The 55,934-nt window shown below is 49.0% G+C and carries 61 protein-coding genes (1 of these 61 running past the window's edge); 22 read left to right on the forward strand and 39 right to left on the reverse strand.

The features are described from left to right. Positions 1-87: 87 nt before the first annotated feature. Entirely contained in the window at positions 88-1,080 is a 993-nt protein-coding gene (locus tag ACKPVM_RS13740; protein WP_409309800.1) for an acyltransferase, read from the forward strand. 161 nt (positions 1,081-1,241) lie between these two features. Here ACKPVM_RS13740 and ACKPVM_RS13745 read toward each other — a convergent pair whose 3' ends face one another. After that, a complete protein-coding gene (locus ACKPVM_RS13745; RefSeq protein WP_409309802.1) occupies positions 1,242-1,817 on the reverse strand; it encodes a DJ-1/PfpI family protein in 576 nt (191 codons plus the stop codon). A 483-nt stretch (positions 1,818-2,300) separates the two neighbouring features. Between ACKPVM_RS13745 and argG the strand changes: the two genes are divergently transcribed. Further along, a complete protein-coding gene (argG, locus tag ACKPVM_RS13750; protein WP_409309804.1) occupies positions 2,301-3,647 on the forward strand; it encodes an argininosuccinate synthase in 1,347 nt (448 codons plus the stop codon). A gap of 85 nt (positions 3,648-3,732) precedes the next feature. Here argG and ACKPVM_RS13755 read toward each other — a convergent pair whose 3' ends face one another. The 4 genes from ACKPVM_RS13755 to ACKPVM_RS13770 form a co-directional block, all read right to left on the reverse strand. Further along, positions 3,733-4,464 carry a helix-turn-helix transcriptional regulator gene (locus ACKPVM_RS13755; RefSeq protein WP_409309806.1) on the reverse strand — a complete coding sequence of 244 codons (732 nt, stop codon included), beginning with the start codon at positions 4,462-4,464 and terminating at the stop codon, positions 3,733-3,735. 290 nt (positions 4,465-4,754) lie between these two features. After that, positions 4,755-5,960: a putative acyl-CoA thioester hydrolase gene (locus ACKPVM_RS13760; RefSeq protein WP_409309808.1), complete on the reverse strand. Its 1,206-nt coding sequence runs from the start codon at positions 5,958-5,960 to the stop codon at positions 4,755-4,757. An 89-nt stretch (positions 5,961-6,049) separates the two neighbouring features. Further along, complete coding sequence (cueP, locus tag ACKPVM_RS13765; RefSeq protein WP_409309810.1) at positions 6,050-6,607, reverse strand: copper-binding periplasmic metallochaperone CueP; 558 nt, start codon at positions 6,605-6,607, stop codon at positions 6,050-6,052. A 155-nt stretch (positions 6,608-6,762) separates the two neighbouring features. Then, positions 6,763-7,497 (reverse strand): GntR family transcriptional regulator, encoded by a 735-nt coding sequence (locus ACKPVM_RS13770; protein WP_409309812.1) that lies wholly within the window; start codon positions 7,495-7,497, stop codon positions 6,763-6,765. 246 nt (positions 7,498-7,743) lie between these two features. Here ACKPVM_RS13770 and ACKPVM_RS13775 point away from each other — a divergent pair, with 246 nt between their 5' ends. Next, complete coding sequence (locus ACKPVM_RS13775; protein ID WP_409309814.1) at positions 7,744-9,096, forward strand: class-II fumarase/aspartase family protein; 1,353 nt, start codon at positions 7,744-7,746, stop codon at positions 9,094-9,096. Positions 9,097-9,136: 40 nt separating this feature from the next. Further along, complete coding sequence (locus tag ACKPVM_RS13780; RefSeq protein ID WP_409309816.1) at positions 9,137-10,558, forward strand: DASS family sodium-coupled anion symporter; 1,422 nt, start codon at positions 9,137-9,139, stop codon at positions 10,556-10,558. Between the two features lie 169 nt (positions 10,559-10,727). Here ACKPVM_RS13780 and ACKPVM_RS13785 read toward each other — a convergent pair whose 3' ends face one another. Continuing rightward, positions 10,728-11,063, reverse strand: a complete 336-nt coding sequence (locus tag ACKPVM_RS13785) for a GlpM family protein (protein ID WP_409309818.1) — start codon at positions 11,061-11,063, stop codon at positions 10,728-10,730. Between the two features lie 159 nt (positions 11,064-11,222). Between ACKPVM_RS13785 and ACKPVM_RS13790 the strand changes: the two genes are divergently transcribed. Continuing rightward, the gene (locus ACKPVM_RS13790; RefSeq protein ID WP_409310000.1) at positions 11,223-12,437 is read left to right on the forward strand and encodes an AI-2E family transporter; all 1,215 of its coding nucleotides are present in this window, start codon (positions 11,223-11,225) and stop codon (positions 12,435-12,437) included. A gap of 68 nt (positions 12,438-12,505) precedes the next feature. Continuing rightward, a complete protein-coding gene (locus ACKPVM_RS13795; RefSeq protein WP_409309819.1) occupies positions 12,506-13,051 on the forward strand; it encodes a hypothetical protein in 546 nt (181 codons plus the stop codon). A 48-nt stretch (positions 13,052-13,099) separates the two neighbouring features. Here ACKPVM_RS13795 and ACKPVM_RS13800 read toward each other — a convergent pair whose 3' ends face one another. Beyond that, on the reverse strand, positions 13,100-13,657 hold the full coding sequence (locus ACKPVM_RS13800) for a hypothetical protein (RefSeq protein WP_409309821.1): 558 nt from the start codon (positions 13,655-13,657) through the stop codon (positions 13,100-13,102). Positions 13,658-13,976: 319 nt separating this feature from the next. Here ACKPVM_RS13800 and ACKPVM_RS13805 point away from each other — a divergent pair, with 319 nt between their 5' ends. The 5 genes from ACKPVM_RS13805 (at position 13,977) to ACKPVM_RS13825 (ending at position 17,199) form a co-directional block, all read left to right on the forward strand. Beyond that, positions 13,977-14,282 (forward strand): transcriptional regulator, encoded by a 306-nt coding sequence (locus ACKPVM_RS13805; protein ID WP_409309822.1) that lies wholly within the window; start codon positions 13,977-13,979, stop codon positions 14,280-14,282. Beyond that, entirely contained in the window at positions 14,279-15,529 is a 1,251-nt protein-coding gene (locus ACKPVM_RS13810) for a type II toxin-antitoxin system HipA family toxin (protein ID WP_409309824.1), read from the forward strand. Before ACKPVM_RS13805 ends, ACKPVM_RS13810 begins: the two co-directional genes overlap by 4 nt. A gap of 228 nt (positions 15,530-15,757) precedes the next feature. After that, entirely contained in the window at positions 15,758-16,282 is a 525-nt protein-coding gene (gene abiEi / locus ACKPVM_RS13815; RefSeq protein WP_409309825.1) for a type IV toxin-antitoxin system AbiEi family antitoxin, read from the forward strand. A 28-nt stretch (positions 16,283-16,310) separates the two neighbouring features. Then, a complete protein-coding gene (locus ACKPVM_RS13820) occupies positions 16,311-16,511 on the forward strand; it encodes a nucleotidyl transferase AbiEii/AbiGii toxin family protein (RefSeq protein ID WP_409309827.1) in 201 nt (66 codons plus the stop codon). Continuing rightward, complete coding sequence (locus ACKPVM_RS13825; RefSeq protein ID WP_409309829.1) at positions 16,453-17,199, forward strand: nucleotidyl transferase AbiEii/AbiGii toxin family protein; 747 nt, start codon at positions 16,453-16,455, stop codon at positions 17,197-17,199. The genes ACKPVM_RS13820 and ACKPVM_RS13825 overlap by 59 nt, the downstream gene beginning before the upstream one ends. Before the next feature lie 234 nt (positions 17,200-17,433). On the opposite strand, the gene dinD is transcribed toward ACKPVM_RS13825, so the two are convergent. Beyond that, on the reverse strand, positions 17,434-18,258 hold the full coding sequence (gene dinD / locus ACKPVM_RS13830; protein ID WP_116361908.1) for a DNA damage-inducible protein D: 825 nt from the start codon (positions 18,256-18,258) through the stop codon (positions 17,434-17,436). Between the two features lie 415 nt (positions 18,259-18,673). Here dinD and ACKPVM_RS13835 point away from each other — a divergent pair, with 415 nt between their 5' ends. Then, positions 18,674-18,955 (forward strand): hypothetical protein, encoded by a 282-nt coding sequence (locus ACKPVM_RS13835; protein ID WP_409309831.1) that lies wholly within the window; start codon positions 18,674-18,676, stop codon positions 18,953-18,955. Positions 18,956-19,152: 197 nt separating this feature from the next. Here the strand turns inward: ACKPVM_RS13835 and ACKPVM_RS13840 are convergent, their stop codons facing one another. Continuing rightward, a complete protein-coding gene (locus tag ACKPVM_RS13840) occupies positions 19,153-19,947 on the reverse strand; it encodes a TIGR02642 family protein (RefSeq protein WP_409309832.1) in 795 nt (264 codons plus the stop codon). A gap of 48 nt (positions 19,948-19,995) precedes the next feature. On the opposite strand from ACKPVM_RS13840, the gene ACKPVM_RS13845 reads away from it, so the two are divergent. Next, on the forward strand, positions 19,996-20,829 hold the full coding sequence (locus ACKPVM_RS13845) for a hypothetical protein (RefSeq protein WP_409309834.1): 834 nt from the start codon (positions 19,996-19,998) through the stop codon (positions 20,827-20,829). A gap of 21 nt (positions 20,830-20,850) precedes the next feature. Here ACKPVM_RS13845 and ACKPVM_RS13850 read toward each other — a convergent pair whose 3' ends face one another. The 5 genes from ACKPVM_RS13850 to ACKPVM_RS13870 form a co-directional block, all read right to left on the reverse strand. Continuing rightward, positions 20,851-25,047: a P22-gp16 family phage DNA ejection protein gene (locus tag ACKPVM_RS13850; RefSeq protein WP_409309836.1), complete on the reverse strand. Its 4,197-nt coding sequence runs from the start codon at positions 25,045-25,047 to the stop codon at positions 20,851-20,853. Between the two features lie 11 nt (positions 25,048-25,058). Then, entirely contained in the window at positions 25,059-25,355 is a 297-nt protein-coding gene (locus ACKPVM_RS13855) for a bacteriocin (protein WP_409309838.1), read from the reverse strand. 5 nt (positions 25,356-25,360) lie between these two features. Then, complete coding sequence (locus tag ACKPVM_RS13860) at positions 25,361-25,645, reverse strand: helix-turn-helix transcriptional regulator (RefSeq protein WP_409309840.1); 285 nt, start codon at positions 25,643-25,645, stop codon at positions 25,361-25,363. Continuing rightward, positions 25,642-26,166, reverse strand: coding sequence for a hypothetical protein (locus ACKPVM_RS13865; protein WP_409309842.1), 525 nt, complete (start codon positions 26,164-26,166; stop codon positions 25,642-25,644). Before ACKPVM_RS13865 ends, ACKPVM_RS13860 begins: the two co-directional genes overlap by 4 nt. Positions 26,167-26,315: 149 nt before the next feature. Further along, positions 26,316-27,131 carry a DUF2971 domain-containing protein gene (locus ACKPVM_RS13870; protein WP_409309844.1) on the reverse strand — a complete coding sequence of 272 codons (816 nt, stop codon included), beginning with the start codon at positions 27,129-27,131 and terminating at the stop codon, positions 26,316-26,318. A gap of 71 nt (positions 27,132-27,202) precedes the next feature. Between ACKPVM_RS13870 and ACKPVM_RS13875 the strand changes: the two genes are divergently transcribed. Further along, positions 27,203-27,505: a hypothetical protein gene (locus ACKPVM_RS13875; protein WP_409309846.1), complete on the forward strand. Its 303-nt coding sequence runs from the start codon at positions 27,203-27,205 to the stop codon at positions 27,503-27,505. 46 nt (positions 27,506-27,551) lie between these two features. Here ACKPVM_RS13875 and ACKPVM_RS13880 read toward each other — a convergent pair whose 3' ends face one another. The 6 genes from ACKPVM_RS13880 to ACKPVM_RS13905 form a co-directional block, all read right to left on the reverse strand. Then, positions 27,552-30,257 (reverse strand): DUF927 domain-containing protein, encoded by a 2,706-nt coding sequence (locus ACKPVM_RS13880; RefSeq protein ID WP_409309848.1) that lies wholly within the window; start codon positions 30,255-30,257, stop codon positions 27,552-27,554. 10 nt (positions 30,258-30,267) lie between these two features. Further along, positions 30,268-30,900 (reverse strand): hypothetical protein, encoded by a 633-nt coding sequence (locus ACKPVM_RS13885; protein ID WP_409309850.1) that lies wholly within the window; start codon positions 30,898-30,900, stop codon positions 30,268-30,270. Next, a complete protein-coding gene (locus ACKPVM_RS13890) occupies positions 30,897-31,094 on the reverse strand; it encodes a hypothetical protein (protein ID WP_409309852.1) in 198 nt (65 codons plus the stop codon). The genes ACKPVM_RS13885 and ACKPVM_RS13890 overlap by 4 nt, the downstream gene beginning before the upstream one ends. After that, positions 31,091-31,276 carry a hypothetical protein gene (locus tag ACKPVM_RS13895; protein ID WP_409309854.1) on the reverse strand — a complete coding sequence of 62 codons (186 nt, stop codon included), beginning with the start codon at positions 31,274-31,276 and terminating at the stop codon, positions 31,091-31,093. Before ACKPVM_RS13895 ends, ACKPVM_RS13890 begins: the two co-directional genes overlap by 4 nt. 89 nt (positions 31,277-31,365) lie before the next feature. After that, positions 31,366-31,551 (reverse strand): hypothetical protein, encoded by a 186-nt coding sequence (locus ACKPVM_RS13900; protein ID WP_409309855.1) that lies wholly within the window; start codon positions 31,549-31,551, stop codon positions 31,366-31,368. Then, positions 31,541-31,732 (reverse strand): host cell division inhibitor Icd-like protein, encoded by a 192-nt coding sequence (locus tag ACKPVM_RS13905; RefSeq protein WP_121304314.1) that lies wholly within the window; start codon positions 31,730-31,732, stop codon positions 31,541-31,543. Before ACKPVM_RS13905 ends, ACKPVM_RS13900 begins: the two co-directional genes overlap by 11 nt. A gap of 135 nt (positions 31,733-31,867) precedes the next feature. Here ACKPVM_RS13905 and ACKPVM_RS13910 point away from each other — a divergent pair, with 135 nt between their 5' ends. Beyond that, a complete protein-coding gene (locus ACKPVM_RS13910; protein WP_409309857.1) occupies positions 31,868-32,059 on the forward strand; it encodes a hypothetical protein in 192 nt (63 codons plus the stop codon). An 87-nt stretch (positions 32,060-32,146) separates the two neighbouring features. Here the strand turns inward: ACKPVM_RS13910 and ACKPVM_RS13915 are convergent, their stop codons facing one another. From ACKPVM_RS13915 to ACKPVM_RS13985, 15 genes are all read right to left on the reverse strand, one after another. Further along, positions 32,147-32,749 (reverse strand): BRO-N domain-containing protein, encoded by a 603-nt coding sequence (locus ACKPVM_RS13915; protein ID WP_409309859.1) that lies wholly within the window; start codon positions 32,747-32,749, stop codon positions 32,147-32,149. Positions 32,750-32,763: 14 nt separating this feature from the next. Further along, complete coding sequence (locus ACKPVM_RS13920) at positions 32,764-33,180, reverse strand: PM1773 family protein (RefSeq protein WP_409309861.1); 417 nt, start codon at positions 33,178-33,180, stop codon at positions 32,764-32,766. Continuing rightward, positions 33,180-33,398, reverse strand: coding sequence for a helix-turn-helix transcriptional regulator (locus tag ACKPVM_RS13925; protein ID WP_289363349.1), 219 nt, complete (start codon positions 33,396-33,398; stop codon positions 33,180-33,182). Before ACKPVM_RS13925 ends, ACKPVM_RS13920 begins: the two co-directional genes overlap by 1 nt. Positions 33,399-33,507: 109 nt before the next feature. Continuing rightward, positions 33,508-34,461, reverse strand: coding sequence for a hypothetical protein (locus tag ACKPVM_RS13930; RefSeq protein WP_289363351.1), 954 nt, complete (start codon positions 34,459-34,461; stop codon positions 33,508-33,510). A gap of 94 nt (positions 34,462-34,555) precedes the next feature. Further along, on the reverse strand, positions 34,556-35,815 hold the full coding sequence (locus ACKPVM_RS13935) for a tyrosine-type recombinase/integrase (protein ID WP_289363353.1): 1,260 nt from the start codon (positions 35,813-35,815) through the stop codon (positions 34,556-34,558). A 186-nt stretch (positions 35,816-36,001) separates the two neighbouring features. Beyond that, the gene (locus tag ACKPVM_RS13940) at positions 36,002-36,865 is read right to left on the reverse strand and encodes a YicC/YloC family endoribonuclease (protein ID WP_409309862.1); all 864 of its coding nucleotides are present in this window, start codon (positions 36,863-36,865) and stop codon (positions 36,002-36,004) included. A gap of 136 nt (positions 36,866-37,001) precedes the next feature. Then, positions 37,002-37,910 carry a LysR family transcriptional regulator gene (locus ACKPVM_RS13945; protein WP_409310001.1) on the reverse strand — a complete coding sequence of 303 codons (909 nt, stop codon included), beginning with the start codon at positions 37,908-37,910 and terminating at the stop codon, positions 37,002-37,004. A 159-nt stretch (positions 37,911-38,069) separates the two neighbouring features. Beyond that, positions 38,070-39,146: a dipeptidase gene (locus ACKPVM_RS13950; RefSeq protein ID WP_409309864.1), complete on the reverse strand. Its 1,077-nt coding sequence runs from the start codon at positions 39,144-39,146 to the stop codon at positions 38,070-38,072. Positions 39,147-39,335: 189 nt separating this feature from the next. Then, complete coding sequence (locus ACKPVM_RS13955; protein ID WP_409309865.1) at positions 39,336-40,298, reverse strand: isoaspartyl peptidase/L-asparaginase family protein; 963 nt, start codon at positions 40,296-40,298, stop codon at positions 39,336-39,338. A 104-nt stretch (positions 40,299-40,402) separates the two neighbouring features. Continuing rightward, on the reverse strand, positions 40,403-41,224 hold the full coding sequence (locus ACKPVM_RS13960) for a M55 family metallopeptidase (RefSeq protein ID WP_409309867.1): 822 nt from the start codon (positions 41,222-41,224) through the stop codon (positions 40,403-40,405). 9 nt (positions 41,225-41,233) lie between these two features. Continuing rightward, the gene (locus ACKPVM_RS13965) at positions 41,234-42,292 is read right to left on the reverse strand and encodes a DmpA family aminopeptidase (RefSeq protein ID WP_409309869.1); all 1,059 of its coding nucleotides are present in this window, start codon (positions 42,290-42,292) and stop codon (positions 41,234-41,236) included. Between the two features lie 14 nt (positions 42,293-42,306). Further along, complete coding sequence (locus ACKPVM_RS13970) at positions 42,307-43,197, reverse strand: ABC transporter permease subunit (RefSeq protein ID WP_409309870.1); 891 nt, start codon at positions 43,195-43,197, stop codon at positions 42,307-42,309. Positions 43,198-43,205: 8 nt separating this feature from the next. Beyond that, on the reverse strand, positions 43,206-44,126 hold the full coding sequence (locus ACKPVM_RS13975) for an ABC transporter permease (protein ID WP_409309871.1): 921 nt from the start codon (positions 44,124-44,126) through the stop codon (positions 43,206-43,208). 21 nt (positions 44,127-44,147) lie between these two features. Further along, entirely contained in the window at positions 44,148-45,704 is a 1,557-nt protein-coding gene (locus tag ACKPVM_RS13980) for a glutathione ABC transporter substrate-binding protein (protein ID WP_409309873.1), read from the reverse strand. 52 nt (positions 45,705-45,756) lie between these two features. Then, positions 45,757-47,625 (reverse strand): ABC transporter ATP-binding protein, encoded by a 1,869-nt coding sequence (locus tag ACKPVM_RS13985; RefSeq protein ID WP_409309875.1) that lies wholly within the window; start codon positions 47,623-47,625, stop codon positions 45,757-45,759. Between the two features lie 324 nt (positions 47,626-47,949). On the opposite strand from ACKPVM_RS13985, the gene rph reads away from it, so the two are divergent. After that, positions 47,950-48,666, forward strand: a complete 717-nt coding sequence (rph, locus tag ACKPVM_RS13990; RefSeq protein ID WP_409309877.1) for a ribonuclease PH — start codon at positions 47,950-47,952, stop codon at positions 48,664-48,666. A gap of 83 nt (positions 48,667-48,749) precedes the next feature. Then, positions 48,750-49,391 (forward strand): orotate phosphoribosyltransferase, encoded by a 642-nt coding sequence (gene pyrE / locus ACKPVM_RS13995; protein WP_409309879.1) that lies wholly within the window; start codon positions 48,750-48,752, stop codon positions 49,389-49,391. A gap of 123 nt (positions 49,392-49,514) precedes the next feature. On the opposite strand, the gene slmA is transcribed toward pyrE, so the two are convergent. The 3 genes from slmA to coaBC all read right to left on the reverse strand — a co-directional run bounded on the left by slmA (position 49,515) and on the right by coaBC (position 51,967). Continuing rightward, complete coding sequence (gene slmA, locus ACKPVM_RS14000; protein WP_409309880.1) at positions 49,515-50,111, reverse strand: nucleoid occlusion factor SlmA; 597 nt, start codon at positions 50,109-50,111, stop codon at positions 49,515-49,517. 154 nt (positions 50,112-50,265) lie between these two features. Next, the gene (gene dut / locus ACKPVM_RS14005; protein WP_172291058.1) at positions 50,266-50,724 is read right to left on the reverse strand and encodes a dUTP diphosphatase; all 459 of its coding nucleotides are present in this window, start codon (positions 50,722-50,724) and stop codon (positions 50,266-50,268) included. Beyond that, positions 50,693-51,967 carry a bifunctional phosphopantothenoylcysteine decarboxylase/phosphopantothenate--cysteine ligase CoaBC gene (gene coaBC / locus ACKPVM_RS14010; RefSeq protein ID WP_409310003.1) on the reverse strand — a complete coding sequence of 425 codons (1,275 nt, stop codon included), beginning with the start codon at positions 51,965-51,967 and terminating at the stop codon, positions 50,693-50,695. The genes dut and coaBC overlap by 32 nt, the downstream gene beginning before the upstream one ends. Before the next feature lie 184 nt (positions 51,968-52,151). Between coaBC and radC the strand changes: the two genes are divergently transcribed. The 5 genes from radC to ACKPVM_RS14035 all read left to right on the forward strand — a co-directional run bounded on the left by radC (position 52,152) and on the right by ACKPVM_RS14035 (position 55,594). Further along, on the forward strand, positions 52,152-52,817 hold the full coding sequence (gene radC, locus ACKPVM_RS14015; protein WP_409310005.1) for a RadC family protein: 666 nt from the start codon (positions 52,152-52,154) through the stop codon (positions 52,815-52,817). A 237-nt stretch (positions 52,818-53,054) separates the two neighbouring features. After that, positions 53,055-53,291: a 50S ribosomal protein L28 gene (gene rpmB / locus ACKPVM_RS14020; protein WP_009110942.1), complete on the forward strand. Its 237-nt coding sequence runs from the start codon at positions 53,055-53,057 to the stop codon at positions 53,289-53,291. Between the two features lie 11 nt (positions 53,292-53,302). Further along, positions 53,303-53,470 carry a 50S ribosomal protein L33 gene (gene rpmG, locus ACKPVM_RS14025; protein WP_004392084.1) on the forward strand — a complete coding sequence of 56 codons (168 nt, stop codon included), beginning with the start codon at positions 53,303-53,305 and terminating at the stop codon, positions 53,468-53,470. A gap of 191 nt (positions 53,471-53,661) precedes the next feature. Continuing rightward, positions 53,662-54,471, forward strand: a complete 810-nt coding sequence (gene mutM / locus ACKPVM_RS14030; RefSeq protein WP_409309890.1) for a bifunctional DNA-formamidopyrimidine glycosylase/DNA-(apurinic or apyrimidinic site) lyase — start codon at positions 53,662-53,664, stop codon at positions 54,469-54,471. Between the two features lie 37 nt (positions 54,472-54,508). Beyond that, the gene (locus tag ACKPVM_RS14035; protein ID WP_409309892.1) at positions 54,509-55,594 is read left to right on the forward strand and encodes a glycosyltransferase family 4 protein; all 1,086 of its coding nucleotides are present in this window, start codon (positions 54,509-54,511) and stop codon (positions 55,592-55,594) included. Positions 55,595-55,604: 10 nt separating this feature from the next. On the opposite strand, the gene coaD is transcribed toward ACKPVM_RS14035, so the two are convergent. After that, positions 55,605-55,934: the 3' portion of a pantetheine-phosphate adenylyltransferase gene (gene coaD, locus ACKPVM_RS14040; protein ID WP_409309894.1), read on the reverse strand. Its footprint extends 150 nt past the window's final position; the window shows 330 of its 480 coding nt (coding positions 151-480); the start codon falls outside the window, past its right edge; it ends in the stop codon at positions 55,605-55,607.

Consider the following 55,934-nt stretch of genomic DNA (forward strand, 5'->3'; position numbering starts at 1 on the left):
TTCGGGTGAGTGAGCGCAGCCAACGCACAAGCAACTTGAAGTATGACGGGTATATTAGGTAAATGATGGTGTGTTAAGAGGTTGTGGATGACTGACAAGATCGGCTGGATTGATAATTTACGAGCTATCGCCTGTCTGATGGTCGTTCTTATTCACAGCACGACTTACCCGATAACGGCTGGCGGGGTTCCAGGAGACGCACATTGGGATGTGGCTAATATTCTGAATTCGACCTCTCGCGTCGGTGTACCGTTATTTTTTATGATTTCTGGTTATTTGTTTTTTGGTGAACGTAGTGCGCAGAGGCGGCATTTTTTAAGAATAGGGCTGTGCTTGCTGTTTTATAGTGTTATCTCGTTGATTTATATTATGACGTTGACACCTATTAATGGTTTGAATTCATTACATCACGTATTGCAGAAACCCGTCTTTTATCATTTATGGTTTTTCTATGCCATCATCGTGGTTTACCTTTTTTCTCCGCTGATCAATATCAAAGCGGTATCTGGTAAATATTTAATCGTATTGATTGCGCTGTTGGCTGTTATTGCTAATCCCAATACGGGTAGTGTTGAATGGAGTGGTTTTAAATTATTACCGATCAATCTCTATATTTATGGTGATGTTTTTTATTATGTACTGTATGCCATGCTAGGGCGAGCCTTGGGAATGCTGGATATCCCTAAGTCTATAGTACTGGTGACCATTCCCTTATTTGTGTTTTGCATTACGATGGTTGTTCTGGGGACGAAATATCACACCTTACGAAATGATAGCTTCACCCAGAGTTTTTATATTTACTGTGGGCCGCTGGTCTTTCTGGCAGCCGTTAGCCTATTTATTATCGTCAAACATTATCTGAGTCATCGGATACTGCCTGTTTTTGCACTGATATCGCGTCATTCTCTAGCGATTTACGGTTTTCATGCATTGCTTATTCATTACATGCGCACACACGATCTGGATATTACTTCCCTACCGGTACTGGATATTTTCTATATTTTCACTCTCTCGTTATTGGGCAGTTTGCTGCTGTCAATGGCTATACAGAGACTGGATAAACGGCGTCTGGTTTCCTGAATGGGGGATATTGAGATCTCGATAAACCGAGTTTCAGGACAATATATATCCTTTTTAACAGATTGTCATGTGGGCTTTTTAGTGCGAGGCCCATGGTGGCAGAATGATTCAGCCAACCACGGGTGTTTGACGTGCAATGAGTATATCTATTCGCTTAGCGATCAGGCTGGTACGCGCCAATAATCGTAATCGATATGTTCTACCTGGAAGTTAGCGTCTTCTTTATCACCGGTCAGGCGAGCGGCGATAGTGAAGGCGAAATCAAATGTGACACCCAGGCCTTTACCACTAATGAGGTTGCCATCTTCAACAACCTTTTCATTGACATAAATGCCATCGGTGACATCTTTCCACAGCTCGCCAGAACAGACGTAGTGACGTCCTTTCAGTAGATTATTGCCACCCAGCACACGAGCGGCCGCTGAACAAAGCGGGCAAATCAGCTTGTTGGCTTCATCGTGACGACGGATAAATTCAACAACCATTGGGTTCGCAGCAAGATTTACCGTTCCCTGCGGCCCACCGGGGATGATAACGGCATCAAACAGCACATCCTGATTTCTCTCCAGCAAGGCGTCGGCAAACATTCGAATATTGTGATAACTGCGTAGCTCCAGTCTGTCGTCACAAGACAACATAGTGACTTCCACTTTCATGCGGTGCAGTACATCGATCACCATAATCGCTTCTGCTTCTTCAAACCCCGGAGCCAGCAGAATGGCGACTTTCTTAGACATAACCTCTCCAGCAACATGCAAAGGAAACAATTAACAGCAGGAGGATAGCAAAGATTGACCATAAAAATAAAACGACGTTTTATTATTGCAAGTCATGTCGCGTAAACGATTTTTGTCACTTAGTCTGGATAAGAAATGGCGTTATACTTGCCAACTTGTCTGAAAATGATCGAGCGGAACCCGTATCCTATCTACAGCCGCCGCCTTCCTGCCATGAATAAGCGGTTCGTTAATCACTTTTTACCCGTTGAGTACGAATTTTTTTGCGTAAAGTCACACTCAATGCTTCCTGTCCCGGCAAAAAGATGTTTAAATTATAACTCACTTATTTTGCATAAATATTCATTTTTGAGTGCGTTGATTTTCACGGTCGTTCCCGTCTTTAGGCGAACTATTCGGTAAAGGTATCACCCCTCATCAATGTATGGCGTAATATAATGGTATAGCTTCTAACCATTGATCTTTCGAGCAGGGACTACATTTATGACAACGATTCTCAAGCATCTTCCGGTTGGTCAGCGTATCGGTATTGCATTCTCAGGCGGTCTGGATACCAGCGCCGCGCTGCTTTGGATGCGTCAAAAAGGTGCGGTTCCTTATGCGTATACGGCAAATTTAGGCCAGCCGGATGAGGATGACTACGATGCCATCCCGCGCCGGGCGATGGAGTATGGTGCTGAAAATGCCCGTTTGATTGACTGTCGTAAGCAGTTGGTTGCGGAAGGCATTGCTGCCATTCAATGCGGTGCATTCCATAACACTACCGCAGGTGTGACCTATTTTAACACGACTCCTTTGGGACGCGCGGTAACCGGTACGATGCTGGTTGCAGCAATGAAAGAAGACGGCGTGAATATCTGGGGTGATGGCAGCACCTATAAAGGTAACGATATTGAGCGTTTCTATCGCTATGGTTTGCTGACCAATGCCGAATTGAAAATTTATAAGCCATGGCTGGACACTGATTTTATTGATGAGCTGGGTGGCCGTCAGGAAATGTCTGAGTTTATGTCTCAGGCCGGTTTTGGTTATAAAATGTCAGCGGAAAAAGCCTATTCCACGGATTCCAATATCCTGGGAGCGACGCATGAAGCCAAAGATTTGGAATATCTGAATTCCAGCGTCAAGATTGTCAACCCGATCATGGGCGTAAAATTCTGGGATGAAAACGTCAAGGTTTCCGCAGAAGAAGTGACGGTTCGTTTTGAACGCGGTCATCCCGTCGCGCTGAACGGCAAAACCTTTACCGATGACGTTGAACTGATGCTGGAAGCGAACCGCATCGGTGGGCGTCATGGTCTGGGTATGAGCGACCAGATTGAAAACCGTATAATCGAAGCGAAAAGTCGTGGTATCTATGAAGCGCCGGGGATGGCTTTACTGCATATCGCCTATGAGCGTCTGGTTACGGGTATCCATAATGAGGATACGATCGAACAATATCATGCAAATGGTCGTCAACTGGGTCGTTTCCTGTATCAGGGACGCTGGTTTGATTCTCAGGCTCTGATGCTGCGTGACGCTTCTCAACGCTGGATTGCTAGTGCGATCACTGGCGAAGTGACGTTGGAGCTGCGTCGCGGCAATGATTATTCCATCCTGAATACCGTTTCTGACAATCTGACCTACAAACCAGAGCGTTTGACGATGGAAAAAGGGGACTCCGTGTTCTCGCCGGACGATCGTATCGGTCAGTTAACCATGCGTAATTTGGATATTACGGATACGCGTGAAAAACTGTTTAACTATGTCGAAAGTGGATTGCTGTCTTCTTCCGCCAGCACAGGATTGCCGCAGGTTGAGCAATTGCAGGATAAGTCTGGTAAATAGTTCGCTTACCATCTAGGTCCATGATGTAAAAATCCAGAACCGTATTCTTAGGTTCTGGATTTTTTTATGTCTGTTACATTTTTGCTTATCGTTTTATCGGCCGGATAAGCTGTAATTCTACGCCGAGTCTAATCGCGTGTTTGGCATTGAGAACGCCTAGTTTTTTGACCACGTTACCCATATGGAATTTTACCGTACCTGTTTTGATATTTAAAATTAACGCGATTTCCTGATATGTTTTCCCCATGCTGGCCCAATGTAAGATTTCATTCTCGCGATGAGAGAAAATATCATTGTTCTCGGTTTCCTCATGGCTTTTTGTCATCTCTTTTGCAAGCGAGAGGGCTTTGTCGTGTGTCGTCATCAATATCGTTTGTAACTTATCTTTATTGTTTTCGATTAACGAATTAATATCCTCGATGTTAGATTCATCAATCATAATAGACAACATGGCTAAATTATTATTGTGATCGTGAAGAATAAAGGTATACCCATGAGTGATATTATGTTTTTTAGATAAATTGAAGATTTTTGATAACTTTAATCTCGAGTTTACCATGATGTCTTTATCCCAGTGAAAGGGCATAATTCTATTAAGTGCGGCAATCACTACAGGGTCAATGTGCTGGTAGTTATTGGCAATATATATCTTACGCCATTCTTCGTGGTGATTAGATATTACGAGGACATCTGTCGGCTTTTTTTTGTTTAATACCATGTAAGAATACTTAACGTCACCATAATGACTTAACGCACCATCTATTTGTTTCTTTATTACGCTGCTGATGGTTTCGTTGTTTGAAAATAATAAAGACATTTGGTGTGACCTCAATGCGAAAACTCGACCCCCCTTGTGGGGGGAAAAGTATATACATAGACCTGCACTTAAGTCTAACTATACCCGTCATACTTCAAGTTGCCTGTGCGTTGGCTGCGCTCACTCACCCGAATCACTTACTCAAGTAAGCTCATCGGGATTAAATGAGAAACATCCTGTTTCTCACCGGAGGCCAGCCGTTGGCTGGTCAAATTCGTTCCCGACGAATTTGTCCCTCACTTGCCGCCTTCATGCAACTCGAATTATTTTGGGTATATACCCGTCATACTTCAAATTGCCTGCATGTTGTTATATTCCCACAGACGATTGAAACTGATGTCGTTCAAATCACGGTTCGCATGATGATTGCCGATAAAGGGTCTGCGGGTTGTCGCAGCCGCTCCCCAGGGATGTTCCCGGTCATAGCTGGCATCAATGTAACTGTCGCGGATTACCAACTGTCCGTTGGCGGTTTTACCTGGGAGATAGCCGGTTTGTCGGGCTCCTTGATCCCAGGCACGACCCAGTTTTGCTTTCCGTTGGTCTGCGAAACCTGCGTCGCCTGTAAAACGGCTGTTGATGACCAGGAAACCGTATTTAACCCACGGCAGGCTATTGGGTGCGAGGACATAGGCTTCTCCTGCACCACGGCTGGAAACGGTATGGAATTCGACGTTGTCAAACACGGCCATTGCACGCCCGAAGACATAATCCACGTCACCCTCAATGTAGCAGTCTTTGATATAAGCTCGACTATAACGATCGGTGACGTAGCGGTTGTTAATATCACTGGTATTGACGAAGAAAGTGTCATGACGCCCAATGAGTCGCACATTCTCCAATTGGGTTTTGTCGCCATCAATTCGCAACGCAACCCCTTGGTGAGCACCGCCATCCACGGTGTCCAATAGCGTATTAACGACAGTCAGATTCTTCAACTGGAAATTTTCGTTTTGCGACCACATAACAGCCGCACAATGGGTGTCGATAGTTTCTTTCTGCTGAAATGCGCAAATCGAGTACATATTCCAGGCAGGATCATTCGGTTGATATTCCCCGTTTGAGTTTACGATGGTCTGGTAGGCTGCAGGTGACATCGTGGCATCCAGCGCTAACTGAATAACTACGTTGGCGGCGTCTCCGCCTGCACCGAACAGGGTGATAGGCGGAGCGTTCGCAGGGATATAAACCGTGCCAGTATAAGTACCTGGCAGCAGCTTGATGTAAATTCGCTGATGACCGTTATTTTCACGCAACACGGCATTAATAGCCTGTTGAATATGAGTATATTGAGCGCCGTTGGTATTGATGTCAGGACCAACGGTGAAGGGGGTTTGCACGTTATCCGTCAGGATGGCTTCAGGACACCAGGCATGAGCTTTAAGCTGTGTCTCTTCTGCGGGAAGCGTTAAGTAATGGCTTGGCGTGAATTGAGCCGCTTCTTGTTCGGAAAGTATGGGTCGAGTGGGCGTTCCGGGGTCAGTGAATTTCATCAAAGCATTATCCTACGGTGGCGGCAGGTCACGAACATCAATGAAATGGACATCGCTTTGAACCCGTTGTGGTCGCGATGCCCGTGTCAGGATCAGGCTTGTTTTTGTAACTGTAGCGTCGTCATACAGGTTTGGCTGGCGTTACTGGTGGAGAAAGGTGAAAACGCACGCATTCCCTGATAGTTGACTTCAATCGTGCCTTCAATGTTTCGCGGTAACCAGATACCGACAAAACCATTTTGGTGACTGCTTAATGTTTTTTGCAGAATAACCTGACCTGCTCGATCAGTCACTTTTACATCAAAATCTGTATTTGCCATCTCGCCACGGCAACCCGATAAACTGTGGTTGAAGCAGGGATGCGTCTGGTTGATATACGGCGCAAAAGACAAATAAAATTGCTCGCCTAATGGATAAGAATATTGCTGTTGACCATCAGATAGCGTTAATGCCGTGCTGGTGACGGAAGCGGAATAAGGCAACGGGCGTGGTTGCGGCGATTGATCGATAGTATCAATCATTTGCTCAACGGTTTTGCCTGCTAAACCATGTTGCACCAGAAATTCAGAAGGTTGTGTTGCGGCCTGAGCCAGAAATGTCACGCTACCGAATGTGATTGCCAGCAATGAGGAAAGAAGTCGATTTTTCATTGTTGATGTCCTTGGAGTCTATCTCATTAATTTAATTGATGAAGTGTGATATTGCTGTTCTGGAGTCTAAGCCTTCCCCTTGGGGGAAGGTCAAAGCAGGAATTGAATAGAAGTGTAAACCGCACGCCGTTATAAACGGGTGGGCCAGATTTTTATTAACGGCTATTTTGACGTTTTAGCACGATGGAGCAGGTATAGCGATCGGCAGGATGGATCGATACCGTGGTTTCGAACGTTTCACCATTGCGGTCAATATAGCGGCGTACGATCCTCAATGCCGGTGAACCGTTCTCGACGTTGAGCACTCTGGCGATTTTGGCTGGGATGCTGACCGCAGAGATGGTTTGCCTGACTTCCTCACTTTGCACGCCATAGTGTTCTTCGATTAAATCACTGATGAGTGCAAAGGGATCACTACGCACTAACTGGCGTATTTTAGCGTATGTTGGGCTGGCGTAGCTGTCAGTCCAACATATTGGCTCACCCGTTTTTTCACTGTCTTCGCGGATGCTGGCGATATGCAGCCAGCGAGATCCTGGTTCACAACCAATAACCCGAGAAAGTTCGTAGTCTGCTACGATTTCATCAATCTTTTTCACTACCCGTAGATTGTTTTTCGCCAGAAAAAATAAATCTTCCAGACAGGCTAGGGGATGATTGAGCCCTTTGTCTGCCGTTCTGTCCGCCACCATGGTTCCAATCCCTTTACGCCGCAGGATTAAGCCTTGTTCAGTTAGATCACGCAAGGCTTCTCGTACCGTATGGCGACTGACTTGATACTGTTCGCACAATTCCAATTCAGACGGTAGCAGTGAGCCGGCAGGGAACTGTCCGGATGCGATGTTTTGAACCAATTCACGAGCAATACGCTTATACAAAGACTCTTTCATAGTTGACGGCTTCAATAAATATTAATGATCTGCATCACAAAGGAATTCAAAAACACTTCCCATAAAATGTCCGGACATTCTATCTTGTCTGTACAAATTTAAATGTCCGTACATTTGAATTTGTACGGTCATTTAATCAGTCTGCGCATGTCTCATCATCATACGATACTACAACCGATTGTAGCCGCATTCTGGCGTAAGGCATGCCGCATTTTACCACCCTTATGATTTATCAAGGATTCTTTTATGGCTTCGAACGTACTTGATTCAGTGTTATTTCGTGATGCTTTCGGCACGCCAGAAATGCGCGCTATTTTTGATGATCACGAATTGATTCGCAAATATGTGGAAGTGGAGATCGCATTGGCTAAAGCTCAGGCTCGCTGTGGCGTTATCCCTGAAGCGGCGGCACAAGAAATCGCAGCCAAGTGTGATGCAGATACGCTCGATTTTGACCTCCTCCGGCATGAGACCGAGATAGTCGGTTATCCGATTCTTCCTCTGGTTCACCAAATTTCTAAGCAGGCAGGCGAATCCGGTGGCTATGTCCATTGGGGGGCAACAACCCAGGACATTATGGACACCGCTGTCGTACTGCAAATACGGGATGCTTTTGCGCTTATCAAAGCGGACATCAAAACGTTACGCGGTACGTTGGCCGATCTAGCTCGACGTTACCGGAATACGCCGATGGCGGGCCGTACTCATTTGCAACAGGCGTTACCCGTGACGTTTGGTTATAAGGTCGCCATCTGGCTTGATATGTTTGATCGCCATGAGGAACGTCTCCAACAGGCTAGCCCGCGTATTTTAGTCGGTGAATTCGCAGGTGCGGCCGGTACGCTCGCCTCTCTTGGGGATAAAGGACTGGATGTGCAAAAAGCCATGATGGAAGAACTTGGCTTGGGTGTGCCGGTTTCAACCTGGCATGTGGCACGTGATGGATTTGCCGAAGCCATTAACTTATTGGCACTGATCACTGGCTCATTGGGCAAAATCGGTTACGACGTTATGCTGCTGGCCGCGAATGAGTTTGGCGAATTATACGAACCCTTTGTGAAAGGTCGTGGAGCTAGTAGCACCATGCCGCAAAAGCGTAATCCTATCTCCAGCGAGCTGATGCTGGCCTGTGCCAAGGGGGTGCGCCAGCAAGCGGGGTTAATGCTGGATGCCATGGTACAGGATTTGGAACGTGCAACTGGACCGTGGCATGCGGAATGGATTGCCATTCCAGAAAGCTTTGTGCTGGCGGCTGGCGCGTTACATCAGGCCAATTTTATGCTGGGTGGGCTGATCGTGGATGAAGACGCCATGGCCAGAAACCTTGATATGACCAAAGGGCTTATTGTTGCAGAAGCCGTGATGATGGGGCTGGCACCTTATATTGGCCGTCAGGACGCACATGACATCGTTTATGACGCTTGTCGCATTGTAAATGAGAAAGGTGGGCGCCTTGCGGATGTTCTGAACGCAATGCCTAGTGTTTCCAGCCGTCTTGCTCCTGAACTGATTGAGCAGTTAACGAATCCAGCAAATTATCTTGGCATGGCACCAGCCATGGTGGATCAGGTCTTAAAAAGCTCTGCCAATCGGCATTAACTCACAGAAATCAAACTACCTAGCGATTGAGGAGATGATGATGTCATCTGGATCATCTATGAGGAAACGGGTTATTGCTGCAATTATTCCTGTCGCTATCGGCGGAATCATTTGGCTATGCCCTATCCCGGAAGGTCTTACGCCTCAGGCATGGCATATGTTCGCTATTTTTGCCGCGACTATCGCGGCAATTTTGACGCAGCCATTACCCTCCGGTGCAGTGATGTTAATTGCACTTTGCGTAACCATTTTTACGAATACCCTAACGGAAGCAAAGGCATTATCAGGTTTTTCCAGTGGAACCGTGTGGTTGATATTTTGTGCCTATATTCTTTCTCTTGGCTTTGTGACTTCAGGGCTGGGAAAACGGATTGCGTACAAAATGCTGTCATTATTCGGTGGCAGCAGCCTCGGTATCGCCTATTCATTAGGGGTATCTGATTTGATCATGGCACCCGCTATGCCTTCGGTGACGGCGCGTTCCGGAGGCATTATTTTCCCCATTGCACGTTCAATTAATGCGGTTTTAGGTTCGGCACCGGGGGAAACCGGGAAGAAGATTGGCGATTTTCTGACGATGGTTTGTTTCCAGTTTACGCCGATTACCGGGGCTATTTTCCTGACGGGGATGGCGGCAAACCCATTGGTCAGCAGTCTGGCGAAGAACGCTTTAGGCGTGGAGATATCCTGGGGGGGATGGTTTATTGCCGCCGTCGTTCCCGCCATGGTGTGCTTTTGTCTGATGCCGTTGCTGGTGTACAAAATCCTTAACCCTGAATTAAAACGGACTCCGGAAGCAAAAGAAATGGGGCATCGTTCACTTCAGGCGCTTGGGCCAATGACACTGGTGGAGAAAAAAGTCGCTTTTGGTTTTATCCTCGCGTTAGTTGGATGGGGAACCAGCTTAATCACTGGTTTATCGGCAACGTCGGTCGGACTCGGATTGGCAGCGTATTTATTTGCTGTTCACGCCGTTGACTGGAAAGATTTACTCAAGGATTACGCTGCGTGGGATACCGTTATCTGGTTTAGCGTAATTATCAGTCTTGCTGGTGGATTATCTGATTTAGGCTTCATTAAGTGGATGGCCGCGCTACTGGGTAGCGCTATTCATGGTTTCGGTGCGATACAAACCTTTGTGATATTGGGCGTACTGTACATTTATGTGCACTATCTGTTTGCGACGGCTTCGGGACATGTCGCGGCGCTGTATGTTCCCTTTGCTGCAACAGCCATTGCAGCAGGGGCTCCGCCGATGATGGTTGCCATTTGCTTCGGTATTTTCAGTAATCTGATGTGGGGAAATACGGAATATGGCGGTGGGCCAGGACCGATTTATTTCGCACAGGGATATTTTGAACGTGCGCGCTTTTATAAAATCAATTTACTGATTGTCACTGTCAACGTTGTCCTGATTTTTGCGGTTGGTTTGGTCTGGTGGAAATTACTGGGTTATTACTAGTCCAATAGCTTGGTACGATACGATCGCTCCCCTTGTTCACGTCGTTTCTTGGTTACAATGCGTTATGCGGATAGAGAGACAGTCTCTTGCCTCCGATAGCTTGGTTGAAAGCTAACACGCTTCTGTATTTGTGTATCAGAGATAGCGGTTCAAGGGGGATTTTTTTCTCTTAATGCCAGCGACTCCAAATAATAATCAGGGCTATGGCGGTAATACACCAGCAGGATAATGCTCCGATGAATGAATAGGATAATTTTGTAACGCCGCTTAAATACCAGAGAGAAGCCAGGTAGGCGAAATAAGGAATAATCGCCCACATACCGAATAATATTGTGGTACGTAATGCGGCAACGTTGCGCTCCGTTGCGACAATATAATGTGCAATAAGAGCAAACGTGGGAAAAAGGGGAACCAGTCCGGCAATATAATAATTTTTGGTCTTGGATAAATAGCCAATCAGTAAAACGACAATTGCCCCTATCACTGCCTTTAATGCTAACCCCATCTCCGTTCCTCTGCCGATGTCTTTTTCCTCTTATCCCAACATGGATGGAGAAATCTGTAAATCTTTAAAAGATGATGAGGTGAGGATCCTTTTTAGGATTGCAAACCCCCTACTTTCTTCTATATTTCGAGAGAAAAATAGAATTAAGGAAAAGGTATGATGAGAATTAAGGGGCTTACTCAGGGGTTTTTCATCCTGATCCTGCTTGCTGTTACGCTGGCGTTTTTTGATGTATTGACTCCGTACTATTCTGCCATTTTATGGGCTGCCATATTGGCTGTGATTTTTCATCCGTTGAAAAGTAAGATTCGGCAAAAGTTGTCCGATCGCAACGGGTTGGCCTCGTTATTTACCGTCCTGATCATTTTTCTGATTGTGTTCATCCCGTTGGGGATCATTGTCTCTTCACTGGTGGTTGAGATTAATGGGGTTTACACCCGATTACAGGATAACAGTACGCAATTTCCTGTTGTATTGGCTGAGTTGTTTCAACATCTGCCGGGGTGGGCGAGACATTTTCTGACGGAACATAATCTGGATAACGCCGCTAAAATACAGCAGGAGCTTTCTCAGGTTGCACTGAAAGGCGGTCAGTATCTGGCGGGGAGCGTATTCCTGATCGGTAAAGGGACATTTACTTTCTTTATCGGCTTCGGGGTCATGCTCTACCTGCTCTTTTTCCTGCTGAAGGATGGTTCCTATCTGGTAAACCTGATTCTGGAGTCGTTGCCGCTTTCCACTCATGTTAAGCACCACCTGTTGGTCAAGTTTGCCGCTGTATCGCGTGCTACGGTGAAAGGCACGGCGGTTGTCGCCATCGTGCAAGGTACATTGGGCGGCATTGCGTTCTCCATTGCGGGAATAGAAGGTAGCCTGCTCTGGGGGGCGTTAATGGCGTTCCTTTCTCTGATCCCTGCCGTAGGGTCGGCGATTATCTGGGTCCCCGCCGCGATCTACCTATTCGCGACCGATATGCTCTGGCAGGCGATCTTCATTGTGGCGTTCTTCGTGCTGGTGATTGGGCTGGTAGATAATATCCTGCGTCCGCTTCTGGTGGGGAAAGACACCAAAATGCCGGATTACCTGATCCTGATCGCCACGCTGGGTGGAATGGATATCTATGGCATCAACGGGTTTGTGATTGGTCCGTTGATTGCGGCGCTGTTCATCGCCTGTTGGAACATCCTCTCCGGGCGTGATAATCAGGAAAATATTGAAGGTATCGACGAAGATTTTATTGAGGAAGGGCGACTGTATGCGAGTACGGTGAAGCCGGAAGAGGCCGATGCGACGGCGGGCCAACCTCTGGACGGACAGGCGGCAACGGAGCCAACGCTGGAAAAGCAAGGCACACAGAATAAGAATGCAGAGTAAGCCGATTGCGCTACGTCCGAATCTCTTATAATCAGGACGTTCTGATTTTATAAAGGGAAGGGATAGTTATGTTTGGGAAAATTATTCTAATCGGGGTGAGTGCAGCATTACTCAGCGGGTGTTCAGTAGCAACTTACAGCAATAAGCTGGAGGACTATCAGGGAACGGATCGTGTCGGTATGACGTTTGATAACCGCAACCTCGACTATATTCGCGTTTATCCGAATACCGATAGATGCATTAACCTTGACGCGCCAGAAAATGGCTACACCAATAACGCGATTGGGCTCCAAACTAAACTCAATAATAAAGCGCTTGGCTTCCCGGACATTCCCGAAACGCCAACGATGATTCGTGAATTCTGGGTCAGTGCGAAAAATAATATCGCGGTCAGAATGATTGCTGGCAATGGCAGATTTAGAACCGTGACGTTTAAACCTGTTGTGGGAAATTACTACTACGTTACTGGTGAATTTGACGGGCCTTATTCGCCACGACGCCTTGAAGTCTATGAAGTGTTCAAGACTGAAAAAGGCTATTACGACCGTCGACCTGTCAAAGATTTGATGCTGAAAAACTGCGACGAATTTTCTTCCAGAATGCAGCAGTTTTAAGTCAATGATCGGCCAGATATCCTTCTTATCTGGCCGCTTCCTCTGAGTTTACGTCAGCTGTTTTCCTGAGAACGTACCGGCATACCAGGCATCCATCACCGATAGCAGGTTTTTCACTTCCTCGACGGTCAGGCCATAAGAGTTTGCGTTTTCATGGGGCTTAACGACGAGCAGCGGAGTATCGGCGCGGGTATGCAGATAATCGAACTGATATTCCACTTCGGTGTTGTAAAACAGGGTTCCGCCTACGTTTCCGGCCTTACGTAGCTGCTTGATCTGTTTATCTTGCGCGTTTGGATCTTCTGTCCAAATCAGGAAATCACGCAGCGGCTGCGTCTGGCGGGCAAAGTCATCACGCGTGAAGCCGAAATAGGCATAGCGTTTTCCTACCACTAACGTAATTTTGCTTTTATCGTCCGTAATCCTGACGTTAAAAGCACGTTTATCTACGGTACAGTCGCGAAACTGCGGCTTGTACTCACAGGCGGAAAGATTCTTGGCTTCATACACTTCATAAAGCCGCATTGTGGCGTATTTATCGAAGGTGGTGAGCGCCTGACAGCCGGTTAAGGCAAGAAGGATGAAGGGGAGGATGAGATAATGCATGTCGGTTTTTCCCTGTTTTTCACTAGTGTGGATTTCTCAATAGGGTGCTTAATGGCGGTCTATATGACCGAGCCTACTGATGGTGAAAAAATGGGTCAATCATCTGACGGATGAAAACGTGGGATGATTTTGGCGTCACTTCTATGAAATAGCATGATAAATAGGACTATATTCCCATAATACAGCCGAAAATGGGAATATAGTCCCTATTTGGTTGTTTTTTGCTCTTCTCTGCATTGATTCTCTGACAATGTGGGACTATATTCCCATTAATAAACCAATACTGGGAATATAGTCCTATTTTTGTGTGAGGTAGATGATGGCCAAGCGAGACATGTACAGAGTGCTATTTCCAAAGCAACGCAGGACACTGACCGCGTTTGGTGAGGATTTACTGCTTGCCGTCAAACGCCGCGGATTCACTAAAAAAATAATCTGTGACCGTACGGGATTTGATCACAAAACCGTGAATAAAATCTTCGCTGGCGATCCGGGCGTGGCGATAGGGGCTTACTTAAAGGTCATGGCCGTGCTGGGCATGGAAGATAACTTTGCCAAACTTGCGGCTTACGATGAAGTCGGCATGAAGTTACAAAACATCAAGCTGTTGGAGGGCTCGAAATGAGCCGATCCATCGTTGAGGTGTATGCGTCCTGGATACCGATCGGTGCCCCTTTGTTGGTGGGCCATTTGACGTTTGCAGAAACCAGTCGTGGCGGTGTTTTCAGCTTCACTTATGACAAACACTTTTTGGCATCCGACTATCGCTTACAGATCGATCCCTTATTAGCATTGCATAGTGGAGAGCTTTATAACGATTCGGCAGATAAAAATTTCCGTGCCTTTCTGGATTCATCTCCCGATCGCTGGGGACGTATTTTGATGCAGCGCCGTGCTGCCATTGAATGTCGAAAAGGCCTGCGAGCGACCACGAAACTGACGGAGTTAGATTATCTCCTGGGTGTTCACGATTCCTATCGAATGGGCGGTATTCGCTTTAAGATGGCGGAGTCGCAAGATTTTTTAGACAATAACACCGAATTTTCCGCTCCACCGATGGCGTCGCTACGTGAGTTGGAACATGCCGCCATGAATATTGAGCGGGATGACAACATCGACAGCGATGATTATTACCGCTGGCTCAAAATGCTAATTTCTCCGGGGGCATCGCTGGGGGGAGCCAGACCCAAAGCCTGTGTGACCGATTCAGACGGTCATCTGTGGATTGCTAAATTCCCCAATCAGAACGATACATTTGATGTGGGTGCCTGGGAAATGGTGTGCTACCAGCTTGCATTGGCTGCGGGTGTCGATATGTTTCCGAGTGAAATACGCAAATTTTCTTCTGAACATCACACTTTCCTGACTAAACGTTTTGATCGCGTGGGTGATAAACGGATTCATTTCTCATCGGCCATGACGCAACTGCAATATTATGACGGCGAACAATCCGATGGTGCCAGCTATCTGGAAATCGCAGAATTTTTAAGTAATAACGGTGCGCAAACCAAAGCCGACCTTGCTCAGCTATGGCGCAGGATCGTATTCAACATAGCGGTGTCCAATACGGACGACCACCTCAGAAATCATGGTTTCTTGCTTGCAGACAAAGGCTGGAAGTTATCACCTGCATACGATCTGAACCCGATAGTGGGTAAACATGGCTTACATCTCAATATTACTGACACCGCTAATGAACTCGACTATGCACTGGCCTTTGAGGTGATCGATTTCTTTCGCTTAAGCCGCGGGGACGCAAGCTGTATCTATGACGAGGTACTGAGTGCTGTGAAAGGCTGGCAAACTGTCGCAACTCAGCTAAGTATCAACCGCAGTGAACAACTTGCCAAACAAGAGGCGTTTAATGTTTAACGCGGGTCGGTTTATTGGCGTCTTTCTATAAGGGCAACGTGGAGGTAAGTGTCTCTATATTGAGCATGACTAAGGTGCTCAATGGGCAGTGAAGCGATTGGCTCTCGGAAAATGGTAATAGAACTCTCGGTAACGGCCGTATTTATGGTGGTCATTGGCGATCCTCCTTGAAGGCCAGTTTGTTAAGGTCTACACTAAGTTACTTATTACGTAACAATCTGTAGACCTATGGCTAAATCTGATGAGCTATTAAACGCATTGGCTAAAGCAGTGAACGCTGGTGGTGGCATTCACAGTGTAACAGAGCTGGCTTTTATGCAGGGTGTGCCTTGTGACTCAGCCTTTAGAAAGTTCCTGGCAGATTGCGTAAAGAAGGGGTTACTAAGACGAGTGGTGAAAGGCTTCTATGAAAGTATTATTACCCCACCTGAGCCTGAGACTGCCATTTATAAAATCATCAAAAAGTTGCGCAGTGGCGTATTGAACTACATCAGCTTAGAAAGTCAGCTCAGTCATACCGGTGATATTTCACAAGTTGTGATGGGTAGAGTCACTGTGGTGACTAAAGGTCGAAGTGGTTGTTTTGATACGCCTTATGGTGTGATCGAGTTTACCCATACTAAAAAGCCAGTCGAGCAAATTGCACCTAATTTGTACTATGATCCTGACATCAAAATGTATCGCGCATATAAGGAACAAGCGATTGCAGATCTAAAGCACTGCCAGCGCAATCTACATATGTTGGAGAGCTAAGCATAGGGGAGTGTATGGGAGATAAGGTATGCTGAAGCAACAAATTCGCCAAATCGTCCAGTCAAACCCTGACTATGCCGCAGTGACACCCGTCATAGAAAAAGAGATCTTGCATCATGACATTATGGATGTGCTGATCAAACAGGGTGTCATGCAGCGGTTAACGTTTATTGGCGGCACCTCACTACGAATGTGTTACAACAGCAGCAGATCTATCAGAACATCTTGATTTCAATGGTGGTCATGATTTCCAGCCCTCGGCGTTTGAGGGACTGGAGTCCGAAATCCAAACCTATATTCAGAACAAGTATGAAACCGAAGTTTGGGTAAACAAACCTTCTGGTGAGCAGCAAGGGGATACCGTTTCCTGGAAAATTAGTATCGTAAAAGAAGCTAATCGTCCTGATTTGCCACGGCAAAAAATGCATATTGACGTCTGTGCTATTCCGTCATTTGATATTGAAAAACGCCCACTAATCAATCATTACGACATCGTTGTACCGACTGAAGGGATCTTGGTTCCGGTACAATCGTTACAAGAAACATTGGCCGATAAGTTGATCGCGTTAGCGTATCGGGCAAGACGTATTAAACCTCGTGATATTTGGGATATTGTTTGGATTAAGCAGCGCGGTATTGATTTATCCAAGACACTGGTTGAAAAGAAGCTCACCGCCAGACAGAAGCAAACAGAAGACTTTCGACAGGCGTTGTCTATTCAGTTAGCCAAGCTGATGTCGGAAGATGAAGTCCGCGACGACTTCAATATGGAAATGAGCCGTTTTATCCCTAAGCAAATTAAAGAGAGAACCCTCGATAATCCTGAATATTGGGCTTATGTTCAGGGGGAAGTACATGCCATCGCGTCTGAGTTACTGAATGACGGAACACCAAAAAATCCATTTGATATGGGTTAACCCCATGTTTCTCTTCCTCCATCATAAAACAAAAAAGGCCATGATTTACAATGGCCTTTTTATCCTGACGAGACTTGCAGAGACTACGCGAGATCGCGTGAATCGTTACTCGATATTGAATCTGTTTATTGAGTAGGTGCGTCAAAGCCTTGCTGTGAGCGGGTTTGTGATAATGCGTTTTTTCTATGTGTACACCCATGTGTACACGGTAAAACGGAGTGCTCTATATTTTTGCTATTTTTTATCCAGTTTTTTTGCGGCAGACTCTAGCTGTTTGATGCTTTTTTCTGGCGCAGGTAGATTCTCTGGCATAGTCCCGCCCAGTTCCTTGATTGTTTGTCTTACTTTCCTTCCCACTTCAAAGTGAGTTTCATTGGCTTTTTGCTTCGATTTAACATTATCTCTGCGGAGCTTCTCTTCAGCCTGGGTTGCTCGGAATAGGTTGGCTGCTAATTCAGTGGAACCCATGTGATCGAGTATCTTTTGGCTTTTCTTGAGGCCTTTCCGTTGATGTATGGCCTTTTGGTCTAATCCCCCGTACAGCCCTTGATACCCATGATTTTGAAATATTGCAAAATCCAGAGTGGTTTCAACACCAGCTTGCTGTGCTGCCTCGACCAATTGTTTATTGTGCTCTTTCAGTTCGTTCCTAAGAAAAAGGCGCTTTTCGTCTTCGCGGAGTCGCTTGAATGTCTCATCATCAGCTAGCTCCTGCCGCCTTGTCTGTATTGCAAAGTATGTTTGCCCAGCAGCGATAACGGGTTTACTAGGATCACCATTCTGTACAACTAGGTAGCATGCATACCGGGACAAATGAATGTCTTCCAGTTCTCGTTGAGCTCCAGATCCAAGTACAACCATTTTGGTGGTCTCAACGAAATGGTCTGAAACCTCTTGATTACTAGCTTCACATGCTTGAGCGGCACGTGATAGGACGTTTTGAAAATTTCTCCAGTCCCGATAATCAAGCAATGGCGCTAAATCTCTTGCTGACCAATATTCCTGTCCTTCGCTGCTATATTGCCGTAAATCCTCAAATGGTTGATGGTGCTCGTTCATCGCTCACTCCATGTATCTTGCGCTGGTGGGTTTCGTTTTAGCCACTGGGTCTGTTGAATGTTTGCTTCAATATCCCACATTCTGATTATTCTATGATAGGCCTACCCCGCAATAAGGAACCACACCAGCCATGAAAATGACAGCCACAAAAAAAGAGATAATCAGCAACTTTGAGCCGCGCTCAGTTCTTTTTGTGTCTTAAACGCTGGTGGGCTTCCCGACACTTCACCCTAAGCCGGAGCAATTCCAGATATTTCCTGCGGAACGTGTCCCACCTCATACCTGCAGGTTTTGGGAGTCTGGACATAGTAAACCCCGCCCGTGCTATCTGCTCCCAGTAATCTGGCCATAGTTCCAACTTCGCCATATTTTCCATGTGTACCAACCGTTGCCAGCGTTTTAACTGGCTTTCGCTTTGGCTGGTATAACAAAGGCCGGAACACGTCCTGCAGGTGAGCATATCCGAATCAATGTACAGCTTGGTCGCTCGCTTTCCGCATTGGGGGCATTGATACCAATAGCGCGTGCCGTAGCTCGCTTGTGTAGTGACAAGAAACAAGGGGAACGTGTTTCCGTTGAGGATGGCGATAAAGCCGTCATCAGACTGTGTGAAGGTTGCGGGGATGCTGGGTATGTGAAGGTTAACGGGGGCGTCTTTCAGATGGGTGAGGGCATCCTGCCCGATGAAAGGAAGTGATGTAGTGTAACGCCGTGTGCGAATTCGCAATTTTCCCCCATGATCAATACGAAAAAATCTGTGAACGTCTGCGCAATTGCGAATTGTACGCTATGGATAGATGCAGGCATGGCAAGGGGTACAGGCCGTTTGCGAATTCCAGTGCGTTCCGTTTTGCGAATCGCACAATTCGCAGATCTACGCAGATTTTTTCGCAGCTACGCCAGCGCATTTTCTTCTTGCCGTACTTTTCGCTTTAGCTGTTCGATAACCTGGCTATATTCCACATCCAGCCAGTGAAGGCAGTCATTGACCAGCGGCACATAGTCCACCCGCCAGCTTTCTTCGCTAACTTTCACGCCAGCTAAAGATAGCGACTTCCTGATATCGTCGGTTGTGGATACCAAGCGGCCAACGCCATTACATTCAGGGCAGTGATTGCCCAGCTTTTTAGCTTGTTCGCCTGAACCCTTACAGCATGGGCATACATCGCTATTACCCGCTTCCTGTTCTGACCATTGCCGGAGTGAGGCTTTCACTAACACGATCTGGTTGTCGAGTGTGGTGGCGCGTTCCTGCGCTATCTTGCTGCTGGTTTTGTTCTCAAATCGCTTTCTCTCTGTGTTGAGGCTGCCGATCAGGTTCTTGGTTCGTGTGGCTTTGGCACCATAGCGGCGTAGTAAACTGGCGCGTCGGGCGAGTTGTGGAGGTAATGGGCGGTAGACTGCCAGATTGATAGCCAGTAGGCAGGCGGCTACAGCGTGCTCCGGTGTGTTCCGTTGTGAATGTACCCATTCTTTAACTGCTACTTGCAATCTTTCACTGGCTGGGGTATCAGATTTGTATCGGAGCATGAACAGGTCATAGCCTACAGGGTTGCATAAGGTAGCGGCGGATAATGCCCCCAGATACTGATCGCGGCCTATTTTCCCGCTACCACGGCAGGATGAGGTAAACGCGCTGGCGCTTCTGGCTTCGTGTAAACGTAATGTGTGTTCAATTATGCTGGACATTAAAACCTCATTTTTATTGGATATATTATTCAACAATAAGGAATGAAAATGATTTTCAATGGAGACGTTTTTTATAGAAAAACAGCCTCGATTATAACTACAGAACAAGACGGCAAAGGAGTAACTCTTGCTTGTGAACTATTTCATCTTCGTGCAACTTCATTAAAATTAACGGCTGTATCTGGTTTGTCAGCATATGATTGCAATAAAATAATAAAAACATTGAATATAGATGCTGGCGAAAAAAGCAATAACCTAATGACCCTTAGGGAAAAATCTGAACGCTGTATAAAAATAGAGGCAGATAGTAAACATTTTAATTGTAATATCTATACTGACAACCAAGACAGCAACGCTCCTGAAGATAGGTTTTCCGTTCAATTCATTGAAAAAATAGAGTTTAACATATTCCCTATAGAGAAAGGATGTTACTTCGATGAATTTTCTGGTTATTTTCAACCTATGGGCTGCGTGGACTCATCCACAACCCCCCCCCTTATACTTGGGTTTAATTTTTACGTTCCAGAAAAGGATTTCTCCCTTCTTGTTGATAAAGTCGATAAGGGATACAACTCTGTAACTATCAGTCTATGGATACCCTGCCATCCTATATATCGTGAACTACCAGATGTTGTTATTGATCCAAATAGTGAAGAGAAAAGACTTGCGTTTATTTCCTCTCTAAATATAGAGAAAAACAATTTCACTATTGAAACGGGTGAGGTTATAGAAAATACACCTACAGTCTTTGATGATGAAGCCGAACCCACTGAAACAGACAAAAAACTAAGAGAATTAACAGATCTATCAAAGAAGATATTAACGGCATTGACGATAATAGCAGCCTGCATGGTTGGCTTTTCCCTTAAAACGATATTCTGAACCATCCGTGGCTTGTCACCATTATTCCACCATACCTTGAGCGGTAGCCGTAATCGCACGGTTTACCGCTTCAAGATTGCGTTCAAATACCGTGCTCCCTTTCGGAGTGTTCGCCAGTCTTAGCAGCGCATTCCTTACCGGCTGGCTTTCATATATTCGACCAACCGCGCCATAGGTTCCCATTGTACCGATCACCTTTGCTGCGAGTACGGGACCACCAAATACCCCAGCTAGTCCAGGCCCCATGACGGAGCCAGCTTGTGCCACTACCTGCCCGTTAGGTAAGGTCACTGACGCCTGAGAAGCACGTTGTGTACTCTCCAGATAACGTTGCAGGCCAGTAAGGTATTGCCGTTCTTCGCCTTTAAAAAATATGCCTGTATTCGCAGAGTATTTGTTAAGCCTTAGCAAGAAACGGTCAGGAGAAGCCTCACCTTCTAGCGCTTTGGCAATTAATCCGGCGCGTGCGGCTTGCCTGCCTTTGTTGTTGAGTGAACCGTACAATGCTTCTATTTGGCTTTTTCTACTATCAAACAACATCGAGTTGACGCTTTCCGGTGTGATGTGCCCTTTCTCCAGAATGCCTTTTAGTTTTGTTCCTTTTACCTTATCCGCTTCCTGAGCATAAACCGCTTTGGCGTGCGCCCAACGAAATGCCTCCCGTTCACCCAAAGCGCCATTCACTGCGCTATTAAGGTCTTTGTTCATGGCTTCATAGACACGGTTAACGGATACTGTGGAACGATCCGGCATTGCCATACGCTCCCCTTTCACATCCATGCGGAATTGAGTACGCAAGTCATCCAGCAGGCTAAAATTGACGTTTCCCCCTGCTAGTTCGTCCCGATAATCTTTCAAGCGGCTAATAGTCGCTTCATCGCTAGTTTTTCCAAGTCGGGATAACTGCGTAATTTCTCGATCGATCGCATCAATTGCACGTTGAGGCTGAACATTGCCAACACCATCCATCTTGTTTCTGATTTCGTTAAAGCGATCGCCAGCAGCACGTTTAAGTGCCGTATTTTGCCCCTTAATGCTCTGAACCACATCAGCAGCGGAGTAAACGCCGTATCGCTGTGAAAACTCATCTACCAGTCGGGAGCGTGCCTTTTGCTGATCTGCCCGCATTTGTCCTGTACCCACAGCAGGGATTTTCTCCGCATTAGCCTGAATTGAGCGACCGACAAAGGTTTGCGGTGGCATCATGTCACTGGTCATCAGTGGAGCATTATTCTGTTTCGCATAATCAATAGCGGCCTGCGCTTCTGGGGTGATAGTGCCTTTCACTGCTCTGTAACCTGCGCCAATCGCTTTGCCTGCGGTGTTAACGGCTCCACCGATAGCGGCGTTAGTCGCTAAATCTCTCAGCATTTCATCGGTGCCTTGCTCAAGATTCTGGTGGTCACTATTTTCCGCTACTGAACCAACTGCGCTTTCACCCGCCATTCGTGCCGCGAAATTTGCCCCACGCTCTGCGATATTGGCCGATTGCGGGGATAAACCAAGCCGTTGCGCCGCTAATGCGGCTTGTTCTGATAATTTCCCCGCTGCTGCCGGAGCGCGTGACGCAGGATTAATAAAATAGGGCAGCACATCAGCGGAGACTCGCCCCACTTCCGTTTGTGGCTGCATAGATTCTGGGAGCGAGAAACGAGCGGCGGGGGTGTATGTGCCGTCGCCGATCCCCATTTTTTCACCTGCCCATGCTGCCGCACTTTGCACCGCATCGCCAGCCATAGGGATGATGTTGGCAACATTAACGCCAGCCTGTGCAATTGCGCCACCGGCTTCAGATACACCAAGCAAGCCCTCTTGTAGCAAGCTGCGCGATTCTGGCGTCTGCTGGACAAATTGCGCGTAGGGATTTTCCTCATTGCTGGTGGCCTGCATACCTTGCGGGGATGCGGGGGTAACAAATTGTGCGTAAGGGTTGGCTTCCTCTTCAGGAGTGTCAACACTTGCTGGCTGTGGCTGTGGCTGTGGCTGTGGCTGTGGCTGTGGCTGTGGCTGTAATGTGTTGGCGAAACCTTCCACGGCTTCCCTCGTCATACCGTCACCATTAAGCAGATATTCCCCGCTAAGGACAGTCACAAAGAGCCGCCCTTGCTCGTCCTGTCTGGTGCTGCCGCCAAACTTGTTCGCTATCTGTTGGGCGATTTGCTGTTGTTGTTCCGGCCTCAGATGTTTCAGATTGGATTTCATTAAATTCCAGTCAACCGTGCTGAATTCTCTGGCCGCGCCCATCTCAGGATGAATACCCGACTGTCTGGCCTGCGTCATGATACGTTCCTGAATGGTTGGCTCTACGGTGGCGGGAATGGGCTGCTGTGGGGATTTCTTCATGCTCTGGGCGTATTGTGTCACCTCTGGAGCGGATTCGGGCTGACCACCACCGATCAGCCCTTCATCTTTTGGGGAGGGTTGTCCTCCAAGATAGTGCTGGCTGGCACCCTGTCCAAAGCTCTGATCGAACAGGTGCGCGGTATCCGGTCGCTGGCGCAACATGTCGATTGCTGCCTGCGGTATCATCGGATTATTGGGTTGTGCGGGCGCACCTGTTGTCGCTACAGCATCAGGTTGGCTTTGTGCGGCGGGCTGTGGTTGTCCACCAGCAGGCGGCAGGCGAACAACGTAACCCCCTTCCACCTTCTCCACGGTTGCGCCTGGCATTTTCCCCCACTTGGAACGTTCCGCCAGATATTCACTGCTGAACGGGCGATCTTTGTGATAGTACTTCAATTCACCTTGTCCCTGAGTGGTATTCAATCCATAGGCTGCCGCATAACGATCGCGTTTGTCTGTCAGGAACGTTTTCAGTTCATTGGCACGGCGGATAAATTCTTCTTCGGACTGACTCGCACTTAATCCCGATACAGCAATACGAGCTTGCTCCCCTTCAGCGTTAGATAATGCGCCCATGCCACGTAATGCCTGAATCGCGCTAAGGAAGTTCTGCCCCCCAAACTGCTCAAAGCGGGTATTCCAGCTTGCGGCGTCAGTGCCTGGAATATGTTTGGTAACAACGCCCAATCCGGCACCTACAGAAGTGCTAAAGCCCGGATCGGTTAGCAGGCCGTCAATGGTCTTGATTTGCTGGTCATACGTTTCAATCACATCCTGCCTTTGCAACTTGCCATCGGTAGACGCTTGCTGTTGTTTCTTCACATCGTTCAGATATTTTTGTCGCTCCATACCTGAAGCGTTGTAGTCATTCACAATATCGGCGGGTGTTTTCCCTGCGGTAACTTGCTGAATGCGGATATGCTGCGGTATCTGCATGTAATCTTGTACGGGCATAAACGGCGCGTTCGGGTCTGGCTCGGTATACGGATCGGCATCTTCAAGATTGGGGTGTGCCATCCCCAGCAGGTGGGAACGTTGCGCCAATGTCCTCATGATTTGTTCACTGGACAGCGGTAACGGTGGGTCGTTGGGGGCGGTGGAGCGGTTGCGAGTGATCGGAGCCTGATAGGTAGAGCCATCTTCCCGTGTCACGGTCACGCCAAAGTAAAAATTATCGCCACCGCGCGGATCGGGCATGATGTGCGTCAGTTCCCGCGCTTTCATTGGCTTGCCATCATCGGCCAGTTCACCAGGTCGTATCGCTAATTCAGGCTGAAGAATGCTGTTAGTGGCCGCAATCACTTTCGGGTCATCTGGGTTGATTTGCCCAGACATCAGCGCCGGTGCGCGTGATTTGAGATATAAAGCGCTTTGTGCGGCGCTGGGATTGGTCAGAAAATCAGGGTTTAGCGCGGTGTAAAACTGCTGCGCATCAGGGGGAAGCTGTGACCATAGTCGGGTGGCGCTGTCTTTATCTCCAGCGCGGGCAGATAGCGTGATGCCCTCAGCCAGACTCCCGTAACGGGTGGTCATCTCCTGTAACTGCTGCTGGCGCTGCTGCCGTCTTTCACCCGCTTGGGAAACGGCCAGGGTTCCCGCTGAGATATCGACACGGCGTTTGTCCAGTGCGCGATCCTGAACCTTGTTTTCCTGTTCGATACCTTGTTGTTGAATCAGGTTATTGTAATCGCGTTGATCTTTAGACTGTCGCCAGTCCTGCGTACTTACCGCAAATTGATGATCTCTGTCAGCATTCTGCTGTTGCCGATCTATCATCAACCGCCGTAGTTCTGATTCCTCTCTGCGATGTAACGCACCATCCATTGTATTGAATCCGGCCAGAAAACCGTCTGCCAATCCACGTAAATCTGCCATGACGCCTCCAATTATGAAAATAATGAACCCGCGAGGTACCCCACGGCCGCACCAACACCGATACCGATAGGACCAGCCCATGACCCATAAGTCGCCCCCATCGTTGCAGATGAAGCCGCAACGGATGCCCCCACAGCAGCCCCCGTTCCGGCCATCGTGCCCTTCATCTGATTGGCTGCCATTTTTTGTTGAGTTTTGAGTTGTTCGTTAGCCGCTTCTCGCTGCTGATCAAGTTCTGCCGCTTGTTGCATACCTTGTAAGCCTTGCTGACGGGTTTGTGCCGCAATATCAATTAAGCCGTATGACATCGTGTTTACTCCGGTTCAAAAAGAGGTTGTGCCAGCATATCCACCGCTTCTTGCAGGGTTGGTTCTGGCTTTTCCATCACTCGACGAGCGATCACCGCCGCACGGCGTTTCGCTCTGGACTGTTTGACGATCCACTCGTCGATATCAACTTCACGCCAGCCAATGGCACGGCTTCCGGTGATGCTGAACGGCGCGGGGAATTGGTCGTTTTCCCACATGTGGCGTAGCGTAATTCGGTTAATTCCAACCTTTTCACACACCGCTTTTTCACGTAATACTTTCTCGCTCATACCTGCATGTTCCGTTGATTGAAGTGATCGACCAGATAGCGGCGCATATCGTTGGGGTTAGGGGAAAGGGAGTAGGTATTGACGCCATTTTCTTCTGCTAGCTCACGCAACTGGTAACTGTTGAGCTTTGCCAGATCGATATCATCATTACCGATTTTCACCACAAAGCTATTTGCGGCGGTGTCGGCCTGCTGCTTTGCTAACTCTTGCCTGCGGCGATAGTCAGCAATAATCTGCCGCTGGCGTTCGGCCTCTTCTACCTGTGCGGTCTTACGCTTGGCTTCTTCTGGCATGGCAAACATGTGGGGGAAGTTATCCAGTAAATACTCAGCAACAACGGGAGGCACATCGGCAGGGGTAGATTGACGAAACACAAACTTACGCCCCTTATAATCAATGCGCTTTTCCGGTTTATCACCGATGTAGACAATATTCAGGCCAGTACCACCAAACGTGGCTTCTTGCTCTTCTTGATGCTTTTCTTCTTCGCGCAGCGCTTCGACTAATTCGTTGGGTTCCATTGTATTTATCCATTAAAAAAGCCTGCTGGGCGAACCATGCAGGCTTGGGTGTTATGGCAGATTTTTGGCAAAAAAATACCGGAGTGGGGTTTAAGCCATACTCCGGTATCTTTCCGTAAATTAGCGCATGTTTTTATATAAAGCAACTGCTACCTGTAAGTTGCTTTACTCTGTTTAATTTTTGTTTTCCCTAATTTATTAGAGTGCATGAATACCCCCATGTCATATTGAGAGAATTTGTTTTTAGGACCTAGTATTATTTCTTTTATGGATTCAGTCTTAAATTGGAATTCAAAATATGACGTCAAATAACCATTTGATATTCTATGCTTTATTTTATAACCATGCTCTAATGATAAGTCAATTTCCTTAAACCCCTTAACTTCACCAAACAACATGAGTGGCTTATATATTATTCTCTTTTCTTTTTCTTCTTTGAACGCTGGGGATTTAGTTGTAGCAGCTAAGGAGGTTAAGTTCACTACTAATTTATTGATAGTCCAGGATTTATTTACATTACCATCCTCATTAAGAATTTTCTGTATTCTTAATTTTATATCGTTGTCATTAATATATTCTATTTCATTTATTTTCATCGATTCTTTAACATCAGTACGGAATGCTATCATTCCGGTTTTTAAATCAAAACATTCCTCATCAAAACCTATAGCAACACCTTCTCCATCCTGAGCGTATGCTCTCCATTGACTCAAAATATCACCATCCTTAGAAAAACAAGCCACATAGGTTGGTTTATTATTACTAACCATAGTATTCCATAATTCATTACACCATTCTTTATTCTCATCGCTCATAATTTCATTGAGAACTTCAGCAAGCGCATTTTCAACCCATTTCCCCTCAGAAAAATCATTCATATTATTGGTTGCAGAAAGCCATAGCGTTTTGTTTTCAATGATTTTATGAAATGTCTCAGGGCTACAATAATGATAAATAATTGCCATGTGATTTTCCTTTTTATTATTTAATAATTAATTGTAAAAGCTAAATTATATTTATTGCTAATGGTTTGTTTTTGTTAATTACACGTGTTTTCTTCAAACACTTTACCGAAAAAATATCTATAGATCAGCAGAAATGTGTCAGTTCGGTTGGTTCAGTTGGTTCACGGGTTGCTAAGCCGCGCCAGCACTGGATTTATGTGAACCAACATAGCCCTTATTGCGTTGGTTCAGCGGTGATTTTTGTTGGTTCACCCGTCCAGCCAGAAAATAACCGGATAGATTGCCGTGTTGGTTCAAACAGCCCGTTTGTTGGTTCAGTGTTGGTTCAAAATAGAAAATATTTTCCTTATAAAACAATGCAATTAATAAATTGAACCAACTGAACTGGCTGAACCAACACCTTTTCTCGCACGTAGGGGATTATTCCTGCGTAGCGTCTTCCTCTGGCATGTAGTGGATCACGTACACGTTAAACTGTCGCCCATCAATACGGGGGGATTTACGCTGAAAACCTCTGCCGCTGGTGGGCGGGGTCAACATCCCTGTGGTTTTCAGTACCTCAGCGAATTGCTTCGCATTAAACCCTTTGGCTATCTCGCCCTCAAATGCCGCAGGGAAGGTATAGAAAATCATCGGCGCATCATCATGCTTACCTCTGTCGTCACGGTATCCGGCCAAATCCCTAATAGGCAGGCTGGTAGGGTCGTAAGGAAACGGAGCGAATCGACTCAGGCCATATGCATTCAGGAACGCTTCGCATTGTTCGACAATTTGCCGATGTTCTTTGTTTCCGGTGCCAAACTCCCGCAACCAGGCATTAAAGCTGTGCTGTATGGCGTCACGACATTCCTGTTCATTCCATCCTGTGATCGTTCTCCCCACCAGCAACGCCGCTTCCAGAATGGCGAAACGTTCTGCTACACGGTGAACCTGTTCACCGTAGTTAGAGGGGATAAGTGAACGCCAGCGGTTTTCAGCCTCTCTGACGGCCTGTATCGCCTCTTTCTGGTGGTGGGCAAGGTAACGTATCCATTCACGTCCAGCCGCGCCGTGATTGTCGCGATAAGCGGCTTTCAGCGCGTCGGCATGGTCTTTGCCGCTCTTGTGTCCGTGGAACTGCTGCGCCTTTTCAAGCGGTAGATTGAGTAAGCGCACTAACTGACCCGCTTTGGACTTTATGCCTGCGCTGGTCAGAAAGGTTTCCATGTCCATTTCTCCCGTGCTGATCGCCACCGTGCGCCATCGTTTTAGCTCACGGTTGCCGCCTTCCCGTGCGCCTTGCAACTTACCGACTCCATTAAACAGCGTATAGGCAGAGGTGGAGACAGAACGCGCATCACTGCCTTGTCCCACCTCATCGAGTGGCAGCAGGCCGTCATTGTGTGCTTCGGCTTCGTTAGCAATCCCCAGCGCGGTGCCGTACCAAGTGAGTTTTAGCGCGTCGGGGTCACCGTAAAGACTGGTTGCAACATTGGCGGTGGTCGTTTTCCCTGCGCTGGATTGTTCATAGAAATGCAGGCCGAAACCGTCTGATTCAGACAGGCCGATTAATGGCGCGGCTAAGGCGGCAGCGATCGCGGTCATCATGGAAGGGTTACCCTGTGCCAGTTGGGCTATGTTGTCGCGCCAGCTTGCGGCCGATCCTTTAACCGCATAGCCGCTAGCGGCAGCACTGCGCCCCCGAAATAAGACGGGCTGAAGCGGTGAACCAATGATATCCCCATCTGGCATGATGTAAGCGCCACATTGCCAGCCAGTGGTGTGGCTGATTTGCCAGAGTTCGGCTTTCCCCTGATTCTGTAACCAGTCGGCCAGAATGGCGCGTAAAAAGGTTTTTGTTGTCACGGTCACGCCACCTGCTTTCAACGTGCGCCATCCCTCGCGTTCGCCTATATCGGCCAGCGGTAACCCAGCGGTGACAGGCGTTTTACGCCCAGCAACATGCCAGCGCAGTATCAGGAACTGATCGCTGTCGTCACGTCCACAGCCGATCACTTCCAGCGGGGAGCATAGCCAGCTTTCGTTGTTGATCACCTCGCCGCTGACCTTATCCACTTTGGGCGTGATCCAGAAAACGCCCTCTTTGCGGCTCTCAACACGCGGCTTTAATGGGTCGTCAAGGTTCCGTTTGTCGTCAGCCGGAACATCGGCCTGTAGCTGATACAGCGATTCGGTAAACGCCTGTGTAGCCGCTGCCAGCCCGTGTTGCTGGCGGTAATCGTCCCAGTCGGCCTTTTTGCTGGTGGGCGGCAATGTTACCCAGCCGTTCACTTCACGGGCGGCTTTCTCTGCCCAGTCTTTCCCCACATTCGGCTTACCCGCCACGATGTCGTTATCAGCGGCAAGGATGATTTGCGCACTGGGATACAGAGCACGCATCGTTTTTGCTACTGACACCATGTTGCCTGCGTCGATAGCGGCGACGGTCAACGCATCAGGGCGTATCAGGTGAGCACTTAATGCGGTCGCCAATCCTTCGGCGATCACCACCTTATCGGGCTGTTCCGGTGCGTTGACAGCGTGATACGCACCACGTTTGGCGGAATCCGTCACCAGTCGCTTACTGCCATCGGGCTTTATCGTCTGTGCGGCGGTGGTAGTGCCGTTCTCGTCCTGTAGCGCCAGTAGCAGGGAGCCATCAGGCAGCAGCGGATAAGAAAAGCCGGTTAACCCTTTTCCAGCCAGATAAGACGATTCTCCTGATTGCGTTTGAGCGGTCAGTTTCGCCAGTCGCTTGATAAAGCTCTGCGCTTTCTCCGTATTGGAACGCAGATTATTCCCCGTAAGCGGTCGCGTGGGTTCGCTTTGGCTGGTGGCCTGTTCTCCTGTTCGGGCATCAATACCCAGCGTTTCGGCTACCAGTTGCGCGGCGTCCATTGCGGCACAGTGGCGAACGTTCATCACCAACGCCAATCCATCACCGGCTTCCGGATCACAGTGACGGCAATGCCATGTCCCGCGCCCTTCCAGATTATCGAACTGAAAGCGGTCGGTGCCGCCACAGGCCGGACAAGGGGTTAGCGTTGTCGGGTGACGGGGAACCTCGATCCCCAACAGGGAAAGTACATCAGGCCAGCGACCAGTAGCAGCGGCGGATACCTTGCGGATAAAATCGATATTACGCATTCATTTGCCCTCAGTGCGCCGTTGGTGTGAGTGGTAGCGCCCCGTTATTGCGCATCTGAATAAATTCATCATGCATGTCCGCCAGCGTCTGCCGTCCCACGTCGGACAACTCAGGCTCTGTGCTTTGATGATTGAGCATCCATTGATAGAACAGGGTGGCGTTTTTAGTACCTTGTTCGCGGCCAAATTTCCCGATCAATGCGCCCTCGATATTGTTCGCCATCGCAAAGCGTTCCGTATCAGGATAAACATACATGGTGCCGTGTTTTCCCTGATAAATAGCCCCGTTATTGCTGCCGTTGTCTGTGGCACTGTGCGCACCGTTGATCCGCCGCTGTTCCCTTATGAATTCGTAAGCCACCAGCCAGCGCCACATTTCTAAATTTTGCTGATCATTGGGCTGGAAATAGCCTTTCGCTTCAGCCTTTGCCAGTGCATGAAGCACTCGCAGCCCATTCAATAAGTCATGGTCATAATGGCCGCGATTCAGGTTGGAAAGGGCATAATCAAACGGGTGGCACGTTGATACGTAGTATTCGCCTTCATCGTCCAGCGCAATCAGACAAACGCCATCAGGAGAAACATCGATATACGGGGCGCGTTCCTGTTCCGGCTGTGTAGGTAAGGAAATGATGTTGTTCACGCTACAGCTCCCTTAGCTTTTTTGTGTTTATCGCTGGCACATTCACGGCAATATGCGTCATTGATTTCATCCACTATCACGAGTGCGGTTAAGGCGACGTTGCGGAGCGTGTCAAGTTCGGTTGAATCGTCGCAACAAGTCATAAGATCAATAAGGCCGCGCAACATGAATAATTTGCCCTCAGCTTCATTCATTTATCTGCCTCCCGTTCCAGTGATTTGCGGATCTCTGCGTGAATATCGCTGACGATTCCGATAAGTCCGGATAGCTGAGGGGAAAGATGTTCTTTCTCCACCATGTCCAGAATGACGTGAAGCAGGACAGAAACTTGCCCCGCACGGAAGGCGGCCAAATCCAGTGGAATCGCGTTATTCATGGTTTTGGCCTCGCTGTTTCTGTTCTTCAAGGCGTATCAGCAGAACGCCCAGATAGTCGGCTTGCTGGGGTGCCTGTGCCAAAGAATGGTTATGCGCCATGAGCCACCTCATTTTTTTCTACCTGGCTGGTGCGGTACAGGTGATCGATACGCTCCTGCAGGATGAACAGCAGGATTTCACGCGCCTCTGGTTCATTGGTGTTAACCGCGGCGTAGGCCAGTGCGCGGCATTGGTCGATGATTTCTTCCAGTTCTAATGGGGTGTTATCGAACATAGCGCACCTCCTGAACGGGTAAGCGACCAGCGAAAACCATGACACAACCAGCAGGGGATTTTTCCCGCGCTTCGCGTTCGGTGGTGGCAACAATGCGAATAATGCGGTGAGACGACATACCCAGCGCCAGAAAGCGCCATATAAATTTGGGGTGAGTTTGGGTAGACTGGATATCAGCCATAGTGTTAGCTCCGATAACATTGTGGTTAGCCCTCGTTCGGTGTTGGTAGCACTGATCGGGGGCGTTTGGTTTTTGCTATTACGCATGTTAATGTACGTACGTAATGAATAACATACTATGAGGTTACGTACGTACGTGTCAACGATAAAACGCGATAAAAGCCCGAAAGGTGCGGGATGGTCTCCAACGTTCCAAATCCGTATTACGCCTGAACTTAAGGAGCAATTTGAGGTTGCTGCTATAGATGCTGGAATGAGTCTAGCTAACTGGCTTAAAACGCTGGGACGTGAGGAACTAAAGCGCCTCGGCATTGAACCTAAAGGCTGATCCTTTGGCGAACGTGCAATTACGCCAGATAAACAATGCTGGCGCTTCTCACATACAGTGTATGCAGATTCGATGGGATACTGGTAATTACTCATGATCGCTACCTCCCGCTAGTGGTAAAGCTGGTTGGTAATCACGCCATAGCTGTTCTTCTTCTGCGTTTAAGCGTTGCTTCTGCTGTTTACAGGCTTGCAGATCGCGGCCTTTCTTACTGGCCTGCTTGAGGTAGGATTGTTTACGTTGCGTGAAGTCATTCAGAAATGCCCACGGCACACCGTAAGAGCCTGTTTTACGAATGGACGGGATAACCTCACCAAATACCCATTCACTAAAGCGATAGGCTGCCGTTCCCTCAACGGAAGCCTTACGGCTGCGAGCAATGAGTTTGTAGAAGCCTGACTCTGAAACAATCGCCATCTTCTGCATACCGCCAAGGGTGGGTACTGAGTACCCCACCTTTTCATGCTCACCAAGCCGCCGTAGTGGAACCTTGTGATCGATTATCTGCAATGCCTGGCAAACATCTTTCGCCACAAACCACGGTTCACCAGAAATATTCACCACTCGCACTTCTGTACCTTCAAATTTAATAACAGAAATATCCTGTTCACCCGCTCTGAAAATATCGCTCTGGCTGTTTTCAGGGTGAGCGAATCCCTGACCGTTAAGGTCATTATTTTTTGATGTCATAAAATCAGGCTCCGTTAGCTGGCGGCGTAATCCGGGTACAGGCTCAGGATATAGTTAATTTCTTGCTGGGTAAGCCGCTGGTGGCCGTTAATATCGGCGTTGGTATTTACCAATCGAATGACACGGGAAATATCATCACGCTTTGCAAACCGATAACGATAGTGACTGCCGATCCCGTCTGCGTTTGGTTCATCAATACGCTCTAACCGAATATCAAGCAGGCGTTCTAATTCCGTAGCGTAATTCCGGCCAGAAGAAAGGTGGCAATGGCGGAGAATATCATTCTCAGTAAAGCCACCAGCGCCGGAACGCAGCATGAAAACCCGTGCTCGATGTTTTTTTGGTACTGGTTTAATGGATATGCTGGCGGTATGATCAGAAACGTTACCTTTCTGACTGGCCGCCTGTAATGGGCGGTTTTTCTTTTCCATCAAGCCACCTTTCCCCTGCGTTCTGCCAGCCAGCGATTAATCTCTACCGCATCAAATGCGGTCACGTTATCGGTGAGTTTCACTGGGCGCGGCAATGTGCCGTTTTTCACCCAGCGATCGATGGTTGGCATGGATACACCCAACAATTCCGGCATGCGGAAACGTCGAATGTATCCAGTGGTTGGGATAGCTGATTGCGCTGCTTGGTGTGCTGTCATAAGCCCCATAACTCCTGTGATAGCTGGTGATGTTATGGGGAAAGTTAGCGTTTCAATGGAATGAAGATAAGGCACAGTAAGGTTACTGTACCTGTACAATTAAGTTACTCTACACCTTGCCGTTAGTGGCAGACCTTAAATGTCTCAGAATTACATCTTCGTTATTAATAGTTAACGGTGGTATCTCACCTTTATGATCGAGAATGCAATCTTTCCATTTTTCTGGGCTTATTTCCTTTCTCTCACCACGGCATTTATCTGGATATTTTGATAGTAAATATATAGCGGATTTGAATAGTTTTTCTCTATTTGTTGCGTGATGCTCTGCAATGTGATGAGCCTTTTTTATTTCCTGCATCAAATTAGGGGTGGGGGAAACCCCACGCAAAGCACTACTTGGAAGATCACTGTAATCACCATTATGTTTTAGCAATTCTCTTACTTGTTCAGAGGTTATCCATAAGTCATTTTCAGTTATTTCAATATCAGGATATTGCTCTTCATAATTTTCATCTTCTTCACTATCGCAAACATCGTCATGATTAGGTAACAAAGGAATTAAACATAGAGCGGGGGTACTTTCGTCAGTAAGATAAAGGCCTAAAGAACCCCACAAAAGAGAAGATTTCCCGTAGTTCAATATCGAGTTTATTACTGGTAGTTGGGGAACCCACAAGCCAAAGGCTCTACCTTGATGGCTTTGTGATTTATCAATGGAAATATTCCCGTCTGCCTGTTGAAACTGATAGAACCACGGGTGGAAGATGGTATCATCGTTTTCTTCGTCGTAAGACATTCGGTCAATAGCGAAAGATGTATATTTTGATATGTTGTGGGCAAATGCTAGCGTACTGCTGTTAGCGCTTAAAGATAAATACCAATCGCTAAGTTGAGTAGGATTACCCTCAACCCAGAGGACTGATTGTAAACCGTCCAGCCTAACACATAGAGTTATTTTCTCCGATACAGCAAGGCTTAGTAAATCATCAGTGCTAACATCTAAAAAGTCAGCAGCTCTTTTTATACGGCAGAATGAAAACGGTATTTTTGTAGTGTCAGACATATGCCACCTTCAGCATCTTACCTTAAAAAATGATTGAGCCAGGCGGTAAGGCTTCCCGCTTTTCACCCCGTCGAGTTAGGCTCAATCTGTTCGGTTAATTTGCCTTTCTGATAGGCATCACGTTGTAATCTTCGCCATGTTCCAGAGCCACCAGCAGGTTAGCCCACAGAGTTAATGCCGCCTTGCGTTCGTCGAAATACTGGTAACGGTTATAAATTCCCTCAACGCCTTTTATCCGGTGATTCAGGCAACGTTCAGCCACCACGGGATCAACGCCTAACGCGGCCAGATGAGTGCGTGCTGTGCGCCGGAAATCGTGAATAGTGAAATTAGGCACTTCAGGCATTGCCGCCCGTACTTTCACCAGCGCGACGGGTAGTGTGCTTTCCTGAATATGCGGGATCATGCGGTTTTGCATCTTTCTGGCTGGAAGAACCCATGCGCTATTACACGAAAACGAATGAAGTTCTCTCAACCATTCAAGCGCTGGTGGAGGAAGGGGAATATCTATTGGATCGCCATTTTTGCTGCGTTCTTCTGGTAAATGCCAGATAGCGCCATCTAAATCGAATTCTTCCCAACGTGCTGCGCACAGTTCCATTTTGCGCACACACAATGTCAGCAATAATTTAAAGGTAAGCTCATTCTGGCGGCTGAATCCCTTTGCTTTCCGCATAGCCTGAAACAGTTGGATAAGCTCATCGCGGGTGAGCCATCGCTCACGAGCTACCTCTTTGCCGCCTGCGTCTGATACTTCAAAGGCTGAACACGGGTTTATTTCTAAAGCGTGCCGTTTAATCCCATAGTCGAATATGCGACGTGTCCAGCGCAGAACGTCCGTTGCTATGGTTGGCGCTCCGCGATCGACGATGCCTTTTAGCATGTCATCAATATGGCGCGGTTTAACGTCCTCGACCTTCATGTGACCAATGCAAGGGTTTATGTCCTTGTCGATACGGCGGCGCAAAATATCGGGATGTTTCCAGCGGGGCAAAATCTGACGTTCAAAGTATTCAGCGGCCAATGCTGATACTTTCAGCGCGTGTTTCTCCTGCTCCATCTTCTCCAGTGCTTCGGATTTGCGTTCTTGCTTCTCTCCGGCCACGTCATAACCCAGAGCAACACGGGCAGAAAGTTCTTTAGTTGTCTCCCGTGCTTTTGATAACGATAGCTCAGCGTAGGAGCCGATCATCATTACTCGTGACTTGCCAGCGAACTTGTACCGGAAGCGCCAAACAGGAGTTTGATAGTTTTCTCGATAGGAAAGATAAAGCCCGTTGCCGTCCGAGCGCCCCTCAAACCGTTCTCCAGCTTTTATCCATGCCCGTATCTGCATATCTGTGAGCTTTGCCATTGTGTCGCCTGAATCTCAAATAGCGGTGTACACCTAACTATGCACACCTTCTCTCTAGGGGTACACCCAGGTGTACACGGTAATCATGCGCTTTGTTGCTTCTTCATGATAGCCCATGATAACAAAAAAGCCTGCAATGTCGCAGGCTTCTTGGTTTTTTGATTGCGGGTGATTTCTCGTGAAACCTTATTCGATATTCTGAATCTGCTCCCTCATCTGCTCAATCAGAACCTTTAGTTCAATTGCTGAAGCAGTGACGTCGGCGTTGATGGATTTCGAGGCCAGCGTGTTCGATTCGCGGTTGAATTCCTGCATCATGAAATCCAGACGTCGGCCAACGGCTTCTTCTTTTTTCAGAATTTTGTAGGTTTCAGCTACGTGGGCTTCAAGTCTGTCTAATTCTTCTGCGACATCGACGCGCTGTGCCAGAATCACCAGTTCTTGCTCCAGTCGGTTATTTTCCAACTGTACCTGGGCTTCTTCCAGCTTACTTAGCAAGCGTTCACGCTGCCATTGTAGAATGTTCGGCATATGGGCCCGAACCTTGAGAACTTCGGCACTGACGCCGGCTAGACGTTGTTCGATCAGCGCTTTCAGCGCATTGCCTTCGCTTTCCCGTGCGGCGATGAAGTCATCCAGCGAACGATCCAGCCCTTGTAACAACTCGGCGCTAATCGCATCCAGATCCTGTTCTTCCGCAGCCATCACGCCGGGCCAGCGTAGAATATCGACCGGATTGATTTCTCCTTCATCGCTCTGCATTTTTACCCAATTAGCGGCGCTCACTAACTGTTTTGCCAAATTTTCATTTAAAATCAGCGAGCTTTGTGCTCGTGGGTCCAGATCAAAACGCAGATTGCATTCAACCTTGCCACGGGTTAAGCGGGTGCGGATCCGATCGCGGATAACAGGTTCCAGACTGCGGAATTGTTCTGGTAAACGGATATAGGTTTCCAGATAGCGCTGGTTAACAGAACGCAGTTCCCAGGCTGCGCTTCCCCAGTCACCCTTGAGTTCTCGCCGGGCGTAAGCGGTCATGCTGCGAATCATTGAGGCATACCTGTAGAGCAAATGATGTAAGGATTATAGCGTCGAGTATTGGGACAAGGTAGGAAAAATCCACCGCCATACCGTCGGGGTCGGAGGCATGGTTTTATGTATGTAAATGATTGGACTTGCTTATCGTCTATGCGGCATGCAGCAGCGCTTCGTTTTGGCGGGCGATTTCCCAGCATTTATTTTTCATCATCTGTTTTAACTGCAACGTGGCCCGTGATTGAGGATTATCTCGACGGCTAATCAGGGTCACTTCAAATGGCAGGAACTGGTCAATGGGGACGATCTTAAGTTGATTAGCGTAACGACAGGCGGTAAAGAGATCGACTACGCCCACGCCTCCGCCAGCCAATACCATATCAGCAATGACGGAATAGGTTTTAATGCACAATGAGGTGGTGGGTTTCAGCGCTTTGTTGCGCAATGCACGATGCAGTACCTGCCCGAGCGGGTCCTGTGGCTGCATCATTAACAGGTTGTTGCGACATAGCCACTCCAACGATACCGGGCCGTTTACCGGACTATTTTGAGGAAGCAGTGCAACCATAGACGATTGGAATAATGGTTCGGCCAATAGATCTGAAGGCACTTGCTGCCCGAATATGAGTGCAAAATCGAGCTGATTTTGCAGGATGTTTTGGCATAGCGTACTGAAATGTTCTGTCACCAGTTCGACATTGACCCGCATGGCCTGCTTATGAAATTCAACCAGCGTAGGGGCGACAATCATCTGTCCAAACGCATGAGCGGCTCCCATACGAACCGATGATTCCTTCCCCGTTTTGAGCTGTTCCGTCAGCAAACTAATGTTCTGTAGCTGGCTGAATAGCTCTTGCACTTTAGGGATTAAGCGACGACCTTCAAGCGTGACCACCATACCCTGGGCATGTCGTTCAAATAAAGCAAATCCTAGTTGCTGCTCCGCGTGGTTAAGTACCCGGCTGACATTAGGTTGAGAAACATTGAGCAGACGTGCGGCACCGCTGATCGTGCCAGCTTGAACAATGGCCTGAAAGATTTCGATATGGCGTAAGCGCATCATGCCTGCTCCTGTGTCGTGGGTCGTCAGGTAAGCTATGCAATATCCACGCCATACGAATAGTACTGCTGACAACAGTACCGTTGACAAATAGTACCGTTGACAAATAGTACCGTTGAAAATAGTACTGCTGATTCTCGCCTTACCGTTTCCTGCGGCTTATGCCCCCCAGGTGGAGGCTAAAACTCTCAGCCAATTGCCGTAGCAGATTTTTTCCAATAGTGGACGATCGTATCCCTGAGCGATAAGCGCATTGATTAATATCGGTAAGCCAGCCACGTCGTGCAGGTCTTGTGGGATCATCGTGCCGTCAAAGTCAGAACCAAAGCCGACATGATCTTCCCCGAGCGTTGTCAGCAGATACTCCACATGACGCACGATTTCTCCTACCGTCGCGTTGGGGTCTTTTTCTCCATCTTCGCGTAAAAACCGTGTACCGAAATTGACCCCGACAAAGCCGTTGCTTTCTCGGATGGCGGCTAACTGTTTGTCCGTCAGATTGCGTGATTGAGCACAGAGAGCATGGGCATTCGAGTGGCTTGCCACCAGCGGTGCATCACTGATTTTGGCCGTTTGCCAGAAGCCTTTTTCATCCATGTGTGAGACATCCACCATAATGCGCTTGCGGTTACAGGCGCGAACCAAACGCTCGCCTGCGGCCGTAAGTCCTTCACCAGTATCGGGTGAGGCAGGGAAGCGGAAAGGTACACCCTGACCAAAAATGTTTGGACGACTCCAGACTGGGCCCAGTGTACGTAATCCAGCGGCGTACAAAATATCCAGCAACTCCAGACTAGGATCGAGCGCCTCAGCACCTTCAATATGCATCACCATCGCTAATATCCCTTGTGCCATACAATGACGAATATCGGCGACGCTACGGCAGATTCTGGCTTGTCCGGCGGATTCAGCTTCAATACGCAGCAGGGTTGCAATCAACGAAAATGTGACCTCGCGGGCGTTTTCCATCGTTGGTGTGGCATGAGGAACAAAGAGCCCTGCATTTTCTGGTACTGATTGTGTGGTGTCCTTGGGGGAGGGGACATAAGCGGCGAAAAGCCCACCCGCTAATCCACCCTTACGAATCCGCGGCAGGTCGATGTGTCCTGAAGCTGTGCCGTTAAGGAATGCGTCTACCGGATTATCCCGATGGGAAGACCACAGGCGCAGCAGGACGTCATTGTGTCCGTCGAAAATAGGGAAGGGTTGGACATTTTGGGAGACATTGTCAGACATGGTTAAATTATAGGCTCTGGATGCAATGTAATGGGCGTTGGCTTGCTTAGTTTTAGGGCATGTCGCACCAAAATGGATAAATCCGCGCAGAGGGAAAATGGATACCCTAATGCACGCATTGAAGCTAACCCCATTAGCGTATGTTGGCGATCAAAAAATCGGTCTGGTCGGGACGTTACCACGACACGATCAGCGATAAATCCCTACCCAGGGAGCGTCCCCGGCGTAGCCGTAGCCACGGTACATGCCTTCGCTATTAAATGGCAAGGCAACATTGCCGTCGCGGTCGACCGCAATCATGCCGCCACTGCCTCCCAAGGCAGGCAGTTTTTCCATCACGACTTTATCGGTCGCCTGCTGCAACGATAGTCCGGCATATTCCATCAGTGCGGAAACATCGTATGCTGCGACCCGACGCATAAATACCTCCCCTTTTCCGGTGCTGGAAACCGCTACCGTTTGGTTATTGGCATAGCACCCTGCGCCAACGATGGGCGAATCGCCGACCCGTCCAGCCATTTTATTCGTCATGCCGCCTGTTGATGTCGCGGCGGCCAGATTGCCCTCGTGATCCAAGGCGACGGCACCTACCGTGCCGAACTTACGGTCTGAATCCAGCGGTTCGCTTGCAGCCACCTGAGCCTGACCATCATGATCCAACCATACATTGCCTTCTCCCGACCGAGCGCGCAGTAATTGCTGCCAGCGTCTCTCTGTGGAAAAGAAGTCTGTTTCCACCATTTCCAACCCATGCTGGCGAGCAAACGCTTCGGCACCGTCACCGGTAAACATGACATGCCGACCATTTTCCATCACGGCTCTGGCGGCGAGTACCGGGTTACGGACGTGACGCACGCTGCTGACTGCCCCCGCATTCAGGGTTGCACCGTCCATAATGCAGGCGTCTAATTCATGTGTACCCTCGTGAGTAAACACTGAACCTTTGCCCGCGTTAAAGAGGGGGCACTCTTCCAGTTGCCTGACGGCCTCGCTCACGGCATCCAGTGCGCTCCCACCCTGTTCCAATATTTTCTGTCCACTGACGACAATTTCTGTCAACGCCTTCAGATAGCGCTGTTCTGTTTCTGCGTCCATCGACGCACGGGTTAACGCGCCCGCACCGCCATGGATCACAATGACGGGTTTGACCATGTCATGTTCCTTTGTATAAAACGAGCTTCATTTTTTATGATGCATGATGGTTATCACGCATGATGGTTATCACTAATGATAGTTATCACGCGAAAATGACGGATTCAGTTCTGCGTTGTTGCCAGATATGAAAACGTACTTAACAGGCGGATAATTTCCACCATTTTTGGCGCATCATAACTGACGGTGACCGCATCCTGTCGGGTAACGCCGGGAATGAGGGTGAACAGATCGGCCAATACGGGCTTCGTCACCATCAATTCCAGATGATAAGGTGCCTGTAGACGTGATGTTTTTTCGCGCCTTGCGGCGGTCACTGCCTGCGTTGCCGTCGTACGAATCAGGTTTTGCGCCGCTGTTGTGCTTAACGACTCTGCCGCCGTGTGCGCAATGGCTCGTTTCACACAGGCATACGCCGTTGTTGGATAATAGCGAGCGATCCATGCCTGTAGCGTATCGTCACCGCTGACGAGCCAGAGTGGCGTATTGTATTCTGCGCCTGCGGCGGTATAGATATCGCTTTCACCCATGATTTCATTATTGATCTTCACGCGGTAGAACGCCCGGCCGTTAATCGTGTGCGATAACACGCCGTGCTCTCCGGCTGCACTGTGATAGCCGATGAACATCATGCCGTCGAATGCTTGCTGCTCCAGCCCTTCCACCATGGAAAGCGCTCGAGGTTTACCCTGTACTAACCGGGCGCGCGCGTCTATATTTGCCGCCCGCAGATTGACCATTGCCGCGTGACTGTCTGCCACTACCACCTCGGTGGCTCCGCCTGCGAACGCCCCGTCGATCGCGGCATTGACTTCTTGCTCCATTAATCCACGGGCAAGCTGATAGTCTGCGGTTTCAGGGCGACATTGCTCTGGGCGCATCACCCCAGCGATACCTTCGATATCGGCGGAAATAAACACTTTCATCTCATATCCTTAATTCGGTAAATCCTGAGCCAGACGATCCAGCACTTTCCCAAGCGCGGTGCGGTGATGCCCACGAAATCCCGTCACGGCCTCAGCATTCAGCATCGCATCCAGTACCGCATGTTCTGTCGCATCGGCTGCCGCGCACAAAAAAGGTTCCAGTTGGGCATCATCGGGGGGAATTGGCGTTGGCGTGGTGGAGAAAGCAACCGCGATATCGCCAGATCCGTGCCCCCAATAACTGCCGAGACGCCCCAGCCCTGCTCCGGCGCGTTTGGCAATGCGCCCCAGTTGGCGAGCGTCCAGTGGTGCATCGGTTGCCATGATAATGATGATAGAACCTGCGTCTCGTTGTGGTGCCAAATCCGGGAGCACATCGGCGATGGCAGAACCGATCTGAACGCCGTCCAGCGTCAGGGCGGAAAGCGCACCAAAGTTGGCTAGCACCAGAACACCTAACGTTGCATTGGTGCCATTAATCAGGCGTGAAGCGGTGCCGATTCCCCCTTTCAGCCCGAAGCAACTCATACCGCGTCCGGCTCCCACGCTGCCGCGTGCGAACGATGTGGCAGCCTGTTCTAAAGCGGCACATGCCATCGTCTCCGTTACGGCCAGTGCCTGAATGTCGTTTAAAAAACCATCATTGCATTCCAGCGCCAGTGGATTGATTGTGGGTTGTGAACGGCCTAATTCAGGATTCCGGCTAATAGCGTCACGTACCAGAGTCGTAAACAGTGTGCCTACCGCCAGTGTGTTACTGAGCAGGATTGGGGTCTGTAACCGGCCCAGCTCGGTGATTTGCACAAGCCCGACGGGTTTAGCGAAACCGTTGAGCACGGCTGCGCCGCAGGGAAGCGGCGTGGCAAACAGATTGTCGCCAAGAGGCAGAATCGCAGTGACGCCGGTCTGTATTTCGCCCGCATCCAGCGTAGCGTGCCCTACGCGCACGCCCACCACGTCGCATAAACTGTTATTGGGGCCGCTTGGCAAGCGCGGCATACCCACTTGCCGTTCATCGCGCCAGCGTCGCAGCAAGTGATGTAATTGAGCCTGTTGATAGAAAGTCATCTTATTTTTATCTCTTAACGCTTGAGTTTCGGGTCCAGCGTATCGCGCAACGTATCCCCCAGCAGGTTGAAAGCCAGCACCGTGAAGAAGATCGCCATACCGGGAAAGACGCTGACGTGCCACAATCCGGCCATCATCATATTGCGGCTCATTGCCAGAATATTTCCCCATTCCGGCACGTCCGGTTCCGGCCCCAGACCAATAAAGCTCAGTCCGGCTGCGGTGAGAATGCTGGTGCCGATACGCATGGTGAAATAGACAATCACGTTGGATAGTGTGCCGGGCAAAATATGGCGTAGCAGAATGATACGGTCAGTCGCGCCAGCGCAGCGTACGGCTTCAACGTATGCCGCTTGCTTCAGGGATAGCGCAGAGGCCCGCACAATACGTGCAAATACCGGGACACTGAATACGGCGACGGCGATGATCACGTTATTTAGCCCCGGCCCCAGAATGGCTACGACAGCGATCGCCAGCAGCATGCCGGGAAAAGCAAACAGCACATCGCAACCGCGCATGATCAGCATGTCGATCCAACGGCCGTAGTAGCCTGCTAGCAATCCGAGGACAATGCCCACCAACATACCCAGCGTGACGGAGAACAAACCAACGTACAGCGAAATACGTGCGCCATAGAGGATGCGGCTGAGTACATCGCGCCCCAGATCGTCCGTTCCCATCCAATGGCTGGCTGAGGGGGGCGCAGATAGCGCCATCCAGTCTGGCTCCATTGGGTCCCATGGCGCCAGTAAGGGCGCGAACACCGCAACCAGAATCAGTATTAGGATAAAGCCACCGGATACCAATGCGAGTGGATTGCTCAGCAGGGTGAGCATAAAGTCACGCCATGGCGAGCGAATCGTGTTGTTGTCCACGGTCTCGTTGGATTGAGAAAGAACCGTCATCGCAGCTCCTAACGTAAGCGAATCGCCGGGTTGACCACTGCGTAAAGCAGATCCACCAGCAGGTTAATCAAAATGAATTCCAGCACGAACAGCATCACTAACGCCTGAATGACCGGTTGGTCCTGCGTTTTGATGGATTCGATCAGCAGCAGCCCGAGTCCCGGCCAACTGAACACACTTTCCACGACGATAGACCCGCCGAGCAGGAAGCCGAACTGTAACCCCAGCATGGTAATCACCGGGATAAGCGCATTGCGTAATACGTGTTTCCAGACGATTAACCGCCCGCGTAACCCTTTGGATCGTGCGGTGCGGACATAATCTTCCTGCATCACTTCTAAAAAAGCGGAGCGGGTGAAGCGGGCCATGACAGCCGCGACCGATGCGCCAAGCGTTAGTGCTGGCAGAACGATATCTGAAGGCTGGTTAAAGCCGCTGACGGAAAAAATACCGAATGGCATGGCGACAAACTGAATCAGTAGCAGGCCAAGCCAGAATGTCGGCATGGAAATCCCCCCCACGGCGACGCTCATCAGTGACCAGTCCTGCCATTTGCCTCGTCTCAGCGCGGCGATAACGCCTACCACTAACCCGAGCACTACCGACCAGGCGAACCCTGCTAATGCCAACCATAGCGTAGGCATAAAACTTTTCTCGATGACCTCTAGCACCGGTTGCTGGGTGCGATAGGTGACGCCGAGATCGCCGTGTAGCAGGCCGTTTAGCCAATGTACGTACTGCTGTGGTAAGGGATCGTTAAGCCCCAGATGTTCGCGCGCAGCCTCCACAGCTTCCGGCGTTGCGTCTGGACCGGCGTAGATAAACGCCGGATCGCCTGGCAGAAGTTTGATAAAGGTGAAAATGAGCAGGGAAACCACCAGTAACACCGGTATCGTTTCCAGCAATCGACGGATGATATAGGTGAACATCGTCTTTCCCCGTCAGGTTGATTAATGGAATTCGGCACGGGAATACATCAACAGACCGTCTGCCTGCATATAAACGTTATTCAGGTTCTTTACCTTTCCGACCAGATTATCTGGCGAACCCAGGAAAATGACGGGGGCATCCTGCCAAATCTGTTTCTGTGCTTCAGCATAAGCCGCCGCTCGTTTTGCAGGGTCGGCGGTTTGCAGCGCGGCGGTAATGTATTTATCGGTCTCTGGGCCGCTGTAGTAGGACATGTTTTGCGCTGTCGGTACCCAGGATTCGGTGGCAAACAGCGGACGCAGCGCCCAGTCAGCGTCACCCGTAGAAGGCGACCAGCCGCCAAAATAGAAGTCATACTCGGCTTTCTGCGGATCTTTGTTACCGAAAATTTTCTTGTTACGCGTGCCCGCATCCATTGGCATCACGGTGACGCGAACGCCAACCTGTCCCAGTTGTTGCTTCAGGAACTGCGTGTTACGGATGCTGGCGGTACTGTTGAGCGTGTACATGATGGTATCCAGACCGTTGCCGTATCCCGCTTCTTTCAACAGCGCTTTTGCTTTTTCTGGGTCATAGCGATAATCAGGTGCCGTTTGTTTTTGATAGAACTGCACGTTGGGGGACAGGGTTGATGTGGCCGTTGTTCCCATACCGGCATAACCGACTTTCAGCCAAACATCACGATTGATGGCATAGTTGAGCGCCTGACGAACTCGCACATCGTTAAATGCGGTGTGCTGTGTGTTGATCGCGACGTAAGTGAAGTAGATGCTTTTATCCCGCTGTACGGCCAGTTTGGCATCATTTTTTATCGTTTCCATCAGGTCAGTTGGCAATGGCGAAATGGCATCCACCTGACCGGCCTTGAGCGCTGCAACGCGGGTGGCGTCTTCCGGCGTAGGATAGAAGGTGACGTTATCGACCTTCGGCCAACCTTGCCGCCAATAGCCCGCGTATTTCGACAGCTTTATGCTTTTTCCTAACTGCCACTCTACGAATTTGAACGGCCCGGTGCCGACGGGATGTTGGCGTAATTGCGCTTCTTCTGGGTATTGTGCCAGGGCCGCAGGGCTGTGCATGACGGCTGAGGGATGTGCCAACGTGTTGATGAATGCGCCGAACGGCTGATTCAGTTCGATTTTTACCTGTGTCGGTGAGAGCGCTGTGATGCTTTTGATCATTTTAAACAAACTGTTGCGCTTTAACCCTTTGCTTGGATCCGCCAGTCGGCCGAGGTTGGCTTTGACCGCTTCGGCGTCGAACGGCGTACCGTCTTGAAACGTGACGCCTTCGCGCAAGGTGAGGGTAAATTCAGTCGCGTTGTCGTTGCCAACATAATCGGTAGCTAACCACGATATCAGCTTCATTTCATTATCGAACTGGAACAACCGTTCAAAGATGCCGCTCTGTATGGAGTAGCTGGTGTTATCCGTGGTGTCATGCGGATCTAATCCAGTGATATCCGCTGATGTGGAAATACGCAGATCCTGCGCCTGTGCGGCAACGCTCAGGCAGAGCGATAGCCCGATGGCGGTGGCGGAACGACGTAATATTGAACAATATGGTAATGGTTTCATGGTGTCTCTCCCGTGAAGCAATATTCAGGCATTGTTGTTGGTATTTATTGGTTTACGTGTTGTCGCTTACCCAATGATGTGGCGCGACCTGTCGATAGCGCATCTTTGCTACGACCTCGCCCGCTTTACGCAGTGGGGAGGGAATTTCGCTGTCATCAAACGTGCGGGCGCTGCGCTGTGTGGGGTCAGCAATGGGCACGGATGCCAACAGGCGTCGGGTATAGGGGTGTTGTGGCGCATTAAACACGGACTGGCGTGGGCCAATTTCTACAATTTGCCCGAGGTACATCACCGCAACCCGGTTGGCGATCCGTTCGACCACCGCCATATCATGAGAGATGAAAATCCATGACACGCCGGTTTTCTGCTGTAAATCCATCATCAGGTTCACCACCTGTGCCTGAATCGACACATCTAATGCCGACACCGCTTCGTCGGCGATGATGACCTGTGGTTGCAACGCCATGGCGCGTGCGATAGCAATACGTTGCCGTTGACCACCGGAAAACTCATGTGGATAGCGGCTGGCGTGTTCCGGCAACAAACCGACGCTTTTTAGCAGCGTTTGTACCTGAGGGGTGGCTTCTTCCAGTGATTTCACTAATCCGTGTAGCAGTAATGGTTCGGCAATGGTAAAGCCGACAGTGAGGCGCGGGTTTAGCGAGGCATAGGGGTCTTGAAACACCATCTGCATTTCCCGGCGTAGCGGTTGGAACTCGCTCTCTTTCATCAGAGAGATTTCTTTACCCTGAAAATGAATGCTTTCTGCTTCACTCTGGGTCAAACGCAATAGCGCCCGGCCGGTTGTCGATTTACCACAGCCACTTTCCCCGACGATAGCCAAGGTTTCTCCTGGCCAAACGTTAAAGTCAATCTGTTCAACGGCATGGACATGGTGAGTGATGCTGGAGAACATCCCAGAGCGCACCGGAAAATAGACGCGCAGGCCGCGAATATCCAGCAGTGGCTCCACGTCATAGCGTGCGGTCATCTGTTCGCTGTCATCATGACTGGCTGACTGACCAAGCAGCGGGAAGCGTTTGGGCCAATGATGCTCGCGCATATCGCCCAGTTTCGGCACGGCGGCCAGCAGTGATTGAGTATAAGGATGTTGTGGGGCCGCAAAAATTTGTTCGACGTGGCCCTGTTCGACCACTTCGCCGCGATACATGACGACCACGCGATCGGCGATTTCTGCGACGACGCCCATATCGTGGGTAATAAACAGCACGGCCATCTCGCTCTGTTGTTGCAGATTACGCAGGATTTGCAGAATTCGTGCCTGAACAGTGACATCGAGCGCGGTGGTGGGTTCATCGGCAATAAGCAGTTGCGGATCGCAAGCCAACGCTTGTGCGATCATGACGCGCTGGCGCATACCGCCGGAGAGCGAATGGGGGTAGCTTTTCATCACGCGATCGACATCGGCGATGCGAACTTTGTGCAACAGTTCTCGTGCTTTTTTGTCTGCGCTGGCGGCATCACAAATCCGGTGGTCGCGTAGCGCTTCCGTTAACTGGTCGCCAATTTTCAGCACCGGGTTTAATGACGTCATCGGTTCCTGAAAGATCATGGCAATTTCGCGTCCACGTAGCTGACGACGCTGCTCTGCTTTCATGGTAAGCAGATTGTGTTGCTGTCCGTCATGGGCGGTAAAGTTGATCGTGCCGCGCTCAATGTCAGCGCTGTCGCCCAGCAGGCCCATCACCGTCAGGGATGTCACTGATTTTCCAGACCCACTTTCCCCGACGATAGCAACGATTTCCCCTTTATTCAGAGTAAAAGAGACGCCTCTGAGGGCCTGATGCTTGCCTGATCTCCCGCTGAAGCTCACGTTCAGATCGTTGATTTCCAGCACGGGCTGGGGTGTAACTCCGGGTGCGGTGGCGGTTACAGCACCCATTTGTGTGATATCCGTCATTGTCATTCCGGTTGGTTGTCTCATCGTCAGGTTCGGTCGACGCGATAGGCCAGACTTAGCGCGGTGTACACGGCTCATCAACGTGCGAAGAAAGAGAATATTCCACGATGTATCATTGCTGACGAATACTTGTTCATTAGAAGGGTATAGCCTGAAGTTATAGCGATGCTTGGAAGGGAAAATGTGTGGTATACCGTTGCCTATAACCGATCGAAAAAAACGTTCTCTTTAAATTATCATCGTGCATTGCAGGGCAAGATAGGCATTGCCCCTTGAAGGCCGTATAATGCGCGCCAGTTTTCATTTACCTGCCGGAGATGATCCATGCGCCCTACAGGCCGAAGTGCACAGCAAGTACGCCCCCTCAAATTGACCCGCCATTACACAAAACACGCCGAAGGTTCGGTGTTGGTTGAATTTGGTGATACCAAAGTTTTATGTAATGCCACGGTCGAAGAAGGCGTTCCTCGCTTTCTGAAAGGACAGGGACAAGGCTGGGTCACTGCCGAATATGGCATGCTGCCGCGTGCGACGCATAGCCGTAATGCGCGTGAAGCCGCTAAAGGTAAGCAGGGTGGCCGGACGTTGGAAATTCAACGTTTGATTGCACGTTCCCTGCGTGCAGCAATCGATTTAAAAGTGTTGGGAGAATATACCATCACGCTGGATTGCGATGTTTTACAGGCCGATGGCGGTACCCGCACGGCGTCAATCACCGGTGCATGTGTGGCGTTAGCCGATGCGCTTAATGTGATGGTCGCCAGTGGCAAACTGAAGAAAAATCCGTTGAAGGGCATGGTTGCTGCGGTGTCTGTGGGCATCGTCAAGGGCGAAGCGGTTTGCGATTTGGAATATATTGAAGATTCTGCCGCTGAAACAGACATGAACGTAGTGATGACGGAAGATGGACGCATGATCGAAGTGCAGGGAACGGCGGAAGGCGAACCGTTTAGCCACGATGAGTTGCTCACTCTGCTGGCGCTGGCTCGTGGAGGAATTGATTCCATCATTCAGGCGCAGAAAGCGGCCTTAGCGGATTAATGTTTTATGCTCAAGCGACCTGATGGTCGCTTTTTTATGTCTGCCAATAACGTGATTAACCCGTAAGACGAGGAGAAGCAGTAATGAAAGCCTATCAGCGCCAGTTTATTGAATTCGCGCTCAGCAAACAGGTATTAAAATTCGGTGAATTTACGCTGAAATCAGGGCGCGTCAGCCCCTATTTCTTTAATGCTGGATTGTTTAATACCGGGCGCGATCTGGCCTTGCTGGGACGCTTTTATGCAGAAGCCTTAATGGATTCGGGTATTGAATTCGATTTGCTGTTCGGGCCGGCTTATAAAGGTATCCCGATTGCGACCACCACGGCAGTCGCGCTGGCTGAGCATCATGATCGTGATTTTCCTTACTGTTTTAATCGTAAGGAAGCCAAAGATCATGGCGAGGGCGGTAGTTTGGTGGGCAGTCCGTTAAAGGGGCGCGTTATGCTGGTGGATGATGTGATTACCGCCGGGACCGCGATCCGTGAATCGATGGAGATTATTGCCGCTCATGGGGCGACGCTGGCGGGTGTGATGATTGCGTTGGATCGTCAGGAACGCGGGCGTGCTGATATTTCTGCGATTCAGGAAGTTGAACGTGATTACCAATGCCGGGTGATTTCTATCATTACGTTGAAAGAGTTAATCGCTTATCTGGCAGAGAAACCCGAGATGGCAGAGTCGCTTGCCGCAGTGAAAGCCTATCGCGAACAGTATGGCATTTAGCCGTTAGGGCTTTGTCGGTGATTCCGCCAGAGACGCTTCTGGCGGGAACTGCCGACAGGCAGAGCGAATAGACATATCCTCTAAATAAGTCAGCGATTGGATTTGATGTAGTACGGTCGTGGGCTAATACAGTTGGGCGGCCAATAAGGGCCAGCGAGTATCAAATTCCTGTGTTGGACGGTAGCGGAATTCAGAGCGAATATACCGCGAGAGCATGCCCTCACAAAACGCCAATAGCTGACTGGCCAGCAATGTTTCATCGTGCTGGAAGCCTTTACCATCGCGTAACTTGTGTTCACGCAACACTTGCCGTAGCTGTGATTCAATACGTTCGAATAGTTGGTTTATACGCCCTTGTAAACGATCCTGCTCAAACATCAGAGCATGGCCCGTCATGATGCGTGTCAAACCGGGATTCCGTTCGGCAAACCCAAGGATAAGAAGCAAAATCAAACGAATGCGATTAAATGTTTCTTTTTCATCCTGCAAAATCAGGTTGATACGTGTCGTCAGACTGTCTTCAATGAATTCAATCAGGCTATCAAACATCCGCGTTTTACTGGGAAAGTGCCGGTAAAGCGCAGCTTCAGAGACGCCAACGTTTGCTGCCAGTTTTGCTGTGGTGATACGCTGGCTACCATCGCTAGATTCCAACATCTGCGCCAGCGCCTGCAAAATTTCCTCGCGACGATTCCTTTTCGTATTTTCTTTTTCTGCCATGTCTGAAAAGACCCTTGCTAAAAATTTAACGAACAAACACCCGCCAGCGCCACAGCGGCAATCCCCTCTGTTCTTCAAACGACGTCTTGAAATCTATCGGGGTATTGCTGTGGCTTATATGAATTTTTTTACAATAGCGGGTGGTAGGGGCGTGTTAGTTACGGCCTGAATGGCCGAAACCACCTTCTCCACGTTCACTGCTTACAAAGTCTTCAACCAGGTTAAATTCAGCTTGAACCACGGGAACGAAAATCATCTGCGCGATGCGTTCACCGGGCTCAATCGTGAACGTCTGCTGACCACGGTTCCAGACAGAAACCATGAGCTGTCCTTGATAGTCTGAGTCGATTAAGCCAACCAGGTTACCCAGCACAACGCCATGCTTATGGCCCAGCCCTGAACGCGGCAGTACCATGGCTGCCAGATTCGTATCGGCAATATGAATAGCCAGACCGGTTGGAATCAGGGTGGTTTCTCCTGCTTTTAATTCTATTGCCTGATCCAGACAGGCACGTAAATCCAACCCGGCAGAGCCCGGCGTGGCGTAGGTTGGTAACGGGAATTGTTGACCGATTCGTGGGTCAACAATCTTTACGTCGATTTTTTTCATCATAACGGCTGACAATCTCGTCGATTAAGTTTTGGCTTAGGAGAAGCTTATCGCAATGCGGTAATTGCTTGTCTCCGTCTTGCCAGAAAAGATGCAATGCATTGGTTTCACTGTTGAAACCCTGCCCGGAAAGGGAAACATCGTTAGCGCAGATGAGATCCAGATTTTTACGCGCCAACTTTTGCCGGGCGTATTCTTCCACATTCTGCGTTTCGGCGGCAAATCCGACGACATAAGGACGATTTTCATCCATTGCGGCGACACCCGCGATAATATCCGGATTTTTTATCATGGTGACAGCGATTTCATCACCCTGTTTTTTGATTTTTTCGTCAGCAACAAACTTGGGACGATAATCAGCCACGGCGGCACAACCAATTACGATATGGTGTTGTGAGGCTTCGGCCATCACGGCTTGCTGCATATCCAGTGCGCTGACAACATCAATACGCTTTACCCGGTTGGGGGTGGAGAGGGCTACGGGACCCGCAATGAGCGTAACGTTGGCTCCTCTGGCCGCAGCGGCCTGAGCAATCGCAAACCCCATTTTCCCTGAACTGTGATTCGTAATGAACCGTACGGGATCGAGCGCTTCGCGCGTAGGGCCTGCGGTAATCATAATATTCAGATGTTGCAGATCGTTGACGGCGGAAAAATGGTGTTGTGCGCGTTCAACAATCTCAAGGGGGTCGATCATGCGACCGGGACCCACATCGCCACAGGCCTGGCTGCCGCTGTCCGGCCCCCAAAGCGCCAGCCCGCGAGCCGCGAGCGTGTGCAGGTTGCTTTGTGTCGGTATGGCGCGATACATCTGTTGGTTCATCGCCGGGGCCACGGCTATCGGCGCCGCGGTGGCCAGACAGAGCGTCGTCAGCAAATCGTTAGCCATACCGGCGGCCAGTCGTGCGATGAGGTCGGCCGTGGCAGGGGCGATAATCACTAAATCAGCCCATTTCCCCAACTCGATATGACCCATTGATGCTTCAGCCGCGGGATCGAGCAGATCGTCAGAAACCGGATAACCTGATACGGCCTGTAACGTCAACGGCGTGATAAAGGCTTGTGCGGCTGATGTCATGACTACTCGAACGCTAGCGCCGCAGTCGCGTAAACGTCTGACCAACTCGGGGCATTTGTATGCTGCGATGCCACCACTGATACCGAGCACGATTCGTTTGCCGGAAAGCGGGTTACCCGAAACGGATAGGTTACTTGAAACGGATAGGTTAGAAAATTCCGTCATCATCATGATCCGATTGAAAACCGAAAGAGGGGTTATTTTACCATAACCTTAACTCTGGGGAGGAATCTTAAGCGGTGAGACCCGTTTTCGAGTAAAAATTGCGTGGCGCTTCGCAGCCTTTCCTGTTTGCAGTCGTCCCGTTATGGGGGACCTGTCATGATATCCATCGATGACGCAAGGAGGGATGATGGGCTGGGATGAAGGGTTGGCGCCGCGGGAGAAATTGGTGAATTTAGGAGCGGATTCGCTCACAGACGCAGAATTGCTGGCCATTTTTTTACGCACCGGATTACCCGGTATGCATGTGATGCAATTGGCCGAACAGTTGCTGACGGAATTCGGTTCACTTCATCAGTTGCTGTCGGCCGATCAGGCCACGTTTTGTACGGCAAAAGGAGTCGGATTATCGAAATACGCACAGTTGAAAGCTGTGGCTGAACTGTCACGGCGGTTGTTTTCATCTCGGCTGGCGAAAGAAGATGCGATGTTGAGTCCGGAAGTCACTGGCCAATATTTGCAATTGCTTTTGGCTCGGCAGGAACGAGAAGTTTTTTTGGTGATGTTTTTAGATAACCAGCATCGGGTGATTCGCCATCAAGAGATGTTTGCAGGGACGATTAACAGTGTGGAAGTCCATCCAAGGGAAATTGTGCGTGAAGCGTTAAAAGCCAATGCAGCCGCGTTGATTCTGGCACATAACCATCCTTCTGGAAAATCGGAGCCTAGTCAGGCCGATCGTGCCATCACTGACGAAATCATCAAGGCTTGCCAGTTATTGGATATTCGTGTGCTCGATCATCTGGTCATTGGACGCGGTGAATACGTCTCTTTTGCTGAACGCGGATGGATTTAACGGATATTTCCGCGATCCTTCGGGATCTTTAGCTGTTCGGGACTTGAGCAGTAACGCTTCAGAGCGTATACTACGCCACCTTTGAGAATCTTGGGTGTGGCGTTAAGAGCCTATCTCAGCAGGTTTATCCTGATGACAGAGTCTTTTCAGTGAAGTTGCTGAGATGGGCTCTATGCCTGACGAGGCGGCCAACCCCCATGACGAAGCTCGAGCTGATTTGATTTTTGGAGAATAGACATGTCCCGAGTCTGCCAAGTTACTGGCAAGCGTCCGGTGACCGGTAATAACCGTTCCCACGCACTGAATGCGACCAAACGCCGTTTTCTGCCGAACCTGCACTCACACCGTTTTTGGGTTGAAGGTGAAAAGCGCTTTGTAACGCTGCGCGTATCTGCTAAAGGTATGCGTGTTATCGATAAGAAGGGTATTGAGACGGTTCTGGCCGATCTGCGTGCCCGTGGTGAAAAGTATTAAGGAACTGAATCATGGCTAAGGGTGTTCGCGAGAAGATCAAGCTGGTTTCTTCTGCTGGTACTGGTCACTTCTATACCACCACGAAGAACAAGCGCACGAAGCCGGAAAAATTGGAACTGAAGAAATTCGATCCAGTTGTCCGTCAACATGTGATCTACAAAGAAGCTAAAATTAAATAATTTTAGTGGATTGCTAAAAAACCCGGCCTAAGCCGGGTTTTTTTATGGCTGAAATCCGTCCAGAGGCCTAGGGTAGCGGTCAGCGATGTCTGACGATTTTCACGATAGATGACCCTTTGGCTGCATTTTCAGCACAGTATCGTTCGACGTTTTTTATGCTAACGTAACGAAAATTTTTCGGGAGATATGTGATGCCAGAATTACCAGAGGTTGAAACCAGTCGGCGAGGGATCTCGCCTTATCTGGTCGACCATACTATTCTCTATGCTGAAGTTCGTCAGACTCGTCTGCGTTGGCCCGTCTCCAGTGAAATTTTATCGCTCAGCGATCAGGTCGTCGTCGGGGTGCATCGGCGTGCTAAATACCTGCTAATTGAGTTAAAAACGGGATGGATAATCGTTCACCTCGGCATGTCCGGCAGTTTACGTATTTTGCCCGAATATACCGAGCCCGGAAAACATGACCATGTTGATTTGGTGATGGATACGGGCCACGTTCTTCGTTATACCGATCCTCGTCGTTTTGGTGCCTGGCTGTGGACAGATAACCTGGATGAGTGCTCGGTCCTTGCGCACTTAGGGCCTGAACCGTTAAGCGACGAGTTTACTGGTGATTATCTGTACCAACTCTCACGAGGCAGAAAGACGTTGGTTAAGCAATGGATAATGGACAATAAAATTGTTGTTGGCGTGGGGAATATCTATGCCAGCGAGTCTCTGTTTATGGCAAGGATCAGACCAGACAGAACGGCAGGTTCATTGAGTGAAGCTGAAACACAGGTCTTGTCTGATACGATCAAACATGTCCTGTTGCGTTCAATTGAGCAAGGCGGTACAACATTACGCGATTTCCTCCAGTCTGATGGCAAACCTGGGTATTTTGCCCAAGAGTTACAGGTTTATGGACGAGCAGGGGAGCGTTGCCGGGTATGTGGAACGCCGATAGAAACGGCGAAGCATGGTCAGCGTAGTACGTTTTTTTGTAAAACTTGCCAGCGTTGATTTTCTCTACTTCACATTTTTATGTCGTGGTTAACGTATGCATAATCATAGCGATGTTGTGTTTTTTCTTGAAAGTTCGAAGAATATGGGTGGACAGGAATGGCAGTTGTTACAACAGATGGAAGCATTGAATGCACAGGGGTTAACCACTTATTTATTTTGTAATGCCCAAGGTCGAATTAATAATGAGGCGCGCTCACGAAATTTGTCAGTTATTAATCTTCCCTTTCGTAATAGTTTTCATCTTCCGACGATTCATGGGATCAGGAAATCAATAAAAAAATATCGGCCGGTAGCCTGTATATGCCACAGTGGGCATGATGCTAATAATCTGAGCATTGCTGCAATCACGTTAGCAAAACGTCCCAAAATTATTAGATCGAGAACGTATTACACAAATAGAAAACCCAATCCCCTTAACCGCCTTTTGCCCGTCGATCTGGTCATGGTGCCAAGCCAATTCATGGTTGATATCATCAAACCCCACTTTCCTGGTAAAGAAATTCGAGTGGTTTATCCAGGAATCAATTTCGCGAAACTTGATAGTGAACTTCATTTTCCTATCAAAGAGGATTTATCTTATTGGCTGGATAAAAATGAAGGAGACGTCATTATTCAGCTAGGTATGTATAGATCAGAGAAAGGGCATAGCATAATACTCTCGGCATTGGAGGATTTAATAAAGCGAAGGCCCCAGTTGAAATATATTATGGCAGGTGGCGGTGGTGCTGAAAAATTAAAAGAAGAAGTGAATCAGCGTGGGCTGCAAAATAATGTATGGATGGGGGAATTAAAATCTGTTGCCGCCGTATTAAAGAAAGCCGATGTACTCGTTATGCCCTCAATCAAAGAACCGCTGGGTATGGCGCAAATAGAAGCCTTGAGTTTGGCTGTTCCTGTCATCGTAAGTCATGAAGGTGGATTGCCTGAGACGGTTCATGATCGTGTTACGGGTCTCGTTGTGGCCCGCAATGAGCCTCAGCAATGGCGTGAAGCCCTGGATTTTGCTCTTTCCAATAAAGAAACGATGTTGTCTTATGCTCAGGCAGGCCAGAAAGATGTCCGACTACGGTTTGGTTTGGAAGCGAATACGGCAAGCTTACTACGCGTTATCCGCTCTTAAGAGAATACCGTCAGCAGGCACGTAATTTTTTTTCTAACGCATTGGCAATAGATTCAGGCAAAAAATGAGAAACATCACCACCGTGGCGTGCCACTTCTTTAACCAGAGAAGACGAAATAAAAGACCACTCTTCAGATGGCATCAAGAAGACGCTTTCCAGCGTAGGCATGAGGTGGTGATTCATTTTTGCAAGTTGGAGCTCATATTCAAAGTCGGCCACGGCGCGTAAACCACGTACAAGAATATTGGCGTTTTGCTGTTGCGCAAAGTGCACCATGAGATCGCTGAAACCCACTACTTCGACATTCGGCAAATGCTGGGTCACATCGTTTGCCAGTGC

Origin of the sequence: Pectobacterium hainanensis, from assembly GCF_046237015.1 — a bacterium.
Taxonomy (GTDB): Bacteria; Pseudomonadota; Gammaproteobacteria; order Enterobacterales; family Enterobacteriaceae; genus JBJYIN01.

What these genes read in the sequence shown, in the direction of transcription:
- ACKPVM_RS13925 (WP_289363349.1), bottom strand. Translation starts at nt 33,398, where the DNA reads ATGACAGCACACCAAGCAGCGCAATCAGCTATCCCAACCACTGGATAC.
- ACKPVM_RS13930 (WP_289363351.1), bottom strand. Translation starts at nt 34,461, where the DNA reads ATGTCTGACACTACAAAAATACCGTTTTCATTCTGCCGTATAAAAAGA.
- ACKPVM_RS13785 (WP_409309818.1), bottom strand. Translation starts at nt 11,063, where the DNA reads ATGGGGTTAGCATTAAAGGCAGTGATAGGGGCAATTGTCGTTTTACTG.
- ACKPVM_RS13905 (WP_121304314.1), bottom strand. Translation starts at nt 31,732, where the DNA reads ATGGCTGATATCCAGTCTACCCAAACTCACCCCAAATTTATATGGCGC.
- ACKPVM_RS13820 (WP_409309827.1), top strand. Translation starts at nt 16,311, where the DNA reads ATGCTGAAGCAACAAATTCGCCAAATCGTCCAGTCAAACCCTGACTAT.
- dinD (WP_116361908.1), bottom strand. Translation starts at nt 18,258, where the DNA reads ATGAACGAGCACCATCAACCATTTGAGGATTTACGGCAATATAGCAGC.
- ACKPVM_RS13975 (WP_409309871.1), bottom strand. Translation starts at nt 44,126, where the DNA reads ATGTTCACCTATATCATCCGTCGATTGCTGGAAACGATACCGGTGTTA.
- mutM (WP_409309890.1), top strand. Translation starts at nt 53,662, where the DNA reads ATGCCAGAATTACCAGAGGTTGAAACCAGTCGGCGAGGGATCTCGCCT.
- ACKPVM_RS13810 (WP_409309824.1), top strand. Translation starts at nt 14,279, where the DNA reads ATGAGCCGATCCATCGTTGAGGTGTATGCGTCCTGGATACCGATCGGT.
- ACKPVM_RS13745 (WP_409309802.1), bottom strand. Translation starts at nt 1,817, where the DNA reads ATGTCTAAGAAAGTCGCCATTCTGCTGGCTCCGGGGTTTGAAGAAGCA.
- rph (WP_409309877.1), top strand. Translation starts at nt 47,950, where the DNA reads ATGCGCCCTACAGGCCGAAGTGCACAGCAAGTACGCCCCCTCAAATTG.
- ACKPVM_RS14035 (WP_409309892.1), top strand. Translation starts at nt 54,509, where the DNA reads ATGCATAATCATAGCGATGTTGTGTTTTTTCTTGAAAGTTCGAAGAAT.
- ACKPVM_RS13890 (WP_409309852.1), bottom strand. Translation starts at nt 31,094, where the DNA reads ATGAATGAAGCTGAGGGCAAATTATTCATGTTGCGCGGCCTTATTGAT.
- coaBC (WP_409310003.1), bottom strand. Translation starts at nt 51,967, where the DNA reads ATGATGACGGAATTTTCTAACCTATCCGTTTCAAGTAACCTATCCGTT.
- ACKPVM_RS13895 (WP_409309854.1), bottom strand. Translation starts at nt 31,276, where the DNA reads ATGAATAACGCGATTCCACTGGATTTGGCCGCCTTCCGTGCGGGGCAA.
- ACKPVM_RS13945 (WP_409310001.1), bottom strand. Translation starts at nt 37,910, where the DNA reads ATGCGCTTACGCCATATCGAAATCTTTCAGGCCATTGTTCAAGCTGGC.
- ACKPVM_RS13870 (WP_409309844.1), bottom strand. Translation starts at nt 27,131, where the DNA reads ATGGCAATTATTTATCATTATTGTAGCCCTGAGACATTTCATAAAATC.
- cueP (WP_409309810.1), bottom strand. Translation starts at nt 6,607, where the DNA reads ATGAAAAATCGACTTCTTTCCTCATTGCTGGCAATCACATTCGGTAGC.
- ACKPVM_RS13805 (WP_409309822.1), top strand. Translation starts at nt 13,977, where the DNA reads ATGGCCAAGCGAGACATGTACAGAGTGCTATTTCCAAAGCAACGCAGG.
- ACKPVM_RS13880 (WP_409309848.1), bottom strand. Translation starts at nt 30,257, where the DNA reads ATGCGTAATATCGATTTTATCCGCAAGGTATCCGCCGCTGCTACTGGT.
- ACKPVM_RS13840 (WP_409309832.1), bottom strand. Translation starts at nt 19,947, where the DNA reads ATGTCCAGCATAATTGAACACACATTACGTTTACACGAAGCCAGAAGC.
- ACKPVM_RS13915 (WP_409309859.1), bottom strand. Translation starts at nt 32,749, where the DNA reads ATGACATCAAAAAATAATGACCTTAACGGTCAGGGATTCGCTCACCCT.
- rpmB (WP_009110942.1), top strand. Translation starts at nt 53,055, where the DNA reads ATGTCCCGAGTCTGCCAAGTTACTGGCAAGCGTCCGGTGACCGGTAAT.
- ACKPVM_RS13940 (WP_409309862.1), bottom strand. Translation starts at nt 36,865, where the DNA reads ATGATTCGCAGCATGACCGCTTACGCCCGGCGAGAACTCAAGGGTGAC.
- ACKPVM_RS13845 (WP_409309834.1), top strand. Translation starts at nt 19,996, where the DNA reads ATGATTTTCAATGGAGACGTTTTTTATAGAAAAACAGCCTCGATTATA.
- ACKPVM_RS13755 (WP_409309806.1), bottom strand. Translation starts at nt 4,464, where the DNA reads ATGTCTTTATTATTTTCAAACAACGAAACCATCAGCAGCGTAATAAAG.
- ACKPVM_RS13770 (WP_409309812.1), bottom strand. Translation starts at nt 7,497, where the DNA reads ATGAAAGAGTCTTTGTATAAGCGTATTGCTCGTGAATTGGTTCAAAAC.
- ACKPVM_RS13780 (WP_409309816.1), top strand. Translation starts at nt 9,137, where the DNA reads ATGTCATCTGGATCATCTATGAGGAAACGGGTTATTGCTGCAATTATT.
- pyrE (WP_409309879.1), top strand. Translation starts at nt 48,750, where the DNA reads ATGAAAGCCTATCAGCGCCAGTTTATTGAATTCGCGCTCAGCAAACAG.
- radC (WP_409310005.1), top strand. Translation starts at nt 52,152, where the DNA reads ATGGGCTGGGATGAAGGGTTGGCGCCGCGGGAGAAATTGGTGAATTTA.
- ACKPVM_RS13865 (WP_409309842.1), bottom strand. Translation starts at nt 26,166, where the DNA reads ATGGAACCCAACGAATTAGTCGAAGCGCTGCGCGAAGAAGAAAAGCAT.
- dut (WP_172291058.1), bottom strand. Translation starts at nt 50,724, where the DNA reads ATGATGAAAAAAATCGACGTAAAGATTGTTGACCCACGAATCGGTCAA.
- argG (WP_409309804.1), top strand. Translation starts at nt 2,301, where the DNA reads ATGACAACGATTCTCAAGCATCTTCCGGTTGGTCAGCGTATCGGTATT.
- ACKPVM_RS13955 (WP_409309865.1), bottom strand. Translation starts at nt 40,298, where the DNA reads ATGGTCAAACCCGTCATTGTGATCCATGGCGGTGCGGGCGCGTTAACC.
- ACKPVM_RS13960 (WP_409309867.1), bottom strand. Translation starts at nt 41,224, where the DNA reads ATGAAAGTGTTTATTTCCGCCGATATCGAAGGTATCGCTGGGGTGATG.
- rpmG (WP_004392084.1), top strand. Translation starts at nt 53,303, where the DNA reads ATGGCTAAGGGTGTTCGCGAGAAGATCAAGCTGGTTTCTTCTGCTGGT.
- ACKPVM_RS13850 (WP_409309836.1), bottom strand. Translation starts at nt 25,047, where the DNA reads ATGGCAGATTTACGTGGATTGGCAGACGGTTTTCTGGCCGGATTCAAT.
- ACKPVM_RS13935 (WP_289363353.1), bottom strand. Translation starts at nt 35,815, where the DNA reads ATGGCAAAGCTCACAGATATGCAGATACGGGCATGGATAAAAGCTGGA.
- ACKPVM_RS13920 (WP_409309861.1), bottom strand. Translation starts at nt 33,180, where the DNA reads ATGGAAAAGAAAAACCGCCCATTACAGGCGGCCAGTCAGAAAGGTAAC.
- ACKPVM_RS13965 (WP_409309869.1), bottom strand. Translation starts at nt 42,292, where the DNA reads ATGACTTTCTATCAACAGGCTCAATTACATCACTTGCTGCGACGCTGG.
- ACKPVM_RS13985 (WP_409309875.1), bottom strand. Translation starts at nt 47,625, where the DNA reads ATGACGGATATCACACAAATGGGTGCTGTAACCGCCACCGCACCCGGA.
- ACKPVM_RS13860 (WP_409309840.1), bottom strand. Translation starts at nt 25,645, where the DNA reads ATGAGCGAGAAAGTATTACGTGAAAAAGCGGTGTGTGAAAAGGTTGGA.
- abiEi (WP_409309825.1), top strand. Translation starts at nt 15,758, where the DNA reads ATGGCTAAATCTGATGAGCTATTAAACGCATTGGCTAAAGCAGTGAAC.
- slmA (WP_409309880.1), bottom strand. Translation starts at nt 50,111, where the DNA reads ATGGCAGAAAAAGAAAATACGAAAAGGAATCGTCGCGAGGAAATTTTG.
- ACKPVM_RS13790 (WP_409310000.1), top strand. Translation starts at nt 11,223, where the DNA reads ATGAGAATTAAGGGGCTTACTCAGGGGTTTTTCATCCTGATCCTGCTT.
- ACKPVM_RS13950 (WP_409309864.1), bottom strand. Translation starts at nt 39,146, where the DNA reads ATGTCTGACAATGTCTCCCAAAATGTCCAACCCTTCCCTATTTTCGAC.
- ACKPVM_RS13795 (WP_409309819.1), top strand. Translation starts at nt 12,506, where the DNA reads ATGTTTGGGAAAATTATTCTAATCGGGGTGAGTGCAGCATTACTCAGC.
- ACKPVM_RS13900 (WP_409309855.1), bottom strand. Translation starts at nt 31,551, where the DNA reads ATGTTCGATAACACCCCATTAGAACTGGAAGAAATCATCGACCAATGC.
- ACKPVM_RS13775 (WP_409309814.1), top strand. Translation starts at nt 7,744, where the DNA reads ATGGCTTCGAACGTACTTGATTCAGTGTTATTTCGTGATGCTTTCGGC.
- ACKPVM_RS13980 (WP_409309873.1), bottom strand. Translation starts at nt 45,704, where the DNA reads ATGAAACCATTACCATATTGTTCAATATTACGTCGTTCCGCCACCGCC.
- ACKPVM_RS13855 (WP_409309838.1), bottom strand. Translation starts at nt 25,355, where the DNA reads ATGTCATACGGCTTAATTGATATTGCGGCACAAACCCGTCAGCAAGGC.
- ACKPVM_RS13970 (WP_409309870.1), bottom strand. Translation starts at nt 43,197, where the DNA reads ATGACGGTTCTTTCTCAATCCAACGAGACCGTGGACAACAACACGATT.
- ACKPVM_RS13740 (WP_409309800.1), top strand. Translation starts at nt 88, where the DNA reads ATGACTGACAAGATCGGCTGGATTGATAATTTACGAGCTATCGCCTGT.
- ACKPVM_RS13800 (WP_409309821.1), bottom strand. Translation starts at nt 13,657, where the DNA reads ATGCATTATCTCATCCTCCCCTTCATCCTTCTTGCCTTAACCGGCTGT.